The sequence below is a fragment of the Paenibacillus sp. LT-B23 genome, assembly GCF_059417685.1.
On record NZ_JBSQBM010000019.1, the window covers coordinates 1 to 57,671 of the forward strand.

Annotated in this window: 44 protein-coding genes and 6 pseudogenes (1 of these 50 running past the window's edge); 13 read left to right on the forward strand and 37 right to left on the reverse strand. The window is 44.1% G+C overall.

Annotation, left to right across the window (positions count from 1 at the left end; genetic code table 11):
* Positions 1-240 (reverse strand): annotated as a pseudogene (locus ACWXW9_RS21115) (hypothetical protein); the annotation flags it as partial.
* Complete coding sequence (locus ACWXW9_RS21120; RefSeq protein WP_082703974.1) at positions 218-505, reverse strand: helix-turn-helix domain-containing protein; 288 nt, start codon at positions 503-505, stop codon at positions 218-220. The gene ACWXW9_RS21120 and the pseudogene ACWXW9_RS21115, both read right to left, overlap by 23 nt.
* Before the next feature lie 84 nt (positions 506-589).
* Between ACWXW9_RS21120 and ACWXW9_RS21125 the strand changes: the two genes are divergently transcribed.
* The 5 genes from ACWXW9_RS21125 to ACWXW9_RS21145 all read left to right on the forward strand — a co-directional run bounded on the left by ACWXW9_RS21125 (position 590) and on the right by ACWXW9_RS21145 (position 5,718).
* Positions 590-1,264, forward strand: a complete 675-nt coding sequence (locus ACWXW9_RS21125) for a Tn7 transposase TnsA N-terminal domain-containing protein (RefSeq protein ID WP_494931018.1) — start codon at positions 590-592, stop codon at positions 1,262-1,264.
* Positions 1,261-3,237 (forward strand): TnsB C-terminal domain-containing protein, encoded by a 1,977-nt coding sequence (locus tag ACWXW9_RS21130; protein ID WP_494931019.1) that lies wholly within the window; start codon positions 1,261-1,263, stop codon positions 3,235-3,237. The genes ACWXW9_RS21125 and ACWXW9_RS21130 overlap by 4 nt, the downstream gene beginning before the upstream one ends.
* 18 nt (positions 3,238-3,255) lie before the next feature.
* The gene (locus tag ACWXW9_RS21135; RefSeq protein WP_494931020.1) at positions 3,256-4,239 is read left to right on the forward strand and encodes an AAA family ATPase; all 984 of its coding nucleotides are present in this window, start codon (positions 3,256-3,258) and stop codon (positions 4,237-4,239) included.
* Positions 4,240-4,770: a hypothetical protein gene (locus tag ACWXW9_RS21140; RefSeq protein WP_494931021.1), complete on the forward strand. Its 531-nt coding sequence runs from the start codon at positions 4,240-4,242 to the stop codon at positions 4,768-4,770.
* Positions 4,771-5,076: 306 nt separating this feature from the next.
* A complete protein-coding gene (locus tag ACWXW9_RS21145) occupies positions 5,077-5,718 on the forward strand; it encodes a hypothetical protein (RefSeq protein ID WP_494931022.1) in 642 nt (213 codons plus the stop codon).
* 1,120 nt (positions 5,719-6,838) lie between these two features.
* Here the strand turns inward: ACWXW9_RS21145 and ACWXW9_RS21150 are convergent.
* The 3 genes from ACWXW9_RS21150 to ACWXW9_RS21160 all read right to left on the reverse strand — a co-directional run bounded on the left by ACWXW9_RS21150 (position 6,839) and on the right by ACWXW9_RS21160 (position 8,923).
* The gene (locus tag ACWXW9_RS21150) at positions 6,839-7,258 is read right to left on the reverse strand and encodes a GNAT family N-acetyltransferase (protein ID WP_494931023.1); all 420 of its coding nucleotides are present in this window, start codon (positions 7,256-7,258) and stop codon (positions 6,839-6,841) included.
* A gap of 18 nt (positions 7,259-7,276) precedes the next feature.
* Positions 7,277-7,813 (reverse strand): TetR/AcrR family transcriptional regulator, encoded by a 537-nt coding sequence (locus ACWXW9_RS21155; protein ID WP_494931024.1) that lies wholly within the window; start codon positions 7,811-7,813, stop codon positions 7,277-7,279.
* Between the two features lie 420 nt (positions 7,814-8,233).
* Complete coding sequence (locus ACWXW9_RS21160) at positions 8,234-8,923, reverse strand: MFS transporter (protein WP_494931025.1); 690 nt, start codon at positions 8,921-8,923, stop codon at positions 8,234-8,236.
* Between ACWXW9_RS21160 and ACWXW9_RS21165 the strand changes: the two genes are divergently transcribed.
* From ACWXW9_RS21165 to ACWXW9_RS21175, 3 genes and pseudogenes are all read left to right on the forward strand, one after another.
* Complete coding sequence (locus tag ACWXW9_RS21165) at positions 8,899-9,141, forward strand: LysR substrate-binding domain-containing protein (protein WP_494931026.1); 243 nt, start codon at positions 8,899-8,901, stop codon at positions 9,139-9,141. The genes ACWXW9_RS21160 and ACWXW9_RS21165 overlap by 25 nt on opposite strands.
* A 38-nt stretch (positions 9,142-9,179) precedes the next feature.
* On the forward strand, positions 9,180-9,746 hold the full coding sequence (locus ACWXW9_RS21170) for a GNAT family N-acetyltransferase (RefSeq protein ID WP_494931027.1): 567 nt from the start codon (positions 9,180-9,182) through the stop codon (positions 9,744-9,746).
* A 393-nt stretch (positions 9,747-10,139) separates the two neighbouring features.
* Positions 10,140-10,544, forward strand: a pseudogene (locus tag ACWXW9_RS21175) (MBL fold metallo-hydrolase); the annotation flags it as partial.
* A 326-nt stretch (positions 10,545-10,870) separates the two neighbouring features.
* Here the strand turns inward: ACWXW9_RS21175 and ACWXW9_RS21180 are convergent.
* The 9 genes and pseudogenes from ACWXW9_RS21180 to ACWXW9_RS21220 form a co-directional block, all read right to left on the reverse strand.
* Positions 10,871-11,580 (reverse strand): annotated as a pseudogene (locus tag ACWXW9_RS21180) (glycoside hydrolase family 43 protein); the annotation flags it as partial.
* Between the two features lie 33 nt (positions 11,581-11,613).
* Complete coding sequence (locus ACWXW9_RS21185; RefSeq protein WP_494931028.1) at positions 11,614-14,133, reverse strand: glycoside hydrolase family 2 TIM barrel-domain containing protein; 2,520 nt, start codon at positions 14,131-14,133, stop codon at positions 11,614-11,616.
* A 25-nt stretch (positions 14,134-14,158) separates the two neighbouring features.
* Positions 14,159-15,961 (reverse strand): beta-glucuronidase, encoded by a 1,803-nt coding sequence (uidA, locus tag ACWXW9_RS21190; RefSeq protein WP_494931114.1) that lies wholly within the window; start codon positions 15,959-15,961, stop codon positions 14,159-14,161.
* Between the two features lie 36 nt (positions 15,962-15,997).
* Positions 15,998-18,673 carry a glycosylhydrolase-like jelly roll fold domain-containing protein gene (locus tag ACWXW9_RS21195; RefSeq protein ID WP_494931029.1) on the reverse strand — a complete coding sequence of 892 codons (2,676 nt, stop codon included), beginning with the start codon at positions 18,671-18,673 and terminating at the stop codon, positions 15,998-16,000.
* A 106-nt stretch (positions 18,674-18,779) separates the two neighbouring features.
* On the reverse strand, positions 18,780-20,360 hold the full coding sequence (locus ACWXW9_RS21200; RefSeq protein WP_494931030.1) for a type 2 periplasmic-binding domain-containing protein: 1,581 nt from the start codon (positions 20,358-20,360) through the stop codon (positions 18,780-18,782).
* A gap of 58 nt (positions 20,361-20,418) precedes the next feature.
* Positions 20,419-21,288, reverse strand: a complete 870-nt coding sequence (locus tag ACWXW9_RS21205) for a carbohydrate ABC transporter permease (RefSeq protein ID WP_494931031.1) — start codon at positions 21,286-21,288, stop codon at positions 20,419-20,421.
* A gap of 2 nt (positions 21,289-21,290) precedes the next feature.
* Entirely contained in the window at positions 21,291-22,199 is a 909-nt protein-coding gene (locus tag ACWXW9_RS21210) for an ABC transporter permease (RefSeq protein WP_494931032.1), read from the reverse strand.
* 162 nt (positions 22,200-22,361) lie between these two features.
* Positions 22,362-23,945 carry a response regulator transcription factor gene (locus ACWXW9_RS21215; RefSeq protein ID WP_494931033.1) on the reverse strand — a complete coding sequence of 528 codons (1,584 nt, stop codon included), beginning with the start codon at positions 23,943-23,945 and terminating at the stop codon, positions 22,362-22,364.
* 28 nt (positions 23,946-23,973) lie between these two features.
* A complete protein-coding gene (locus ACWXW9_RS21220; protein WP_494931034.1) occupies positions 23,974-25,803 on the reverse strand; it encodes a sensor histidine kinase in 1,830 nt (609 codons plus the stop codon).
* A 326-nt stretch (positions 25,804-26,129) separates the two neighbouring features.
* Between ACWXW9_RS21220 and ACWXW9_RS21225 the strand changes: the two genes are divergently transcribed.
* Positions 26,130-27,809 carry a hypothetical protein gene (locus ACWXW9_RS21225; RefSeq protein WP_494931035.1) on the forward strand — a complete coding sequence of 560 codons (1,680 nt, stop codon included), beginning with the start codon at positions 26,130-26,132 and terminating at the stop codon, positions 27,807-27,809.
* 1,723 nt (positions 27,810-29,532) lie between these two features.
* Here ACWXW9_RS21225 and ACWXW9_RS21230 read toward each other — a convergent pair.
* Together ACWXW9_RS21230 and uxuA are read right to left on the reverse strand one after the other, a co-directional pair.
* Positions 29,533-31,140, reverse strand: a complete 1,608-nt coding sequence (locus tag ACWXW9_RS21230; protein ID WP_494931036.1) for a mannitol dehydrogenase family protein — start codon at positions 31,138-31,140, stop codon at positions 29,533-29,535.
* A complete protein-coding gene (gene uxuA, locus ACWXW9_RS21235) occupies positions 31,141-32,217 on the reverse strand; it encodes a mannonate dehydratase (RefSeq protein WP_494931037.1) in 1,077 nt (358 codons plus the stop codon).
* Positions 32,218-32,429: 212 nt separating this feature from the next.
* On the opposite strand from uxuA, the gene ACWXW9_RS21240 reads away from it, so the two are divergent.
* Positions 32,430-33,083, forward strand: a complete 654-nt coding sequence (locus tag ACWXW9_RS21240) for a GntR family transcriptional regulator (RefSeq protein ID WP_494931038.1) — start codon at positions 32,430-32,432, stop codon at positions 33,081-33,083.
* Between the two features lie 457 nt (positions 33,084-33,540).
* Here the strand turns inward: ACWXW9_RS21240 and ACWXW9_RS21245 are convergent, their stop codons facing one another.
* Positions 33,541-33,693, reverse strand: a complete 153-nt coding sequence (locus ACWXW9_RS21245) for a helix-turn-helix domain-containing protein (protein WP_494931115.1) — start codon at positions 33,691-33,693, stop codon at positions 33,541-33,543.
* Positions 33,694-33,942: 249 nt separating this feature from the next.
* Here ACWXW9_RS21245 and ACWXW9_RS21250 point away from each other — a divergent pair.
* Together ACWXW9_RS21250 and ACWXW9_RS21255 are read left to right on the forward strand one after the other, a co-directional pair.
* Positions 33,943-34,209 (forward strand): annotated as a pseudogene (locus tag ACWXW9_RS21250) (transposase); the annotation flags it as partial.
* A 118-nt stretch (positions 34,210-34,327) separates the two neighbouring features.
* Positions 34,328-34,597: a transposase gene (locus ACWXW9_RS21255; RefSeq protein ID WP_494931039.1), complete on the forward strand. Its 270-nt coding sequence runs from the start codon at positions 34,328-34,330 to the stop codon at positions 34,595-34,597.
* Positions 34,598-34,854: 257 nt separating this feature from the next.
* Here the strand turns inward: ACWXW9_RS21255 and ACWXW9_RS21260 are convergent, their stop codons facing one another.
* From ACWXW9_RS21260 to ACWXW9_RS21270, 3 genes and pseudogenes are all read right to left on the reverse strand, one after another.
* Positions 34,855-36,750 (reverse strand): beta-glucoside-specific PTS transporter subunit IIABC, encoded by a 1,896-nt coding sequence (locus tag ACWXW9_RS21260; RefSeq protein WP_494931040.1) that lies wholly within the window; start codon positions 36,748-36,750, stop codon positions 34,855-34,857.
* Positions 36,751-36,897: 147 nt separating this feature from the next.
* The gene (licT, locus tag ACWXW9_RS21265) at positions 36,898-37,734 is read right to left on the reverse strand and encodes a BglG family transcription antiterminator LicT (protein ID WP_494931041.1); all 837 of its coding nucleotides are present in this window, start codon (positions 37,732-37,734) and stop codon (positions 36,898-36,900) included.
* A 233-nt stretch (positions 37,735-37,967) separates the two neighbouring features.
* A pseudogene (locus ACWXW9_RS21270) lies at positions 37,968-38,722 on the reverse strand (IS1595 family transposase); the annotation flags it as partial.
* Between the two features lie 144 nt (positions 38,723-38,866).
* On the opposite strand from ACWXW9_RS21270, the gene ACWXW9_RS21275 reads away from it, so the two are divergent.
* Complete coding sequence (locus ACWXW9_RS21275; protein ID WP_494931042.1) at positions 38,867-39,001, forward strand: hypothetical protein; 135 nt, start codon at positions 38,867-38,869, stop codon at positions 38,999-39,001.
* A gap of 309 nt (positions 39,002-39,310) precedes the next feature.
* Here the strand turns inward: ACWXW9_RS21275 and ACWXW9_RS21280 are convergent, their stop codons facing one another.
* The 17 genes and pseudogenes from ACWXW9_RS21280 to ACWXW9_RS21360 all read right to left on the reverse strand — a co-directional run.
* Positions 39,311-40,480 carry an MFS transporter gene (locus ACWXW9_RS21280; RefSeq protein WP_494931043.1) on the reverse strand — a complete coding sequence of 390 codons (1,170 nt, stop codon included), beginning with the start codon at positions 40,478-40,480 and terminating at the stop codon, positions 39,311-39,313.
* Positions 40,481-40,500: 20 nt separating this feature from the next.
* The gene (locus ACWXW9_RS21285) at positions 40,501-41,583 is read right to left on the reverse strand and encodes an NAD(P)H-dependent amine dehydrogenase family protein (protein ID WP_494931044.1); all 1,083 of its coding nucleotides are present in this window, start codon (positions 41,581-41,583) and stop codon (positions 40,501-40,503) included.
* 96 nt (positions 41,584-41,679) lie between these two features.
* A complete protein-coding gene (locus tag ACWXW9_RS21290) occupies positions 41,680-42,525 on the reverse strand; it encodes a MerR family transcriptional regulator (protein ID WP_494931045.1) in 846 nt (281 codons plus the stop codon).
* 246 nt (positions 42,526-42,771) lie between these two features.
* The gene (locus ACWXW9_RS21295; protein ID WP_494931046.1) at positions 42,772-43,014 is read right to left on the reverse strand and encodes a hypothetical protein; all 243 of its coding nucleotides are present in this window, start codon (positions 43,012-43,014) and stop codon (positions 42,772-42,774) included.
* 8 nt (positions 43,015-43,022) lie between these two features.
* Positions 43,023-43,241: a hypothetical protein gene (locus ACWXW9_RS21300; protein WP_494931047.1), complete on the reverse strand. Its 219-nt coding sequence runs from the start codon at positions 43,239-43,241 to the stop codon at positions 43,023-43,025.
* Positions 43,242-43,278: 37 nt separating this feature from the next.
* Positions 43,279-44,631, reverse strand: coding sequence for a glucoamylase family protein (locus ACWXW9_RS21305; RefSeq protein WP_494931048.1), 1,353 nt, complete (start codon positions 44,629-44,631; stop codon positions 43,279-43,281).
* Positions 44,632-44,932: 301 nt separating this feature from the next.
* Positions 44,933-45,211 carry a hypothetical protein gene (locus ACWXW9_RS21310; RefSeq protein ID WP_494931049.1) on the reverse strand — a complete coding sequence of 93 codons (279 nt, stop codon included), beginning with the start codon at positions 45,209-45,211 and terminating at the stop codon, positions 44,933-44,935.
* Between the two features lie 32 nt (positions 45,212-45,243).
* Positions 45,244-45,435: an FAD-dependent oxidoreductase gene (locus ACWXW9_RS21315; protein ID WP_494931116.1), complete on the reverse strand. Its 192-nt coding sequence runs from the start codon at positions 45,433-45,435 to the stop codon at positions 45,244-45,246.
* On the reverse strand, positions 45,399-45,626 hold the full coding sequence (locus ACWXW9_RS21320; protein WP_494931050.1) for an FAD-dependent oxidoreductase: 228 nt from the start codon (positions 45,624-45,626) through the stop codon (positions 45,399-45,401). The genes ACWXW9_RS21315 and ACWXW9_RS21320 overlap by 37 nt, the downstream gene beginning before the upstream one ends.
* 316 nt (positions 45,627-45,942) lie before the next feature.
* Entirely contained in the window at positions 45,943-51,312 is a 5,370-nt protein-coding gene (locus tag ACWXW9_RS21325) for a glycerophosphodiester phosphodiesterase family protein (protein WP_494931117.1), read from the reverse strand.
* Between the two features lie 607 nt (positions 51,313-51,919).
* Positions 51,920-52,732, reverse strand: a complete 813-nt coding sequence (locus ACWXW9_RS21330; RefSeq protein ID WP_494931051.1) for a carbohydrate ABC transporter permease — start codon at positions 52,730-52,732, stop codon at positions 51,920-51,922.
* Positions 52,733-52,746: 14 nt separating this feature from the next.
* Positions 52,747-53,643 (reverse strand): carbohydrate ABC transporter permease, encoded by an 897-nt coding sequence (locus ACWXW9_RS21335; protein WP_494931052.1) that lies wholly within the window; start codon positions 53,641-53,643, stop codon positions 52,747-52,749.
* 17 nt (positions 53,644-53,660) lie between these two features.
* Positions 53,661-54,974 (reverse strand): ABC transporter substrate-binding protein, encoded by a 1,314-nt coding sequence (locus ACWXW9_RS21340; protein ID WP_494931053.1) that lies wholly within the window; start codon positions 54,972-54,974, stop codon positions 53,661-53,663.
* A gap of 79 nt (positions 54,975-55,053) precedes the next feature.
* Positions 55,054-55,917, reverse strand: a complete 864-nt coding sequence (locus ACWXW9_RS21345; RefSeq protein ID WP_494931054.1) for an HAD-IIA family hydrolase — start codon at positions 55,915-55,917, stop codon at positions 55,054-55,056.
* A 187-nt stretch (positions 55,918-56,104) separates the two neighbouring features.
* Positions 56,105-56,689, reverse strand: a complete 585-nt coding sequence (locus tag ACWXW9_RS21350) for a glycerol-3-phosphate responsive antiterminator (RefSeq protein ID WP_494931055.1) — start codon at positions 56,687-56,689, stop codon at positions 56,105-56,107.
* A 274-nt stretch (positions 56,690-56,963) separates the two neighbouring features.
* Entirely contained in the window at positions 56,964-57,266 is a 303-nt protein-coding gene (locus ACWXW9_RS21355) for a hypothetical protein (RefSeq protein WP_494931056.1), read from the reverse strand.
* Positions 57,232-57,671: pseudogene (locus ACWXW9_RS21360) on the reverse strand (AIM24 family protein) (its annotated part continues 52 nt past the right edge of the window); the annotation flags it as partial. The pseudogene ACWXW9_RS21360 and the gene ACWXW9_RS21355, both read right to left, overlap by 35 nt.

Sequence of the window (57,671 nt, forward strand, 5' to 3'; positions counted from 1 at the left end):
AAAGAATATACGAAAATCCCTTGAGTATTCTAATAGACTTGAAGGCGAGACGTTCTCATCTAGCTTCTGCTCAATAAAGTTAGTAACTACCTGAGGCAGCTCATTTGCTATGTCTGATAGTTTTTCTAAATCACGATATTCTTGTACCTTCATAACCTGAAACACATCCTTAATTCTTTTTCTGGCTGTGTTCCCATTTTGCCCTTGATTTATACATTTATGATTTATTTCTTCCTTCATACGATAGGTTATTAAATAAAGATTCCAGAGGAATTTCTAGAATATGAAGTAGCAAATATAAGTTATATGCACTGATCATATGCCTACCTCGCTCAATGTTGGCTAGGGAAGAGCGGGCAAGAGGGTAACTCTGACAAATCTCTTCTTGTGTTTGCTTTTTTGATTTCCGAAGGTCTCGTAGACATTCTCCTAGCCACTTATAGAACTGTTCTTCTGACATTTGAACCCCTCCGTCTATAATTCTATTACTTCTTAGTATGTTCATAGATAGGCACTAGTTATACATAGAGAGTATAAAAAAGCGTTTCTTTGTTCATAACTTAAACAAATTATGAAAGGGATGTTCTTTGTGGAGAAAAATCAAGACATTAAGTATCATCCTCTCAAGATATTACGAAGTAAGAAATATGGAAATAATTATTGGACTTCACGTGGAAACAAAGTAAATAAACGCAATATTGATCTGTACAGTGATTTGGAGTTTGATCACTGGCTTACTGTGGAATCAAATCCGGAGGTTCTAACGTATTGTGAGCAACCTTTGAAAATATCATATGTTTTAAAGGGGCAATTACGTACAAGCATATTCGATATGTGGACTTTGAATCAGGATGGTAAGGAAACCTTTGTGGAAGTCAAATATGAGAAAGAACTCACATCAAATCATCCTAAATACGATCGAACCAAACGTCAGATTGAGGCACAACAAGAATGGTGCAGATTAAATCACAAAGCCTATGAAGTTCGTACTGAGAAAACCATTAGAAGGGGGCGGCATTCAATAGAAAACAGGAAATCCATTGTCACAGCAGTTCTGAATAGTGAAAGGCCCGCTTGTATCTCAGTTGTAATGGCTTCTATAGCGGTTTGTGACAAAAAGATTCAAGAAATCATTAAAGAGATATCTCATTTTCCGAAAGAAGATGTAAATTTGGCACTGAAGTGGTTATATTACACGGGCTATCTCTCAGGAGACATTGAAAATCAAATCTGGGGAAACCAATTGGAGGTATTTAAAAAATGAGTAGAGCACGTATCTATGAACAGAGTGGATTAGAGCAGGAACAGATTAATCCTGTACATTGGCCAAGAGTAGATGAAAGTTCAATAAAGGAGCCTATGCGTACAAATTTCATTCAGCGTAAAAAAGCCGTTTATATGTACTTTAGTAGAGATAGATTAGAAGAAATCCAAGAAGTGACTGGAGTTTCTCCTCGAAACTTGCGAAGGTTAGTTCAACGATGTATGCAATATGATCAAGATGGTGTAGTTTTAGGTTTTCGGGGATTAATTCCTCAGAAAAACGTAAAAGTGTACCAACTTAACGTATTTAATAAAAATCAAAATAACGATAGAAAAACAGGTGAATTTAATCGATTTCTTGATATGCATCCTGATATTAAGGAACTAATCGAAGATTTATATCTGGGAAGAAAGAATCGCTCCTTGGAGCCAGTAATGAAAGTAAAGCACGTCCACAAACGATTTATAGAAGAATGTCGGTCAAAAGGAGTAACTTACTCAGATTATCCCCTTAATACAGAATGGATGGGATATAAAGCAGTACAACGTTACCTTAAGCAATTAGCTCTACAGAATTTCAGGAAATCCGTCGCTCGACATGGCAATGATGCAATGCAAAAAGCAAGACATGTGGGAGAGGAAACACAAAACCACATTTCAAAGTTATTCCCATTCCAAGAGGTTCAGTTTGATGCTCATCGTATCGATGGTTTTTTTGCAGTAGATTTGACTACACCTGATGGAGATCTGGTAACTAAGCTTCTGGAGCGTTTTTGGATTCTAACAATTATTGACGTGGCTACTCGTAACATTCTGGGATACTCCATAAGTTTGAGTAAAGAATATAGCGCCAGTGATGTCATGCACTGCGTTCGTAATTCAGTTATGCCACATAAGCAATTAGAGCTGACAATACCTGGTTTATCGTATCAATCTGTTGGTGGATTCCCATCAGAAAAGTTTCCTGAACTAACCTGGGCAGTTTGGGATGTGATTTGTTTAGATAATGCTAAATCACATTATGCCAAAATGGTAAAAGATCGACTGGACAACTTAATTGGTTGTTCTATGAATTTAGGGCCTGTAGCACTACCAATGAGAAGGGGCATCATTGAAAGATTCTTCAAAACACTGGAGGAAAACGGATTTCATCGTCTACCAAATACTACGGGTAGCGGGCCAAATGATCCACGAAGAAACAATCCTGAAGAGAAGGCTCTTCGCCTAAACGTTACCTATGATCATTTAAAACAACTGATTGATGTACTGATTTCTAACTACAATGGCACTCCTCATGGTGGAATTTATCACCAAACACCTCTCGAACTTTTGGAAAAAAGAATGACTACAACTGGAATAATGCCGAGACGTCTTGAAGAAGCCAAACGATCGGAGTTGCTTTTTATGCAGACTACTCAAAAACGAACTGTAAGAGGCTCTTTGAAATCCGGTAAGAAGCCGTACATCCAGTTTGAGGGCGCTGAGTATCGAAGTGAAAGGCTTGCTAACTCAGCTTACTTGTTAAACACAGAACTTGTGCTACATGTAAACGTGGATGACATTCGAACGTTAAAGGCTTTTCTTCCAGATGGAAGCGAATTTGGTTATTTAACAGTAGCCGGCCGATGGTCACTTACAGCTCATTCTCTACAAACTAGAAAGGCCATTAACTCTCTAGTTCAAAGAAAACTACTCCACTACACTACTTGGGATGATCCTATTTTCGTTTACACTGACTATCTCATGCGTACAAAAAAATCAAGGAATATGACAAATAAAATTACACAAGTTCATGAAGTAAGTAAATATGAACCTTCTAATTCGCCCAAAGAACAAATTAAAGTGTTGGAAGAAGCCCATCGACAAAACGAGTTATTAGATAACGTAAGAGAAGAGCAACTCAAAAAAGAGAAATTAAATGAAATGGATATATACGATCAACTATTGAAACAATTCAAAACAAAATCATTTTAATGAAGGAGATATTTTCACATGAACAAGCCTACGGTTCGTATCGGAACACATCCGATTGAAATTGGTCACTATCTGCTGCCAACTAAAGAAGTTCTTCGACTAATTGAAAGTTTAAAAAAAATTGTTATGAATCGCTTACCTGGAATGATTGTATATGGACGCCCCAGAATAGGGAAAACATTTGCTATAAAATTCGCAATTGAAAATTTCCCCACATACATCGAAGCTCCATTACCAATCTTGATTGCTAATACCAATTCCTATAAAGTTCCTAGCGAAGAAAAGTTTTTTGTTGACATGTTAAATGATTTTAAGTTTCCTTTTATAAATAGAAGAAAACCATCCGATTTGCGAAACCAAATTGTCAATCTGCTAATGGAAAAAGCTGAAAAGTCCCGTTTAAGAAGAATTATACTTATCATGGACGAAGCGCACCGGCTAACAGAGTACCATTATAACTGGTTAATGGATATCTATAATCAGTTGGATCGTGAGAAGATAAGTATGTCAGTGATATCTGTTGGACAAGAGGAACTGTTGGGAAGACGAACATTCTTTCTCGAACAAAAAAAGTCACAGATTATTGGTCGCTTTATGACTCATGAACATCGTTTTTTTGGTCTTACTTCCGTGGAGGAAATAAAGCGTGTTCTGCGATGCTATGATGAACCAGACATATCTTGCTATCCAGAGAATAGTGGATGGAGCTACACACGTTACTTTTTTCCTGAGGGATTTCAAAAGGGCTATCGACTTGAGATGGATGCTGATACAATTTATCAACAATTTATGTCACTTCGAAGAGAACATGGAGTATCCTCTGATTTAGAGATTCCGATGGAATATTTTACTTATGCCATTGAAAATGCGTTGAAAATATATGGAGCACATGGCGAACAATTAGATTGGATAACTTCACAACATTGGTTGGAAGCAATTAAGCTTTCTGGTTACATTGAATCTGAGATTTATATGGCTTTAGCACACAAGGGAGCTAACTAAATGAACGTCATTTGGAGAAAAGAATGGCTTTATGAATATGAGTCACCCTGGTCTGTATTCGAGAAATTAACTCTAGTTAACTTAGCTGATCGAAACGAATTACTTCGTTATTTTGGAAATGAAAATATAAAAAACGTAAAGCATGACGTTGGAGATAAAAAGAGAGAGCTTATTGAATTGAAAAGTTTCAATGAAGAATTCCTATATCAAACTTTAAAAATTAATCTAAAGGAACACAATAATCATATCATTCAATCCTTGATTAAGCCTTTTCATGGTTTGTATAGTTCCTGGGAGCATTGGTTTTACAAAGACCTGCATTGGTGTGAACGTTGTTTAAGCGGGGGATATCATTCTTGGTTTCATCAGTTTAAACTCTTTGACGAATGTGTATTTCATAAGAGTAAGTTGATTAACTCATGCCCTAAATGTAGAGGAAAAATACCATTCTTATTAACAAACAAACAATTGGATAATGCATTTATGTGTAAGTGTGGGCATTCTCTCGCTCAGTTGCATTCATCTAGTTGAAATGAATGGAGGGGACCGAACCATTTAGACCAAACTATACTCCAATGGCTTCAAAACTCAGATGATAATAAAATTCAGCTCAAATGGATCATTCATGCACAGCACTGCAACTTAAAATCGTTAATCAAAGCTTCTCCAGAGGAAACTGTTGAATTTGACGATTCTAATCCTATTCAGCAGAATCAATATTTCTCCAGCCCATTCCAAAATGAATTACTGCGTGTTTGTTCTGCTGCATTCCAGAGAGTAGAAGAAGAACTACTAACAACTGTATTGGAGGAACATAGACATTGTATTTCTCAACTAATGGAACTCAAAAAAACAGATGAATTAGCTGATTTCCCCACTATATGTCCATATGCATATGCCTATGTATTTTGGAGAAAATCTCTGCTGAACAAAGAATATTTTTACTGTGATACCTTGTGTAGAACAGTAGATAATGATTCTTTCTATAGAGGACCATTGATCATAAGAGATCACTTAGAATACTTTGCGGACCAAATCATTAGTTATCAAATGAGAAGTGTAGGGGGAATTAATCAGAACGTATTATTCTGGGTATTAGAAAAGATAATAACTCAATTTAGTGCAAACTTTTTTATTGATTGGTTGAAAGTTGCAGGCGAAAGAAGTGTGGAAGCCAGTGTGCCTCAATGGAACGAAATTAAACAAATAAGAGATAACAGTTTCCCAAACATAGCAATAAAATATATTAAATGTGAAAATTCTTCATCAAGCTCAATTGAGTTTTATCATCTAGATGAAATTCAATCGGGATCTAAATGGAAATGTCCGCATCAGGATGAGCGTAACAAAGAAGAGATTAAATCCATGAAATCTTTTACACCTCAGAAAATCGCAATGCTCGTTATGAGTAACCCTAATGAGGAGAACTTAAAGCTACAAAAGTCAGTAGATAAATATGTGAAAAGATTAAGTTTTTAAACCCGTTAAGTTTTCATCATTTGAAAATTAACGGTTTTTTTATTTAAATGATAAATGAAGAGAAGAACAAACAACGTCAATCGTTAATGGGTACAAGTTCTTGTCCTTTAACGGTACAAGTTTTTGTCCTCCGACAACTGGACATTTTTCAAGAGGGAGTTTTCTTATATACTCATACATATACATATGTACAAAATACGAGTTTTGTGAATATGTATTTGAAAAATCTATTATTACTGATCTGTAGGTACGCTAATGCCTAATAACATTAGATTCCATACTTTTATAACATTTTTCTCAGAACTATAATACTTTGTTTGTAATTAAGTGTTATGACTTCATAGCCCCGTCAAGTAGAGAATAAAAAAGCATGTTTATGAAGCGACCGCAAACCTGGGGTACCCCACAGAAATTGCCCTCATGTTGAGAAGCATTTATTTACTAACGTCTAATGTAAGCTTTAATATTATACAACCTTATATGTTTCACTTAAAAAATTAGGAATGGTATCTCTTTTATTTAAATCATAAGTTTCCTTTGCTGCTGTTAATGAATCAGCAAACGGACTATCGGCGACAGTTATTTACTGCATTACGCACGCATCTCTTCATCAACCATATTTTCAAAAATACAAGCTTATAGTGATCTCAAAACTATTACTGAGCTACTATACGACTGATGATCAGCCAATAAAAATAAACCGTCAAGTAATTACAAAATATTTCTATATATTACTAAAACTATTAAATCGGAATTTGTAATTTTCTTTTTTTGATTGATAATCTCTTGTATAACTAATTCACCGTAACTAATGCATTTGCTTAGTTGTAAATTTCTTTGATCATCCATTGTGTGATCCTTATATAACTCCTCTATTTCAGCTTTTTTAGCATCTACAAACCTCCGTGTGAAATTCTTTTCTATAGAATACCATAATCACCAACACCTATATTGAGGCTTTGTCTGTAATAATGAAAACCATTGGAGGAAAAACGCTAATAATGGCTCATATTTTGTCGTATGAGGGTAAAAGAAAAAACACCGCTAATGTTTATCATCTTCTTTTTCCTCATTTCAATCTTATAATTATAAAATAGTACTCTATTCGTCATGATTCGATTCATTCATAAACAAGAACCCAATATCTCGCCCCAGGCTCTCCTTCCTCGACAACGGCTTTCCAACCCCGCTTCTTATAGAAACTCAACGCTTTATGATTCTCGGAGACACACTTTAACGTGACTGGTGTCCCCAGTTCTGCCACAGCGCGTTTGAGTAGCAGATCGCCAACACCTTTGCCAGCAGCAGCCGGGTGTACAAACAGATTATGAATAAAGCGATTAGGTACATATAGTGAGGCGAATCCAAGGACTTCGGCGTTCTCCTCAGCCAAAAGAATTTGCTCTTCCGACGTATCCTGGTCAAAATCATCAAGCGTCATCTCATCTGAATTGGCCCAGTGAAAGCTCTCACGACGGGATTCAAGATAAATTCTTCTCAATTGTGTATAGTCTTCGCTACTCGCTTCTCTGATTATCATCTGATTAACCCCCTATGTTTAACTTGAATAAAAGGCAGCCTCTATGATTCGTTTGGCCTGTGCTTTGCCTGCCAGAGCGAGTGTGCCGACCATACTGCTTACCAGCGCATAACCGGTAGAGGCATCGACTCCTGCCATATCACTCATAAACTTCATAAATCGCTGCAACTCATGGGTGTAGGCTTGTCGAACTTCTTCCGATAATTGGGAAACCTCCCCTGACAGCGTAGGTAGTATACAGCCGATTTCCGTCTGATCCCGATGAACAGAGCTTAAATAAAATTCAATGACGGTCTGAATTTGAGGTTGCTCTTCGTTCTTGTCAGCTACCTTTTGCAAAATTTCTATCGTATCGCTAATGGCAAAATGACAAGCCTCAATAACCAACTGCTCTTTGTTCTCAAAATGGGAGTAAAATCCCCCATGTGTTAGTCCTGCACCTTTCATGATGTATGGCAGGCTGATGTTACGAACTCCATTGGTTCGGAATGCTTTTGCGGCACTTGTAATGATAAGTTTTCTGACTTTTAATTTATGACCTTCTGGGTAAGGCATCCCTCTTCAACTCCTTCACACTAACATCCATTCAAAAATATTATAGACATCATATTATTGGGTGTCAATTTGCTTGAGTACATGCGAATTGTTGTAGCTATAAACAACAAGTACTATTAGCGTTCTTAGAATATGATGAAAACAATATACTATATTCATCATATTTTATTTCGGAGGTTACACGGGGCAACTTCATTCACGGTCAATTGGGGCAACGAAAAATCAAAGTTTAGCTTCCATTATCGGGATTCTAGTGGATAATACCATGCCCTCCAGCTTGGCCGGTATTCGAAAGCAATCTAGGAAATCATTACAACCGAAATATGACACCTTCCTTGACACGTCTCTCTCAAAAATTGTTTGGAGAGGATCTTTTAATCCAAATGACAATAAAGCGATAAAGGTGGCATTATTATGACTTCACCGATGCTCCTGTCCTTCTGTATCTTTGTTGCCCATGGTCATAGACACCTGCACTCCGATCATAACCATGACTATCATGAGCATAGCAAAAATGGAAGAATTGAAATTTCCACTCTGATCAAAGATCCAGCCTATTAAAAGCGGACCGAAAGCACTCATGACATAACCACCCATTTGCGACATTGCCGACCAAGTTCCAGCTTCCTCTGCAGTCTTGGTCTCGCTAATCGGAAGCATCAGCGCCAGAGGGAATAATCCACCTGCACCAATCCCGAGAAAAAGTACCGCCAAAAGCATGGGAAACTGAAATAACAACAAGCCAACGCCTATAAGCTCTGACAAGCTGCATAAGACAAGCAACAACTTTGGTTTTCCGGAACGTTTAACGATACCAGGAACAAGAAATGCAATGGGAATTTGAATCAAGGTAAAAATAGTAAGAAACATAGCCGAACTTTCTGGGCTGTATCCGAAACTGAGGGCGATTGGCGAAATCCATGCTGTAATCGAGTAAAACATGCTGGCCATTAAACCGAAAAAAATGGTGAACTGAATCGCTTTTTTATTAGCAATCGGGAGTCTCTGACGTATGGTTGCGTTTGTTTGATGATGCCTGTTTCGAACAAATGCAATCCAAGCTAAGTGCGATATTACCGACTGTAATGGAGGTCGACTCAGCGTCCTCATTGCTGCAATTAGTTTCCGCTGGTGTTGGTGTCATAATACAACCGAGAGACTTGCTAAAACAACATTTGGAATGGTCAAATATCATATCCATCCCAATCTCTGAGCCTGCGCCCATTCGTCACCTGGAACTAACGTACTATGCAGACCGATTTATCAGCAAGGCTCAACAGAAGTTATCAGAAGGGCTAATTGATTTTTTTCAATCAAGAACAGTCTGAAGGGACTTTGCAGTACATTTCAAAAAGAGGTAAAAAACATGGAAAAATCCAGTCATGTATATATGGTTACAGATCGTCTCGTTATCCGACAATTTGGCTTGCAAGATACGGAATCTTTTTATAAATACCGAGCGAATCCTGCCGTTTCTCGGTTTCAATCCTGGGAGAATTACACTTACGAAGACGCGGAATCGTTTGTTGGCAAGCAAATGGATCACACGCCCGACCAACCAGGCACCTGGTTTCAATTCGCCATTGCCTTGGCTGATTCGGATCAATTGATTGGGGATTGTGCTCTTCATACATTGCTTGATGAACCCAGAATTGTGGAAATCGGCTTCACTCTCGCACCGGATTGTCAAGGGAATGGATACATTCATGAGGCGCTCGGGGCCATACTCAATTATATTTTTCGAAGGCTGGGTAAACACAAGACCGTTGCTTTTACGGATGTGCGAAACGAAAAATCCATCCGAGTTCTAGAACGTATAGGCATGAGACGTGAAGGACACTTATTGCAGAATTACATGTCAAAAGGAAAGTGGGTGGATGAGTATCAGTATGCCGTTCTCCAGTCGGAGTGGTTGTCCCGACACAGAATCTAACAAGAATTTAAGGAACTGATTGACTCGAAACTGGAGCAAATGGGAGTGCCTCACACCCTCGGTATAGACACAGTAAGCGTATGATTTGCCGCCTTCCGAGAGCTTCCTTATGAATTTTTAGGAGCATTTTGAATGTTGAAGGCAAGGTTTCCAAATTTCATTTGTTTATCTAATCGGCTATCGGTACAAGTTCTTGTCCTTAGCTTGGAGCAACTTGTACCGAAAATAAAAAAGCCGCTAAATAGCGACTTTCAATAGGACCATGCTATTGGCCCTCGACAGTATTCGTCTACAGGGTAATCTTCGGCCCGTATGACAGCTCGTGAACAGGAAGATGCGCTTCCGAAAGGGGGCACCTTGTACTGGATTACTTCGATGGGTAGGTAAATAAACATGACAAATATTATTAAAATGCATCCCAAGCTATACGTATTGGATAACGGTCGAATGAGCATGGATAAAAATTGGATCATCTCCATGCATAATCCAGCATCAATTAATAATCCAAATGCCCAGACACAATTTGTAGAATTTCCAATTTATACGGTATTGATTGATCATCCTGAGGGGAAAATCTTGTTTGATACAGCCTGCAACCCAAACTCAATGGGAACTCAAGGGCGTTGGGCACAATCGACCCAACTGTCGTCTCCATGGGTGGCAAGCGAGGAATGTTACCTGCACAACCGGCTGGAGCAGCTTAAAGTTAGACCAGAGGAAATCAAGTATGTCGTTGCCTCCCACTTGCATCTGGACCATGCAGGATGCCTCGAATTGTTCACAAACGCGACTATAATCAGAGTTGTGAAGTTTTTTGAGTTCGGAGTTTAATGTTATCAGACAAAGGCGGACCTTTGCTAAATATAAGCACCAATATAGCTTGCCTTAAGATATAATCTTCTTCTTTATTGCCTGCAGAATATCTAGCAGTACTCGATTGACAAAACGATGAGTATGTCCATCTTTCTCTGTTTCGATGTAACTATGATCAATACCATGTTTGGTTAAAAATGCATCAAATGTTCGGTTACCTTCGATTAAGAAATCGTTTTCCCCACAATACATTACAAGTTCAGGAATAGTGCCGCCATGTGATCCAAGACGAATAGCTAATTTTAAATTAGAGTCAGTATAGGATTCATTGGATCTACTTCGTAAGGTCCAAGAAGAGTGGGAGAGCGCGCTATGGTTACGGCGTGCTGGTACCTTGTCCCGCCTTCCGCTGTGACCAAATAGTAGTATCCATTACGCTTATACAGATGCGGACCTTCCGTATATCCAATTTCAGTCCCTTTAAAAATATTCGTTATTGGACCAACAAGTCTGTTTTCTGTCGGTGAATACTCCTGTATGACAATGCCGCCAAACTTGTTTTTCCCCTTGCGGAAGTCCCATAACATGTTGAGCAGCCATTTGCGACCATCATCATCATGATACATGGAGGGATCGAAGCCGCTGCGCTGCTGTTTAAATAGACAGGGTCCGACCACAGTCCCATAATATCGGTTGAAGTCACCAAATAGTTGTGAGTATCCTTAAAGGCTCCTTTTCAAGACTTGACATCCGTATAAATCAAGTAAAAGACACCCTTATCGTAGCTCAAACAAGGCGCCCAGATTCCCCCGGAATCTACGTTGCCCCGCATATCAAGCTGTGATGTCTGATGCAACGGATGGGTCAGGACTCTCCAGTGGATCAAATCCTTGGAATGATGAATTTGTATCCCGGGAAACCATTCAAATGTCGATGTGGCGATATAATAATCGTCCCCAACGTGAACAATCGACGGATCAGGGTTAAACCCCCGTAGTATGGGATTTACAATGTAGCTCATCGGAGTCCTCCTAAATCGTTTCATTTTACTTCATCAATCACGATGTGTCATGTTCGATTTCCTTTTTTCAGGCATCAGACCGTTGTGTTTTGCGGTGTATCGGCTTTCCGTATTTGCTATAGCGTTGATTTGTATGATTTTTTGGCCGCATCCTTCTGCGGTGACTGTCACGGTAATTATGCCGACATCCTTGGGCCTTACAACCGCCAAAGCTTTCCCGTCGAAGGTTGTACGTTCGGTATCAAAGAAGTTTTCCGAAGACTTCGGGTCAGCACTTCCGAATCCTTGTAATACGCCTGAACCCTTCACCTGGACAGCAACTTTACGGTCGGCGGTGTTATATAGATTCCCTCTTCCGTCCACCAAACTGATCATCACAAACGACAGATCTCTATCGGACGCGGCGATTTCCATCCGGTCCGCCTCTACTTTCAACTGGACGTCACCCGTTGCCGAATGAAGCGTCATTCGTCTGGTTGCTTGACCCTCCGTATAGGCTACGGCTGCGATTTCCCCTGACTCGTAGACTACATCGAATTCTGCTTTATATCGGTGATCCTCGCCTGCAGGAGCTTTGCCTACCGATTTGCCGTTCACCAACAGCTCTACTTCATCCGCATCGGCATATACTTCCACCCGTATCGGTCTTCCTTCGTACCCGTTCCAAGACCAACTGGATACGGAATCGCTCCAACTCCACTTGGTAGGAATGGGCTGTTTGCCGTAATGCTTGGGGCGTTGAACCGCGATGTACGGATCCTTACGAAGGCCAAACACGATTTCGCGATAGTAAGATACCGGGCGCCGGTTGCCGATAATATCGATATCGCCGCACCAAGCCGTAAGCCAGGGGTATGATCCTAAAAAGCTCACTTCATCAGGATCATACTTGACCCTTCCGATTCCCACTTCACCTAGATAGTCCCAGCCCGTCCAGGTGAAATCACCAATGATGTGGCTGTTCACCAACACCTGCTTCCAATTTTTGTCGATCATTGAAGGAAAAGTCTCGCTTCCAACGATCACCCGATTCGGAAACAGCTCCCTGTCCATCTGATAACGTGCTTCTGCATAGTTATAACCTGCGATGTCAACGTAACCAAACGATTCTGCCGTTCGATGCGTGGCGAGATCGGATTTTATAATCGCTGCCTCTTCCTGACCCATGTTATTCATCATCGTATTGATGCCTTCATTATTAGCTGCCTGGTTCGCGCTTCTTATCTTTACGAGTTCATCCCAGACGGATATGATAAAGTTAATTGAGTTCGTCACAAAACGGGTACTATCAAGGGACCGGATCTTCTCCGCCAACTTATGACCCCATACGGAAGCAACCGGCCTCCCCGCTTCCGGAATTTCATTTCCGATACTATACATAATGACACAAGGGTGATTGTAATCCTTGTCTATCATCGCTTGGATATCTTTCTCCCACCAGACTGGAAAATGAAGCGCATAATCATGATCGACTTTGGTTGAGGTCCACATATCAAAGCTTTCGTCCATTACGAGCATGCCGAGGCGATCGCAAGCGTCCAGAAGCGACTTGCCCATCGGATGGTGCGCACTGCGCAATGCATTAAAGCCTGCCTGCTTCAGAATCTCAATACGCCGTTCTTCGGCTCGATCGATTGTGGCTGCTCCGAGCACGCCATTGTCGTGATGAATGCAGGCGCCGCGCAGCTTCACTACTTCGCCATTGATGCAGAGTCCTCTGTCTGGATCAAGTGTAAGCGAACGTATCCCGAAGGAATTCGTCTCTTCGTCCAGTTGTTCATCCTCCTTCATTACGCGAGTTCGGCATGTATATAAATGGGGCTGTTCCACGCTCCAAAGCTTGGGCTTCTGAACGTAAATGCGCTGACGCAATGCAGCCCTCTCCCCTGCAAAAGTGGTCAACGTTGTGGAATCGCTGCCAATGATGTTACCGTCGGTGTCGACGATTTCCGTACGAACATTGACCGTACGAGTGTGAAGTCCTTCGTTCTCCAAGACGGTCGCTACATGGACTACAGCGCGATCGGCATCGATATCAGGGGTGGAAATTTTGACGCCATCAAGAGCGATATGGACCAAATTACTTATGAGAAGTTTGGTATTGCGATAAATCCCTGCACCAGAGTACCAACGGGAATCTTTGTAATTCATTGAAATCACTTTAATTTCATTCTCTTCCCCGTATTTCAGAAAGCGGTCTGCTTTTATATAGAAATTCGAATATCCATTCGGTTGTTGTCCGGCAAAAGATCCATTCAAATACACCATAGCATTCATATATACGCCTTCAAACTCAATGGTTACTCTTTTATCTTTGTACTCTGCCGGCACAAAGAACATCTTTTTATACTCATATTCCCCTTCTGGGTAAAAGCCGATATTGAAATTGTTCTGACCGCTGTCTCCTTCTATAGGTTTCTTGCGGTTCCTTTCGATCATTGCATCATGAGGCAAGGTAACAGTCTTCGACGGAATCTTTGCAGTTGCTTTTTCTGAAAAAAAGCCGGTCTTCGAGCCAACCGTCCAATTTTCGTTAAAGGAAGTACGAATCATATCAACACTCCTTTTTCCGTTTTTTTTATCTTTTGTACCCAAAGTCAGAAATGGTATTCCATCTCTTTCGCAGTTCATGAGCTGCGAATTCGGGCTTTCTTTCACGAGTGAAAATCCCTTTCTTGTTTCCTTGCACCCGTCTGACACTCTGGCTTGTATTAAAATCAGCAAAGGCCCAAACATGTTCTCCTATAAAATTGTCGAATTCATCAAAAACCTCATGATTGATACGCAAGTACTCCACCTGAAACTCTTCAGTGAACATAACAGGATCAACTTCATGGAAGCCGGCAATGGTATCAGCACCAAATTCCGCCATTATGATTGGCTTTCCCGGACATCGCTTATTCCAGCCTTCTAATTCCTCTCGAAGATGAATTTTTGCAATTTCTAACTCACCAACATCGTAATACCATCCGTAATATCGGTTCAGAGCCAGAACGTCCACTAGATCTGCAATTTTGCAACTTTTAGGGGTGGATTTTATCATCGTCGCGATGGTAACCGGTCTTTTTTGGGGATCACAGTCTTTGGCCAACTCCACCAGCGGCTTGAAGTATTCGTATGCTCCTTCCTCCTCCGCCCCTGGTTCGTTTGCCACACACCACATAACTACACACGCATGATTCTTATCCCGTGCCACCAGCTCTCGAATGACCTCATGATGAGCCTCATGTGTCTTGATTCTCTCCCAAGTTGTGCTGCTATTCCCACTGTTTGTACCCGTGAATGCATTGAAGTTTAAGTTTAAGCCAACGGCCGGTGCTTCATCGATAACGACAAAACCTTCACGATCAGCCAGACGCATGAGTTCCTCGGAGTATGGATAATGTGATGTCCGAAAAGAGTTGGCACCCATCCACTTCATTAAAAGAAGGTCCATAACATTTACCGATTCGTTGAACCCTCTTCCGTTAATGGGGGAATCCTCGTGTTTTCCGAATCCTTTAAAATAAAATGGCTTATTATTGATCAAGAATTTGCCGTCTTTGGTTTCTACAGTTCTTACACCGAAAGGCTGTTCATACACATCGACGACTTCTTCGCCCTTCAATAGTTCTACTTTTAAAGTGTAAAGAAAAGCATTCAACGGTTCCCACAACTTTACGTTCTGGACGCTCAACGTACCTTCCAAGCCAGCTTCTTGTGCCACAACAGAATCGGATTCGTCGATAATACTTACTCTCGCTTGGGCATCACCGACAATATCCAACTTGTATGTTACAATCCCAGAAAAGTTCGCATAGTCAGTAACGATTGTGATATCGTTTACATACGTTTGCGGAGTGGCATAAATCTTGACTGGCCGATGGATTCCCGAATAGTTAAAAAAATCGAAATGCGGGGTGTTTTGAATAATTTTCCCATGCCCATCGATTTCCTTTTCGGTATAGTGTCCAACAGGTATGGTGGAATGGTTTACAATATTGTTCACCGCTACTGTCAACCGGTTATGTCCATTTTGTAAAACCCGATTGATTTCGGCTTCGAACGGGGTGAACCCACCTTTGTGCTCCATAACCAGTTCCCCGTTCACATAAACTTTTGCTTCATGCGTAGCTGAGCCGAGCCGCAAGACAAGTCGCTGGGATCGAAGCAGACTGGGAACTACAAATTTCCTTTCATACCAAACCCAGCCAATATGGTTCCGGATATCAGATGTGACGCCTATATCGTTATAAGAGGAAGGCACCGCCATCGGTATGGTGTCAGTCAGTTTCCTTGAGTACCACTCATCAGCAAAGCCGTTTCCAGAGTCAAGTTTAAAATTCCAAATACTATTCAACTCCAGCATTACACGTGTTTCCGTTATAATAGGGTATAACATCCATTCGGCCCCTTTATGATATTTTTTAAGCATCATTTATCTTCGATTCTCGGACATGGAAATACTTTTCACCTGAACGGGCCCAATAAGCCCGCTTGGCTCCTGCTGCGCAAAGGACGACAAGAAGTCGCGCTGTTCTTTCACCAACGTATTCGTAACTTCAATGACAAGTTTATTTGTACCCTGCTTGATCAGGTTGTAGATCTCGAAGCGGTAAGGCGGACAGATGCGTACCCCCGCTTGCTCGCCGTTTAGCCATACTTCTGCCGTTTCATACACCTCGCCCAATTCCAGCAGAGCCCCGTTCGTGGATTCGTTCCACGCAAATTCCGTTTCATATCGGAAGGTGCCCACAAATCGAGGCAAGCCATCAGGTCCGCTCATATTCGTTAAAGCCGACAGTCTTCCCCACTCCTGAAAATGAGGATATTGCTCGGCTTCAGCGATGGATACGGTCCATTCACCTTTTAGCTCATATTCCGAACCCATCGCATGTTGAGGCAGCGGGACCGCATAACCTTCAGGTACAGCTCCATGCAGCAACACGATGGATTCATACGGATGAAGAACGAGCTGCACCGCTTTCGCACCGTCCTCCTCATTTGCATCCAGACGGGTCAAGCGATTCAGGAAGGCGTCATAGGCATATACATCGCCCTGGACAGGCAAAACAATCTTCGTACGAATCACTTGATGCGGGCTTTCGTTAAAGAACATGAACACATCCAAATCGTCATGGCTGTAGTGATAATTCCGAAGATACTGTGCGTATTTGCCGCTTCTAATATCGAAATGTCCGTCCCCAATAAGCTCCTGCGCCAGCTTATCTAAAGCGATCACCTTCACATTCCGATGCTCAGCAAGCCTTGACAGTTCAACAGACACGTCAATGCCCTCGCTTGATCGTACCGGCAGCCCTTCAACAAAGCGAACAGGCAATCCTAGTTCGGCACACTGGACCAAGCGCTGAACCATCGCCGCGGGAAGCGCTTCCGCATTGGGCACGATCAAGCACTCATAATCTTCGCGGTGGACATGCAGTTTCCCGCCCTTAACGGTGGCCGCTTCCAATAGAGCATCGATGGGCAGAACGTCGCAGTCGATCTGATGCTGCATCAATTCCTTCACCGGCTTATGGAAATACATCGCTTCTCCTGACCATTCGGCTTCAGCGTGATACACCACGGCCGCGGTTGCCACATGCCTTCCTTCCGAAATCAGATGACTGATCCGATTCATATATCGATTTAACTGCTTATAGTAGCGATACTGCGGATTTTTCCCACCCGCATACATGTGCGGCGGACAATCCGGGTCCGGAAATGCTTTTTGGGTAAAGGCATGCGGAACAAAATAGTTAACGCCGCGAACGAGCATATGGTCTGTGACCCACTTCATCAGTTTTAGCCCTTCCGTCCAGCCATACGCCCCATATACTTCGCACATCGTCCGACCTTGTTTCTTCGGATCGATGTGCCCGAGCGACACACCGAGTTTGGCGAGGCCATAGTGGAAGAATTCACTATCTGTCTCTCCCCCCGTTGGCTGGCGGAAAGACAATTCATCGAAGCCGGGAACGATCTGCCATAGCACGACATCAAGGCCCGACATGTCTTGCCCCCAGAGCGAGCGGAAGAAGTGTCCGGCACCGGGACCAAGCCTGGCATGAACATTGTTGTCTTCAAGAACATGCCCGATGTATTCTACCCCGCGAGCTCTGCACCAAGCTCCGATTTGGCCGCAGAAATTGTCCGCATAGAGCTTGCTAATGATATTCATATAGGTAAACCGTGCGATCTTCGACTGTTCTCCCGCATCCTGCCAAAGAAGATATAGGAGCTTACGAAATTCCATTCCTAACGACTGTTCAAGTAAAGCCGGCATCTCTCGGCTCCAGGGAAGCGGCACTCCCTGTTTTCCCGGTCGAGAATTGAAGTCAAAGGTTTTCTCATCATTGTAAAATCCAGGCTCATCTGAAAAAAAGCCGATAAATGTCTGTCCGAAATCCGCTTTGTACCGTTCGTAAAAAGCCTCGTATACCGTATCGAGCAAAATACGAACCGAATCCCGGTCAAGCGGGTTCAAATGATCTTTCTGCTCTTTACTGCCGCCATCCTTATTTTCTGAAATAATAAATACTCGCCAATACCCTTCAGGGATATCCCAATAGAGGATACCGTCATGCACAAGGTCAGTTATATCGACACAGTCATCAAGCAATGTTCCATCAGTTGGATTGCGGCGGACCGCGGTAACAGAAACCAGCTTATTTTTACTGCTCGCGTGTTGGGACTGCGAGATCGTTGGCCGAAGCCCGCACATCAGTAAGGTATCCAGCAACAGAGATGTTCCTTGGGCAGGACCGATCGTATCGATATAACGTTCCCCCAAAAACATGCGATGAAGCTCTGCCGGAGCCTCCTTTACTTTTCCTCCCGCATGTCCCGTTGGAAAATGATCGTCATCAAGAATCCATACCTTCATGCCTCGGTTTCGGGCTTCCTCCATAATAATGTCCATATCCTTCCACCATTTTGGTCCAAGAAAATCCGGATGTGGCCGAGATTCCACACAAATAGCCCCGATTCCGGCTTCATGAACACGAGCCACCTCTTCCCGAATCACCTGTTCTTCCTCGCCATGCTGCCAGAGAAAAGGAAGGATATAATTATGTTCCTGGCCCTCCAATACTTCCATTAATCGATTTCTCATAATTGCCCCCTGTTTCAGCTTAGTCTCAAGCATCAGATGTCGCGGTTTAGATAGAAATATCCGCCCGGCTTCAAACGGATGCCGGACGGGTCATCATGGTAATAACTTATTTCTTCACTTTTGAATACCAATCTCTGGCACGATTCGTAACCTCTTCACCACCGTATTGGTTCCACTTCTCGACGAATTCATCAAACTTACTGATCGGGTATTGCCCAAGAATAATCTTGGTGGCGTATTCCACATACAGCGTACGATTGTTAATATCCGGGTAGCCGTCATACACACTCGCCGGCATACCGTCGCCAGCAATGATCTTGGCATACTGTTGGGCTTCCTTCATATTTCGGGTGACCTGATCAATGGCCCACTTATTGCCTTCTGATGCAGTGCTCTCGAAGAGCTCGGTAGTAAAATCAAGTGTCGCTACACTCGAGGATGTATTAAGAATCATATTTTCCTGAGTGCTCTTGTCATCAGGTAGTTTGACAGCTTTACCGTCCTTCATCGTATAGTGCATTCCTTCCACGCCGAGGAACAAATCTTTCCAATTCTTTTTATCGTACATGTTGTTCAGCAGCTTCAGAGTGGCCATTAACTTCTCTTGATCTTTATTGTTCTTGACGACCCATTGAGGGGGGGCAAATCTCTTCCAGGTGTAGAAGCCCTTATAGCCTTCTACTTGTGGTACGGGGAGAACGGAAAATTCAGCCTTCACGCCCGTGTTTTTATTTAAGTTTTCTAAAATCAAATTCCCATGCTCGATCCAATGAAAATAGTTCCCTACTTTATCAGACTGAATTTTGCCATCCCACTTATCCTTTGTGTTTAACAGCGACTCCTTATCTATTAATCCTTCCTTGTACAACTCAGCCAAAAACTCCAAAGCTGCTTTCATATTCGGAGTTACCGCAGAATAAGTCAGCTGCCCGTCGTAAATATCCCATTCCGGATAGCCTTCGAACATGGCTACCCCGTACATGGCGAACAAATGATCCATCCAGCGGGCCTGCTCACGACCGCCTGTCGGAATCTCATCCTTTAGACCATTGCCATTAGGATCTTTGTCCCGGAATGCCTTCAGCACCTGTACATATTCGTCTTGGGTCTTCGGCATTGACAGCCCCAGCTTATCGAGCCAATCCTGGCGGATCATGCCGGCGTATCTTCCGTAGTCCACCATACCCGGAATATAATAGATCTTCCCTTGGCCGGTAGGGTCGTTCGCCTTGACCACATTCCACATATCCTGTGGAAAGGCTTCCCATACATTCGGTGCATATTTAGGCAACAGCTCAGTCAGATCGGCAATCGCACCGGTTTTAGCCAGACTGTCCTCAATGCCCTGCTGGGGTATGAATAGATCCGGCATTTCGTTAGCAGCGATCTTCAGGTTCAACTGATTCAGGTAGTTGGTGCCTCCATTCCATTCCACATAAGGATTGATGACACCTACGCCAAGCTTTTCCTTGTATAATTCATACAGCTTGCTGCCTTTCTCGACTGGTTTATAACCGATGTTCGTTCCCCACACTTCAATATCGACAACATTATCTCCGCTAGAGGTCTGATTCTGGTTCGTATCCGCTGGACCTTCGGAAGTGTTTTTGTTTCCGCTGCATCCCGTTGCTGCAGTAGCTGCAAGAATAATTGCGGCCAGGAGCAAGCCAGTCTTTTTAAGTTTCATACTTTTCCCCCTTGAACGTATTTAAGTTTAGAACGGTTTAATAAAAAACCGGTAAACTTCATCCTTTTACGGAGCCGATCATGGCTCCTTTGACGAAATATTTCTGCAAGAAAGGATATACCAAAATGATTGGTAGAATTGCGAAAATAACGGTTGCTGCTCTCAAGGTCCGCTCATTATAGTTGAGATTAGCCGTTGATGCGGCCCCCGCCATAATTACGTTATCGTCGGTGATGAACTGTCTAATCTTGATCTGCAGCGGGAACCAGTTCGTATCCTGCAGGAAAAAGAGAGGATGCTGGAACTGATTCCAGAGCACCACACCGTAGAATAAAGCAAGTGTTGCCAGTACAGCCTTGGATAACGGAAGCACGAATTGGAATAGCATTCGGAAATACCCGCAACCCTCAAGAAGGGCGGCTTCCTCCAAATCCTTGGAAAATTGCTTGAAGAAGGTTCTCATGATGATTAGATTGAACGGATTCAGAATATGCGGCACGATCAGAACCAGTGGATTATCATAAAGGCCGATACTGCGAACCGTCAGGAAATAAGGCACAATAGGCGCCTTGAAGATCATAGCGATCACAACCCCCACCATAATGACGGAACCCCAGCGGAACTCGGGCTTCGACAGTGGGTACGCGAACAAGGCGGTCATCAGAAGCGCCAATACCGTGCCGATCACCGTGGAGCCCAGCGTCAGGAAAAATGATTTCCATAAGTCGGGACGATCGATGATATACATCCATGAATCCAGCGTAAATTGCTTCGGCCATAATGTGACCAGGTTCATATCGACAGCACTTTTGGAGCTGAACGAGGTCGCGATCACGGACAGGAGCGGTATGATCGCTATTATGGAAAACAGGATGAGAAAGACTGTAATTCCCGTAACGAATACTTTTTCCCCTCTCGATTCAGGCATATCTACCAGAGCCCCCCATCATCGGATACTTTCTTCGACAGCCTATTGAACGTGTATACCATAATAAATCCAATCACCGATTGAAACAGCCCTACCGCCGTAGCAAAACTATACTGCGCCTGCTGAATGCCAGTTCGGAACACGTACGTATCCAGGATATCTCCTACGTTGTATGTCATCGGAGTGAGCAGATTGTACACCTGATCAAAGCCGAGATCCAAGAAATTTCCTATTTCCAGCAAGAACAGTACCATCACGGTAGGTAAGAGAATCGGGAACGTGATGTGGCGAATTTGCCTAAATCTCGATGCGCCGTCGATCATTGCTGATTCATAGAGCTGAGGATCAATCGCACTTATGGCAGCCATATACACCACGGTGCCCCATCCGGCATCCCTCCATATCGAAGCAAGCACGTAAATCGGCCGGAAGTATGCGCTTTCTTGCATGGCTAGCACCGACTCGTCTCCGAACCACCTGATAATAATGTTGAACAATCCGCTTAATGAAAAGAAATCGAAGAGAATACCTCCAACGATTACCCAAGACAAAAAATGCGGAATGTACAGAGCGGTCTGGATTCCTTTCTTCAGCGCCGATTTTCGAATCTCGTTGATCATCAGCGCCAGCAGTACCGGTACCGGGAAGATCAGTACGAGCTTGAGAGCTCCCAGCATCAGGGTGTTGCCGAACACTCGAGCGAAGTCAGGATGATCAATCAAGGACTTAAAATGCTTGAGGCCTACCCAGGGACTATCAGCGAACCCCTGGAACACAGAATAATCCTTGAAGGCGATTACAGCACCAGCCAGCGGAATGTATTTAAATACGATGAGAAAAACGATTCCCGGAATCGCCATCACGTACAGTGGCCAGTGCACCCTCATGCGGTGAAATGCAATAGCTTTCAATGTTGTTCCCCCCAGTGCATGTTTATTGAATCCGCTTACATTTATAATATATAGCCAGGATACTCTACGCTCAATCAGGCATTTTTAAGGATAACAAAGCCATTTTTAAGTCTAAGGTATAATTAAAAACCACTCCTTTGTGGAGTGGCTGAGTAAGCATCTTTACACGCTCGGTAGATTCTTCCGGTATTCTCTGGGTCTGCACCCTGTCAGCTTTTCGAACATCCGCGTAAAATGCTGTGGATCCGAGTACCCTACCTGCTGGCAGATTTCATATATTTTCAAATCGGTCCTCTCCAGCAGAGTTTTCGCTTTATCGATTCGGATCTGTATTAAGTAATTCAAATAGGTTTCCCCCGTCTTTTGTTTGAAAACCTGGCTCAAATAAAAAGGGCTTATATAAAATCGGGCAGCCAGATCTGCTAGGCTAATGGGTTCATTGTAATGCATCTGTACGTATTCCTTGATCTCTGTGATCATATCCTTCTTTTTGGGAATATTATGCTCCAGCTTGAATACAAGAATCCCTCGAATGACTTGAATCATCCATTCCTCCAGGTATTCCAGCGTTTGAAACCTTGAAATGCCCTCTAAAGACAAGATGTTCCGGCCCAGGAATTCGTTCTGCTGCAGTTGCTGAAAAGACATCTTTCGGATGCTTGATAAAAGAATGTGTAAGCATTTCAACTGGAGATCTGCCGGGCTCATGCTTGGTTCGGCTTCCATCCCTCGAAAAATCTCGCAGATGACATTCACGCATCCTATCTCGTCCATGTTCTCAAGAGCTGCTTCCAATTTGGCTATGACCTCTTCAGGTACGGTGTGACCCCTTCTAGTCATATTCATGATATCGGAAAATGGGATTACAGCGTGTGCTCCCTTGATGACTTTGTAACTTAGCGCATTTCTTCCTTCCTCAAAAGATTGGCTAATTCCCATTGCCTGCTCCTGCACCGTGCCGACTCCAACAGTAATAGACAGCTTCAATTCCCGATAGATCGTCTCCTTCAGACGATTCATGGTACGGACCAATGCGTCATAATCAATGATACTGCCATGGGCAATCACTACAGCAATCTGGGCTACCGAATATCGAAACCGATACACTTTCCGGTACTGTCCCAGAGCTATGTCTATCTGTCGGAATACTGGCTGAAAACCAAGTTCCTTCAGGAGATCCGTACTGCCATCGAATTCAAGCATGATGGACACAAACCTGACTGCCTCCATTGGAAATTGAGCGATTCGAAGCAACTCTCCCATAAGGTCTGATTGATCACTGCTAGTATCCAGGATGTCCCGCAATACATCTTCCTGGATACGGTTATACACCTCCTGCTTCAACTCGTCTACTTCCTGCAGTTTAGCCCTGTCCGCACGGACCAGCTCCATGACCTGGCAAACGCAGCTGCGCAGCTCCTCTTCCTCAACCGGCTTGTTGATATAAAATCGGGCTCCCAACTGCAAGCCTTTGCGGGCGTATTCAAATTCCGCATAACCGCTTAACAAAATGAATTCCGCTCGGCAATCCTCTTCCTTGAGCATACGAATCATAACCAGGCCATCAGCCTGAGGCATACGAATATCAGTAATGACAATGTCCGGTTGCTTTTTACGAATCAATTGATAACCTTCCAGGCCGTTGTATGCTACACCAACCACTTCGCATTCAGGGATAAAACGCTCGATGATGGTTTTAAGACCAGTGACAATCCCTTTCTCATCATCCACCAGAAATACCTTCATACTGATACCTCCCTTGTTGCTCTACTGTTCACAACGACTGTATCATGGGAATATGTATTTCTACCGTTGTACCGTTACCATCACTAGAAAGAAGCGACAGATAATACGAGTCACCATAGTGCAGCTTGATTCGCTCCGCAATATTCTTCAAACCGAGGCCTTTGCCTGCCAATTCCTTCCCATGCTCTAACTTGTATTTGTCAAAGTCAGCCTCATCCAATATAGCCCGTAATTCCGCCTGCTTTGATGGTGAGATTCCGCATCCGTCGTCCGTGATCCGGATCTTAATCCCTCCTTCCTCGGTCCATGTACCTTCGATAAGGATTTGCATTGTTTTGCTGTAGCCCTGAAAACCATGGTTAATGCTATTCTCAACGATTGGCTGAAAAACGAGCGGAATAATGCTACATTGCTGCATGGCCTCTGGAATGCGTACGTCCAGCTTGAAGCTGTTATCGAAGCGGATATTCTGAAGCTGCAGATAATTCTCTGTATACTCCAGCTCGTGCATAATCGAATGCTGTTTGCCTTCCTTCCCAAGCACCAAACGAAACATCCGCGCCAAGATCTTGATCATGCTTGCGATTTCATTCTCATCCTTCAATAATGCCTTCATTCGAATGGATTCTAATGTGTTATACAGCATATGCGGATTGATCTGATTTTGAAGTGCCATGAACTTGGCTTTTCGATGCTTGATTTCGGCTATATACACATCTTCGATCAAGGTTCGGATGGTCACGATCATGCTGTTATAGGTATGCACCAGATTTCCAATCTCGTCATTGGCTTGCTGGCTGCTCTCGATCGGCACATATTGCCCGTTCTCCGCCTGCTTCATGCTTCTGCGAAGTGCTTTGATCGGTTTTGTAATATGATAGCTGGCTCCCATCGAAATCGCAGTCATCACCAGCCATCCCGCAGAGATCGCTATAATCGTCACTTCTTTGACTTTACTGATCTTCAATAGCAACTTCTCGCGCGGTATCTGTGTCTTGATAACCAGTTGTCCTATTCGGGTGCTTCCGGAGAGAATAATCAGGTCTTTGCTGCTCGTATCCTTGGTATAATCGATGTCCGACTCCAGCACTTGCTTCCAGGTAACCCGGCCGCTGGCCGCATCGGAATGATAAATGGTTTCTCCCAATGCATTGCTGATGGTAACACTCATACCGTATTTATCCCGGGCCGACACAAAGTCTTGGTTTAATTCCAGGAGGTTAAACGGATCAAGATCGATAAGGATTACTCCCCTGAACGCTCCGTCTGAGCCGAGCAGCACTCTGCCGACAGTGATTAGAGCGCCGTCCCCCCGATCCTCATAATAAGAGCGGTCGTGCAATCCTGTAATAAAAAGTTTTTCGTTCGAGCCGCGCAGCCGCTTGTACCATTCTTGCGACAATAGTGAAGTTTCGTTTACCATGCTGGTGGTATTGGAATACTGGTAGACACTGTTGTCTTCGCCGATTAGCATCAGATTACCTATCTCCGGTCTCAGTATGGCTACCCTCATAAGCAGCCGCTGTATGGTCAATCGCTGGAGGGCCTGTTGGTCTATAGGCTGGCTCCGTGTGTCACCCAGTTTGTTAATGATGTCGTTATCAACAAGGACCGACTTGGTTACCCTATCATATTCTTCCATGAACTGATTCAAGGTGGTCTCAAGCTGCGAGGTGTATAAGGCAGCAAATTCTTGAGAGGAATCCTCCAATTCTGCAGCCGCTTGATGATATATGAATGCGCTTACAATTAAGAATGGAATGACACAAGCCACTAGATATCCCATCAACAGTTTATTTTGAAGCCTCATGTTCCTTAGCTTCGTCACTGCTCCGTGGAACGACTTATCATGCATCATCTTTGATCCTTCCTCTGCTAAGCGTCCTTTGTCCCATTGTACACGCTGCAACCTCCATTTGCACTAATCTCCTTAATAATCATAAAAATGACTGTGTTTAGCTTAAAAATAACATGTTGATCATTTGTTTTCCATTGCTTATATTTTACGAAAGGTGATATATTATCCTTTCTATATCTTTTTTTATAATTCTACAATTTTTGCAAGGGAGGTGAGAATAAGTACCAATGTACTTGATCATTTTAAAACAGATGTCGGTAGGATCGAACCATTTTGATGATTGTAGCAAGCGATAACAAAATACTGGTTATTTGGAGGCGAAATGGATGAAAAAAAGCTACTTTTTAGTCTTCACGGTGCTTAGTTTATTATTATCAATGGGAATACCAACTCAGGCTGCTTCCATCAGCTCTTCAGACAACAACAGTTCGGAAGCCAGAAACAATGGGATCGGAAGAGTGGAAATAAGCACTATTCCATTACCGGATGATGTGAAGGTGCTGGAAAGCAGTACTTACACGTACTCAGGGAAGGTCCTTATTATTTATAAAACAGAGAACGATATCCATACAGCCGATTTTTGGAACATAGGTGTTCTCAACGATAATGGAACGAATTTCAAGGTCATCTACTCTGGAGTCATCCCGACAAAACCAAAGTCGCCCGGGGTCCGGATTATGCCATTCCAGGATAATAAGCGGGTATTGCTGGGGGATTATGTCCTTGAATGTTCGCCTAACATCGACAATTCCTTAAGTACAACTTTAGTTCCCGTCGAATTTCCGTCGATATTAGTAAATGATCCAGATACGTTCAAACATTGGTCTGAAATCATCATAGCGCCTGACAATAAGCATATGAGCTGGACTATGCTCCGCTCGGATATTGGTGCTGCGGCAGCGATTGGTGTCTTGGAGCGTCATACGGATAACTATGTTCTCGAAAATGTGCAGCTTATTAGTACAATACACTCCCTTGAAAACGACCCGAATAACCCAGGCTTTTTCACTCCCAAGCCCTTGCGGGGCGGAGAAGTGAAGCAATTTGTCAAAGGGGGGAATGCCATATCCATTGTCGGGGGAATGTATTACAGTACACCGGATTCCATAGTACAGGATTTAGATTCTGCAAGTGTTACGCAGATCACTTATACTCCCGGATATAATGAAACAACGATCTTTTCCCCTGATGAACGATTGGGAATGACAATGACTACAAGATTCTCGGAAGATACGGATCCTGCCATTTTTGGACTCATGCCTAGACCCTACGGTATATATACCTCAACGGATATGATGTATTTGCTGTACACCTATGCCGTAACCGGGGTACGCAATTTCAGAGAGGGCAACGTTGGCCCGGCTTTGATCGACATTAACCGCTCTATTCACCAGGAAGGATATCAAGGCGTACAACTCACAACGGATGAGAATTGGGTTTATTACTCCCCTATGTCCTGGCACCCCGATGGTAAACGTGCTATGTGGCTTGAGGTGTTAAGAGGCAGCAATGGTTCTCAAATGCGGGTTCAGAAAGCAAAATTACTTGATTATAAGCCTAAAAAAACTGTACCGATTAAACCAACCACGGATAATATTCCGTACGGTATTAAAGATTTAAGCGTATTGGACTCTGTGTATGGGAATGTAGATGGGAAAATTGCTGGAAAAAATTCTGGATACCTTTATTACAAAAGAACAGGTTCATCATTGTTCTCAGGCCAATCGGAAGTTCAGTACGTAAACTTTAGCGATGATGGCGTGAATTTCTACAATGGATATGAGAAGACAAACTCTAGTTTTGCCAGTGAAAGCCGTTATGAAGCTAATGTTCAATTAACAGGTGACAAACAAGGTGAAATGAATTTTAGGGCAACCTTCTCCCCCATGACGGGACCTACGCCTGCTAGCCTGTTGTTTGATACAGATGTAGACGGCAAACCAAAAAGCTATGGTTATGCTACCTATAACGGAATCACTTTAAATATCAAAGATCTTTTAGAATAGTAGATGAATTTTGCATTTACACTGAGAAGCACCCCGGATGAAAATTCGGGGTGCAGGATTACAAACAAACACCTTTGTTCCAAACTATAATCAGGGCTTTTCTTGTTTTGGGAGCTATTCTTTCGTGGGGAAAATGGAGAAGACGTACGACGTGGACTTCATATAAGCAGTGAAAAAAGTACATCAACGAAAAAATGGAATAAAAACGGTAGCAAAGACACTCGGCACTAACAATAAGATGGTCCCATGATAAGTTGAACACTAACATAAATGAACTTAGTGTTTAGAAATCTCGGACGTTGACATACTGATCAATCAATATGACTTCAGCTTGTGTAGCCCGTTCCGCCGGTCAGCAATTGCTTCTCAAAATGTTGGCGTAAGTAATTAATGCGGTAGGTGTGATGGATCAATCCATATTTATCACTTGATCATACCGAAGCCTTTCTTATGGCGCTCAAGTGCAAAATGGAGATGGTCTGTCAAGGCCAAATAAACATTTTCACTGAGGTCTGCACCCAAAATATAACTAGCATGTGCTCGATAATATCCTTTGAAAGCTCCAGTTGTTCGGCTGGAATCTCACTTAGAAAATCGGCGAGCCTGCTATCAGCAAATTTTAGCTTATTGTAAATATCTTTCGATTATCATCTTCTATCACCCTTACTACGAATAATGACCAAAAAAGCCCGAGTTTACTAAAACATCATGAATCTCATGATATTTTAATAAATTCAGGCATTTTTGCGATTTGATATGGAATTAAGCCTTAACGTGTTTATCTCACAAACGGACTATTCCCCATACCACAAATGATAGTATGGTCAAACAGAATCCTGACATTGCTTCGGCATAATGAAGGTATCTATTTACCCTTCATAAATTCCATCATTTCACTTTGTTGCGAATTATTCCTGTTTAAGTAAACAAATGATAAATATATCCTTCGATTTGAGTGATCAATGCATGTGCGGATAGAAAGTAAAGCTCTCTCTTGTGAGCATCAAGCACGTAATTTTACGCACCACCTACCAATTTAGAGATAATAGCCTAGTATAATAGCAACTTCACATTTGGATTTATTGATGAAATTTTATCTATCTGAACTACATATATAATAACCCGGATAGCAATAATTAAGAAATGCCGGACTTAATGCCTTTTTTTATAATCTAGACGAAAATCACCAAAGAAAAAAGGTATATTCATCTCAGCCCGTATTATGATCATTTCCTATGTTTAATCTAAAATTTTAATTGACCTAAAACAAAGGACAGATCTTGAAATAAATCTCAAAAGCAGCAGCCGAACGTCAGGGAATGCAACTCAAATGTTTTATGAGCGGTGCGCTCATTTGCTTCCAATTATGCAGGAAGAAGCCGCTACAAAATCGAGCAAGAGCTTAATTAAGTTATCTCAAAATTCCCATTAAAACGAGACAAAATAGTTGGCGGTAGCATTTCCATTAGCAAATAAAAAAACCTTGCTATGCAAGGTGGTTTTGTATTCAACTTTCTGAGAATTTTATAATCCCAATCTTGAATCAAACCTAGTCAAATTTAAATTGAAATAGCTGTTGGAATTGTTGAAACAGATGAACCAAACTATACTTCCAAGAAAGGAATATCTTTCGGAAAACCCGCTTACGAACCAACTCCCAATGAGAGCACAGAACTCCGCAGAAATATCATCATAGCTGCCAATTCATCACTCTGCGACGCATTCAGATCAGATACTTATCCAGTGTTCTCCGGACGGCACCCGGACCTGCCAGCATTTCATGGAACATGCCTTCGATCTTTTCTCCCAAACCAATCGCATACAGCTCGACGCCAAAGATATTCTCATCTTCTAGGATTGCACTCACATTAGATGACTTATCGCCCAAGGTAACTCCGGACAGATGCCCCTGTAAATCTTCCAGAAGCGGATCCGAGCTTAACGTGAACGATCTCCCTTTATCATCCACTCCTAGCAGATAGCGACACCAGAGAGCAATGGCCAGCGGGATCGCCGTAAGTTCTACTGGATCAAGATCATCACTGCGGATATACGATTTGATTGTTTCACCAAACCGGATACCCACCTTCTGAGAAGTGTCGGTAGCAATCCGCTGCGGCGTGTCGGGTATAAACGGATTGGAGAAACGCTCCTGCAGAACTTCGTCCAGAAACTGCTTTGGACTAAGAATACCTGGGTCCACGACTACCGGCAGTCCTTCGATGTATCCGATGATTTCTACGAACCTGCGCAACGTGTCGTCCTTCATTTCATCTGCAATCAGAGTATAGCCGAGAAGGCAACCTGAGACGGCAAGCGCTGTATGCAGCGGATTTAGACAGGTGGTGACCTTCATCGTTTCCACCTTGTTAACCGTGTCTCTGTCCGTGAATATAATACCTGCTTCCTCAAGTGCTGGTCGGCCGTTAGTGAACTTGTCTTCGATAACCAGATATTCGCTGATCTCCGTGTTCACGAAAGGCGCGGAATACGTATTCTTGGAGGTGACGATCACGTCCATTTCGCCTATGCCCTGCTCCAACAACGCCGCCTGCACCGTCTCCGACGGACGCGGCGTGATTTTATCGATCATGGACAGCGGGAACGAAATTTTGCTCTCATCTTCAAGATAGGCTACGAATCCATTCTCAACCATCCCTTTCTTCGCCCATTCCTTCGCAACCGTAACAATTCCGTCCTTGAGCATGTCCCCGTTATTGGAACAGTTATCCATGCTGACGAAGGTCATCGGATATTGTCCTTTCAAATAACGGCGGTAGGCCAGCGATGCAACAATGCTCATCATATGAATCGGCTGTTCCGGACCGTTCTCAATGTCTTTCTCAACTATGCCTAGGTACTGGCCGCTTGGACCTGTCAGGGAATATCCCTTCTCCGTAATCGTGAAGCTGGCCATTTGCAGGCTCGGATTCTCAAAAATCCCAATTAGGCGGTAGTAGTCCGGCTTGCGGTTCTTGTCCGTCGTGATGGCCTCGACAACGCTTGCGACTACTTTCTTTTGAAATTCGCCACGTGCATTCATTAGCACCAGCAGGGTCAGGTTGTCATAAGGCTTGTAGACATTGTCGATCATCTCGAAATCAAACGATTCAGCAGCTATAATTCCTGTATCTGCTTTGCCGTTGTCCAGCAGCTTCTGATGGCTATTTGCCACGAAGCCTCGGAAGATGTTGCCTGCACCGAAATGAACCCATTCCGGCTTCACCCATGTGTTCTTTGCTACCTGTCTGATATCAAACTTCGGAAGCTCGACTCCCGCAGCCCTCCAGGCCAGTTCGTCAGAAATACTGCTTAAGGATAGATTAAGCATTTATATCACCTTCCCGCCATTTTCCAGGCTGTCCCATACACCGAGTAAATACATAACGCCCAACGCTCTGTCGTATAAGCCGTAGCCTGGACGACAGTTTTTCTCTTCCCCCCATAAATGGCGGCCATGGTCCGGACGCACATAACCTTTGTATCCGTTTTCATGATATGCTTTCACAACCTCAGCCACGTCTACGCTGCCATCTCGCCCACGGTGAGACACTTCGATAAAGTCTCCGTTATCAAATACTTTTACATTGCGAATATGAGCAAAATAAATCCTGTCAGCAAACTCGCGAATCATCCCTGGCAGATCATTGTCCGGATTCGTTCCAAGGGAACCTGTACAGAAAGTTAGACCACTATAAGGGCTGTCCACCATGTCTAGGAAGCGACGGATAGTATCACGGCTACGAATGATGCGCGGCAGTCCAAAGATCGGCCAGGCCGGATCGTCGGGATGAATTGCCATTTTGATGTCCACTTCTTCACATACCGGAATAATGCGCTCCAAAAAGTACTTTAGGTTCTCGAACAGCATGTCTTCCGTTACGTTCGCGTAGGCAGCGAACAGTTGATCGAGCTTGACCAGCCGTTCCGGTTCCCAGCCTGGCATCGTATATTTACCGGCACCATTCAGAATCCGGTCCACCATTTCGCGTGGATTGTCTGTAATGGCAGCCTTTTCATAAAAGAGAGCGTTCGAGCCATCGGGCAGTTTCTTGTATAACTCAGTACGTGTCCAGTCAAAGACCGGCATGAAATTATAACAAATGACTTTAACACCAACCCTGGCCAGCTTGCGAATAGTATCGATATAAATATCGATATATTTATCACGGCTCGGCAGTCCGATTTTGATATCATCATGAACGTTGACGCTTTCTACCACCGCTGTGCTGAAACCTTTGCCGATGATCTGATCGGCTACTTCCTGAATTCGTTCCATTTCCCATACTTCCCCGGCCACTTTGTCATGCAAAGACCAGACAATTCCCATAACTCCTGGAATTTGCTGGATATGATCAAGAGTAATGTTATCATTACCTTCCCCATACCATCTCCATGTCATATTCATCCATGACTCCTCCTCTTCTGTTATATAATCTTGTATACAAGATTTATCTGATCATAAAATACTCACCTTCAAGTTGTCAATAAAACTTTATGATTAACATAAAATTGTTTTAAAAATCAAAGATTCTATTCCACATTCTATCTTAGAACCGCTTTTTTTCACATCTGAATTGATGTATACTAGATTAAAATCAAATTTAAGCAGGAGTTAAAATGTCGATTAAAAACGAGATTATGAATTCACTAAAAAATGAAATACTTACGTTGAAATTGAAGCCAGGAACTATTCTTAGCGAGGTCGCCTTGTCCGAGCACTATCAAATCTCAAGAACTCCTCTTCGAGATGTGCTAAAGCAGCTCAGCCTGGAATCATATATTGATGTCTATCCCAAAAAAGGCAATGTCGTTTCCTTTATCGATTTGGAGTCCGTCGAACAAATTATTTATTTAAGAAGTGTTCTGGAGAAAGAGATCATCAAATATCTGTCCTCTCACCTCCTGCTTAAAGGTGTGCATGAGCTTAAGGAGATTCTGGACAAGCAGCAGGCCGTCATTAATAAAGACGACGCTTCCGAATGTTTTCTAAACCTAGATGATGCTTTTCACCATTCCCTGTTTCGGCTGGCAGGCCGGGAATTTCAGTGGAACTTGATTCAGCAGTTCAATGTCCATTATGCAAGATACCGCAGGCTGCACATGTTAAAAAAGGAGAAACTGGCGGAAATACACAGAGAGCATCAATTGATTCTAAATCTTGTGCTCCATAAAGAAATGGATAAACTCGACGATTTGATTCAGCATCATTTGAGGGAAGATATTAACTCCCAGTATTTAAAGGAAAACTTTTCGGAGTATATTAAGGATTAGGTTGACTAACTTTGTGTCATTGGACAGTCTCGGGCGGTCCCTTAAATTGGGGACCTCTTATCCAACTATGTTTGTCCTCCGACATCAACATACTACCCGATTTCTTTAAAACTTGTCCTCCAGACTTATCCAATCTGCATCACGACCATCGTTCCGACAAAAGAGCTTGATGTTCAAGCAATTAAATCTGCAAGACTTTTCGGCACACACACTGTAGCCTAAACCAAAGGAAGCCCCAACTAAGAGAGCCCTGCAAAACTAATACAGTTTCTGTAAAAAGTAACCCCGTACCGCGTCGGTACTGAGTTTGTTTATCACATTTTTCATGACAAACTCAAGCTGGTCTTGGATATATACCGCTTCACTAACATCACGGCGAGATGATATGGAGCTTCGAGCGATGTCCCCTGAACATCTTTATGCCAATCAATCCGTCCATCGCGAAAAACACGTGGATTCAGATGATAGAATTTTTGTGTTTGACTACATAGTTCATCTTCTCGAGTATGTATAGCATTCTGTAAGCAGTTGTTTTATTCAGTGATAACTCTCGCATCATGTTACTCACTGTCAATGAGTGCTTAGCCCGCAACAGATCTAAAATCAGCAGTCCTTTTTGGAGGTCATTACTTAATAATTGTCTACTTTAATTACCTCCCATCGCACCTTTAGGGCCATTGGGTCGCAATATCGTTGCTGCTCCATTATTTCATAACTTAGGGTGTGTCTTCAAACCGTTTAGCTGGTAATACATGGGTTAAATATATTTAATGAATACACGATACGAAATTCAAGATCGACAATGGCGGCAGATTCAAGGTCTTTTTCCACCTGAACGAAAACCACAAGGAGGACATCTGCAGTAGACAATCGACTGATGCTTAATGCCATGCTATGGGTGTCCCGTTCAGGTGCCCCGTGGCATGACAACACTTTCCCCAATTGGAAATCTGTTTACACTCGCTTTCGGGGCTTGCAGAAAGCGGGGATTTGGGATGAGGTACTAAAGCATGTTTCTGTGGATGCTGACGAGGAAAGTGCCACGACTGTACGCGTTCACCAGCATGGATCGGGCCCAAAAGGGAGCGAAGTGAGCAAACGATCGGACGTTCCCGAGGCAGATTAAGCACCAAAATCCATGCCGTGGTCAATGCATTATGGAATCCACTTCGTTTTGAATTGACTGGAGGTGAGGCTCACGACTCTGTTCGGGGTGTGACCTGCTAAAGGTCATGAAATTGTCGATGAAGAAAGTCTTGGCCGACCGAGCGTATGATACGAATACGATCCGAACGCTTTTGGAAGAGCGGCAAGCCCATACCGGTGATTCCAGGCAAGAAAACCGCCGAGTGATCCAGAAATATGATCGGGATATTTACAAAGAACGTCATTTGGTGGAATATTTCTTTAATAAAGTAAAGAACTATCGTCGTCTGGCGACTCGCTATGATAAATTAACGTGTGTGTTTAAGGCATTTTGGGCCTTAGCATCCATTATGGTGTGGCTTGCGTGAGTTTGAAGACACGCCCTAGTACGTGATACACACGATGATTAAATATAATTATTCTCGACATAAAAGCCGTCCTTAATGAAAGGAAGGCTTTTATATCTACAATATTTTAGTCTAAATCAGACCCGTTTGAGGTGGCCAGTCCTAAAGGCATTTCATAATGAGCCTGGTTGGCGGCTACATCGCCGCCCCATAAGGAGTTTCCGGAAAACTGTATGTGTTGGATTGCAAAGGTGAGTCTCCTTTCTGACTAGTTCTGCTTAGACAACAAGCGTCAGCAACTTATCTTGTGCCAAAACTGATGAGTTTGTTGTTTCAATAACATCCAAATAATCGCCGGTATTCGAGATTATAACTGGAGTGATCGGATTATATCCGGCTTCCTTAATCTTCTCAAGATCAAAATCAATCAATAGATCCCCTTTACGGACCTGATCTCCTGCCTTAACCCGAGGGGTGAAATATTGCCCTTTTAATTGAACGGTGTTGATTCCAATGTGAATCAATATTTCCGCACCACTCTTAGACAAAATAATTACAGCATGACCTGACTTGAGGATTGTACCAATCGTACCGTTCACTGGAGATACGGCTTGGCCGACACTCGGAATAATTGCAATCCCTTTCCCCATAGCACCTTCTGCAAAAGCAGGATCGGGAACTTCAGTCAAGGATTTCACATCTCCTGTTAATGGGCTGACGAGTACCTCTTTCTTCAAGATCGGCGAAACACCAGTAAGGTTGACACTTGCTTCCGGTTGAACAGCCTTTACTTCTACAGTAGGAGTTGCGTCACTTGACTCAGTCACTGCAATAGTTTTTTTGTCTTGGTATCCGAAAAGAATCGTCAGAATCAAACCAATCCCCATGGCGGCGGCAATCCCTATTAAATAATACCCGACAGGTTCAAATGCACCGATTGAAAAAATATTTTGGAAGACAAATGCTGTAGCATACGTATGGAAACCACCATTTATTGCCCCTCCGATAGCTCCGGCAATAATAACATAGGGAATCGTGCGCTTGTAACGTAGCAATATCCCGTAGACAGTCGGCTCAGAGACACCTGCTAACAACAGACTTAACGTAGAGGAACCAGCAATTGATTTCAAAGACTTTTCTTTGGATTTAATGAAAACGGCCAGTGCCACCCCGGCCATTGCAAAGTTAGAGGCTGCCCACATCGCAAGGATTGGATCGGTTCCATTCGTAAGATTTGCCAGAACGATCGGAATAATGCCCCAATGAAGGCCAAAAACAACAAGGAAAAAGATTAACCCGCCAATGACAGCTCCTGTCAACAGCCCGCTTACTTCCATGAGATAATTAATGGCATCTGCTATCGCGTTTCCGATATATACTCCAAATGGGCCAAAGATCATAGCAGTGAGCGGTACAATGATGGCTAAGGACAATAACGGAACCAAAAACGTCTGCAGTTCTTTATGGATGATTTTCTTTAGATATTTCTCCACATAAGAGAATATCCAAATAGCTACGAACACCGGAAAGACGGTTGACGAATAATCCATTAGCACTACAGGAATGCCTAGAAATGAAGAAGTATCTCCATTGGCCAATAACCCCGTAAAATTCGGCTCCATTAATGCTGCACCGATAACTCCACCTACATAAGGATTGGCGCCGAATTTGATCGCTGCAGAGACGCCCAGGAATATAGGCAGGAAATAGAAGACGGCATTAGCTGCTGCAGCCAGGATTAGGTAAGTTCCACTCTCCGCAGATACCCAGCCAAAGGTTGTGAACAGGGTTAAGAAAGCTTTAAGTATCCCCGCCCCCGCCATAGCAGGCAACAGGGGAGATAGACTTCCAGAAATCACTGCAAAAATTCTGGACATGATCTTCTCCTTAGGTTTATCTCCATCCTCAGATGCAGTATTGCCTGCCCCTAGTTTGCTGGTTTTCATAATCTCTTGATACACGTGTGCAACGTCATTTCCGATAACCACTTGGAATTGACCACCACTTTCTACGACAGTCAGCACTCCTTCTAAGCTTGTCAGCTTCTCTTTATCGGGTACATGATTGTCTTTTAAATTAAATCTCAACCGGGTTGCACAATGGACAAGATTCGTGACATTTTCCTCTCCCCCAATGTTCTGCATGATATCTTTTGCTAATCTTTCGTACTTCATTTGTTCTCGCTCCTTTAGACCTCATTCTTGTTTATATGAACAAAAAAACCTGAACAGGTGATAAAGCACACTGAAAACCAGTACACTCATCACTTATTCAGGCTTTGCCCAACTAATGGTAACAACCCTGCTATTTATTGTAATAGGCTAATCTCTGCTGGTCACACGCCTAATATGGAGCATGAAATAGACCATTTCACCTTCGGTTGTCTCAACTTGATACTCTTCCCGTAAATATGCTCTTACCTTCTCACTGCAGGCAAAAGCTTCAGGATACTTAACAACGACTTGTTCGTACAGCTCATCATCCTCAGAAGGAATCGATTCATGACGCATGGTGCGATAAGAAAAATATTTTAAGTGAGTCACAAAGCGGCTATAATTGAGTGATTCCTCATCCAGCTCAATCCCATAATGAAGTGTTACTATATTAAGAATTTCTTGAACCATCTGGGTTACCATTAAGGTCTGTTCCATTTCCTGACCATCCTGCTGGCCATTCACAAAATGCATTGCAATAAAGCCAGCTTCATCTACAGGTAATTTAATTCCTGTTTCCTTTTCAATTAAGTGTAATGCGTGCATTGCCGTGTGATATTCTTTCGGATAAAACTTCTGTATCTCCCAGAGCAGCGCATTCTTGAGACTCAATCCCTGTGCAGCACGCGTAATTGCATAACTAATATGATCTGTAAGAGCCAGGTAAATATTATTGCTAAAGGAAGTGTTGAGATCCTTTACTGCATAACGGATAATTTGATCTGTCAATTCTAGATGCTTTGTAGGAATTTCACTCAGTAATGTAGATAGCCGCTCAGATAATTCTTTAGTCTCCATCACGAAAGTCTTCTCAATTCCGGATGGATCTATATTTTCACCTGGATTTTTCTGATAGGCTAGTCCCTTTCCTATAACAATGATCTCGGATCGATTTGGTCCTTCAACCAATGCAACATTATTGTTGAATACTTTTTTAATCCTCATGAGTTCGCCCACTTTATATTTTTTACTAACAAAAAAACCTAAACTAATCCAAAACTAAACATAATTTAGTACGGATTGGTTTAGGCTTTGCCTGCATTGCAGTAACAACCCTAATATTAATTATATAGTTATTATATAGGATGGAGATAGCGTTTTCAACAGAAAAATAATATCAAATCTGGATTTTGACACTGCCGCTTAATTTAGGAATTTAATTATCCAACTAGCTCAGGTTAGGTAATTGTAGTAGATGAGATACAGCATTGTACGAGCCGGTTGAACAATTCGCTTTTCACTTCGCGACGGTTAAATCGATAACAGAATTCGTCAAGATAGGCTTGTAGATGCTTGGAATCTAAACCGTGGAAGGTTCCTCCAATAAAAGCTTTCGCATTGGAGATGACGGTGTGAAGCCCACTTTAGGTGATCTGGATTTTCAGCTAAGTCATACTTCTTGGCTACATGCTGAAAGCCTTCCTTTTCCAAGGCTTTATAAGAACGGTAGCGATCGCTGGCGATTATTGTGGAACCTTTTTCAATGTATTTTTGAGCAAAATTAACGAGCGTCGTACCTTTGGCATCAGGTATGACCTGCATTTTCAGGTATTTCGGGCAGCTCTTCTTGTCTAGCGACAAGGCCTACAAGAACGGGAGTTTGTTCCGTTCCGCGCCCGCGTTTCCCGCCTTCCGTGGGCGCTCCGAAAAAACCTTCCTCTAATTCGACAATGCCAGCAAGCGTGTAGGAAGAATCGCATTCACCCATCGCCTTACGAATCTTGTGCTCGATCGTCCAGGCTGTTTGATAAGAAATCTCCAGTTCTTCAGATTGTATTGCCGAAACGCCGCGCTTGTCGTGGGCGATCAAATATATGGCCCAAAACCACTTAGGTAAATCCGTTCTTGTTTTTTCGAAGATGGTTCCGGCGATCACGGTCGTTTGGTGTTCGCAGTTCGCACACTTGTACAAAGGCAATTTTCGAGTCTTGACTCTCACTCCCGAACGTATGTTTGAATTCATAAAACCAAACATTAGTTCTTATTTGTAGAGGTTCCTGAGTTAACTGGAGAATCAAATTTAGAAATTGCATAGCTAAATATCACCTGAGCGAGGTTTAGCTGTATAGTTGCTCTAGTGGCATGTGCAATTAAGCTGGTTCATTGGCTGTATGCCATTGAATTTATTCAATATCGCAAGGATAATGGTTATGATAAATTGGTAGAAGAGAGAAATAATCAAATTGCGGCTAATTTGAAGAAGCTGGAGTAAGCTTAAGAATACAAGTTGAGGACTCTCCTAACCGGAGTCCTCTTTTTATATAAAATGAATTAGGGTTTGCTAAACGCATGAAAAAAAGCAGGAAAGATAACGACGATGACAAAGGGAAAGCGAACAACGGCAGCATGAGCAAAAGAGATGTAGCCTTACTAAATTATGAAAACTGCTCGGTCGTCAATTGACGACCGAGCAGTTTTCATAATTTAATATCTCTTAATTGTTGTTTTCGATTAGACTTTTTTATCAGAATTTATCTCTCAAATGTATTTCATACGTTTGTGCTTAGAAAATGATTTGAAGTTACACACTTTTGGGTTTGTATGATCTATTAACCATTTCTGATGCTGCAAACATGATACCAAACAGCAGAAGCAAAATAATAGGCACCATAAACATGCCAAATTGACTAGCAATCAATCCCATTAATAATGGAATCAGCGTAGAACCCGCATAAGCACTTGCCATTTCCAGCCCAATTACACTGGAAGAAGCCTCTTCCCCAAAACGTACCGGTGTTGCGTGCACAATGCTAGGATAGATTGGCGCTCCACCTAACCCCACAATAAACAGGGCGCCTGCGGCTACCCAATATGATACAGGTAAAACAAGGATGATAAGCCCCAAACAACCCATTAATCCCCCATATCGAATCAGATTTTTACTGGATACTTGTGTAGAAAGAAACCCTGAAAAAACACGCCCAATTATAATCCCTATAAAAAAGCAGGATGTGAAGGCTGCTGCTGTACCGGCAGATACTCCCTTGCTTTCTATGAAAAAGGATGCCATCCATAAGCCCGCTGCTGTTTCGGATCCATTATAACAGAGCATTGCAAGCATAGACATTTTGACACCTCTAATGCCCAAAGCTTCTCTATTACTCACCAGTTTCTTTTCGTCACCTGCATCTGATCTGCCATTTTCAAAAATTCTCCATAGCGGAAGAGAAAACAACAATACTACAACGATTACAGCAAGTATCGTCCCTACTGTAAGATAACCTGCACGCCAGTTATTCCCTTCATTCAGCCAAAATGACATTAATATAGGGCCCGTCATTGCTCCAATTCCCCAAAAACAATGCAGCCAATTCATATGCTTTGCTTTAAAATGAAGGGCCATATAGTTGCTTAATGCAGCATCTACAGAGCCTGCTCCGAATCCTAACGGAATCGCCAAAAGTATTAGAAAAGCGAAATGATTGGAGAACGAAAATCCAAGCAATGCAAGTGTTGTCGATAATATACTGAATAAAGTTACCTTACCCGTCCCAAATTTGTGTAATAGTCTGCTTGCAAAAAGACTGGATATCACCGTACATAGCGAGACCGTAAATGCTATATAACCGGCCATTTCTGTTGTTGCACCAATATCAGATTTCATAACTGACCATGCACTGCCAAGCAGAGCATCTGGCAGTCCAAGACCTATGAATGCGATATAAATAATTATCAGCAGCAGAGTGAGCAAGTTCCTATCTCCTCATTTTATCAAAAATTAATATACTCATTCAACGGTTTTACGAGATATGCATTGTTCGGCAATTTATCTGTGGTCACGTATCCTGGCTCACTATTAATCAGCGCTGGAATACGATTCACAAGGTTTGCACAGGTTAACTGTACTGTTGCCGGACGATCTACGTTAATTGTTACTTCGGGCTCACCATAAAAAGACCATTCGTTCTTGTCAAACTCTTCAGGTGCGTAAACTTTGCCTATACACTGGGTCTCAATAACAATCCCCTCTGCGGTTTCGGTTGTAACCACAGCCGCCATGCCAGTTGCGTTGCCAGCTTTAATCGTCATGCCAAGCGTGGAGGATTCAAGATCCCTATCATGTGTCATAGGGATACACTTTTGAGTTTGTGATATAGGAGTAAGCCCCATTCTACTGCACAACCAGCCGTTTTGGTACCACATATAGCTTGGCGTAACTTCGCCATTTTCGATTTTTTCCCTTATTTCATTAGAGTTCAAATCATTGAATTTACCAATTTGCTCAGCGAATTCAGTAGGAGTAAGACCAGCTCCATGCCCTTCGGCCAAAGCTATACCGTAGTCCTCAACATTATAACTGCTGATTCCTTTGATTTTTGTGATTTTATGCAAGGAGCCTGCAAGAGTATCCACCAATACTCCCCAATACATATCGGGATAACCACTGCCTGAAAGCGTACAATTATTATTTTTTGCTAATTCATCAAGCTCCTCTGTGACTGCAGGCGAAGAAACCCAGGGATAAAGTGATTCCTCAGCAGTTGAAATCGCGTTTATGCCATTTTTAGCACAAACAGTAAGTGCCGTCTTGATATCAGCCATTGTGCTTAATGTCGCAATAACACACACATCCGGTTTAAGTTCCGAGAGTACCTGATCCGCATTCTTTATATTTGAAACCTTAACTCCAAGTGTTCTGCCGTAACCGATGACTTCACCGATGTCCTTTCCGATGACCGCGGGATTCACATCAAACGCCGCCACGATTTCCGCACCTTTTTCAAGCAAGTATCTTATCAGGTACACGCTCATCTTGCCGCAACCGTACTGCGCTGCTCTTACTCTACGTTCCATAAATCCTTCCTCCTTAGTAAAAAATATAAATTTGTTTAGACTATACCTCAAATATAAACCTTACTGTTACAATAAGGTCAAATGATATTTTATATGCTATCCTTCCTTTGTTATCACTGGAATCTGTATTTTATAAAGCATACTGCGTGAGAGGTTATCAAACATCGGGAACTCGGCGATCACTTCACAAATGTAATCCCCTGCAATGATGAAACCAGCATCCGTAATGTAATTTAGTAATTGTTCGGCATACTCGGACTCCTTGAAAATGGTCTCTGAGCAAATGTTTACATACATCCCGCCAGGAAGAATCTCAACTTTAGCTGGGATTTCAAAGTCATCCTCCACAAACACGAAAACTTCATTTGAATAAAGCATACACTCTTCAATGTATGGTCTGCGTATTATTGTTCCTATATTACACAAATAGCTTGCAGGTAGTTTTTTCTCTACTAAGCTTGTTTTTAATTCCGAAAGCATAATTTCATAACCTGAATCCTCCTGGTCAAAGAAGTTTACACTTGATGTGTGCACATATATTTTTCTGGGTGGAAGATGCTCATGGAATATTGTGGGACCTTGTGGGAGTGACTTATATCTTGCATAATTATTTAAGGTTCTTGAAATCATGTACCTGCTCTGATTAAGACGACGAACAGATTCGTCAATAAAATCCAGTTGTGTCTTCAGAGAACTTTGGATATCCTCTATATTTGCTGTCTCAAACTCCTGTTTTATCTGTTTGAGCGACATTCCACAAATTTTAAAACGATGAATCATATCTAGCCTTGCACTTTGGTTGATATGATAGTATCGATATCCGCTATCCGGGTCTGTATAATATGGAGTTAGTAAACCTTCAGCCTCATAATGCCGTAATGTTTGCCGTGTAATATGATTAAGTTCCGCCATTTGTCCAATGGTAAGCTTTTGTATATTCATCTCTTCACCCTCATCTTTTTGTAAATTATCGTTTGACTTATCTATACCGTACTTATTTATATCAAAACATCATTCTTTATTGTATCTTCAATTATTAAGAAACTCTAATTAAGTTGAAGTATTGTGATTTATATTTTATAAATTCATTATGCAAATATTGTGTGAAGTTTCTCAATGAAACGGGATCTATAGTTAAAAAACCGGCCAAAGCGGCCGGCTTGAAGTACAAAAATAAGTATATACATTTTAAGTCGGCAGCAGATAATAATTCATTGTCGCGCCGGGCACATTCTTCTCCAGGTCTGGAGTCGGCCATCGAGCCATCCAGTTAGGCGCTACGACAATGCCTACCCGCCCCTGCCCGATTAACTCAGCCAGTTTGTTTTCGTCATGCAAGCCTGCTTCTTTCAAGATATAACCCTTTTCGTACCAGTCTCTCAACCGGGTTAAGCCTTCTTTCATCTCCGGAAGCGTCGAGCCGTGAACCACTGATCCGTCTATCCTTCCTCCCGGTACCGCTCATTAATCGCATCTCCTAACCATGCGCCTTGACGGACAAGTCTGCGCTGCAGGGCAGTCACATCGATACTGCGTGTTTGGCACGAGCCTTTCTCGGCCAGGATCGCTGTAACTGTAAACGTAAAAACACCTCCAAGGCTGTCTCCATATCTTACGATATAGCTGCATTCCCTTGAAGGTGTTTTATTTTGTCTCACGTTATGGGGTCAGTCCCGAAAGATTTGATGCCATTTTTTATTGAATAGAGAATACTTCTTTTTCCAATAATTCCTCTGGCTTTTGGCCGATCGGATCATTATGGAAATAATCACGGATGACCCCATCCTTTACATAGTTGGCGATAGACACCATAATCATCCCCTGATCAAGTGCAAGATAAGCTTTAGCAAGTTCTCCAGTTTCTACATTCACAGAATCATAGAACCCGTATTTACCGTACATATTGAAATCTTTTAAAGCTTTGATGTTTTTCCGCACAGCTTCAGGTGCATATTCCAGAGCAAGAAACGAAGCATGGGCAGTTACGGTTGCTCCGTCTTTATAGCCCGATGTACCCAACGGTGTTGCCGCAAACTCACTGTATCCGGTCGGAGTTGCAGAGGGAGAGAATCCCCATGCAGGATAGCCTTTTTCCTTGGCATAGGCGATTTGCAGCTCTACATGACGTTTATTGTTTAATCCCAACGCTTTTGTGCCAAGCTCTTTTTCTTTCAAAACGATTCCAGGCATAAGCCCTTCAAACATACTTCCTCCCCAGCTAGGCACAAACTTTACACCTTTGTATTCATAGCTCCCCTCGAAAACGGTCACTCCATCGTACTGCGCGTTTTGTCCTTGCGGAATCTGAGCTTGCCAATCCCATTCTTTGGGCATTGTACGATACAATTTCCACCAATGCTCCTTAGGCACGTCGCCTTTCCCGATGGCAATATAGCTTGCAACACGCGGTTCCGTGTAAAACGCTCCGTAATGATGATCGGTCAGTTTGCCTTGAGCGACATCATAGCCGCCGCGGAACTGGCCGACTTCCGGATCATACAACGGTGTATAATTCATGTTCTCAACCAACTTGCTTGTTTGTCCGTGCAGCTCTTCATAGGCTTGCCCGACGACAATTAAACCTGCGGAAAGCCACCCGTTATCCACCTGAGAGATAAACTGTCCCCAATCTTTCTTCACGGAACCGTCATCCGTGTTATACCAGTTATAGAACAGGCCGTTCCATTTTTCCATCTTTTCGAGCGTATTTAAACTGATTTGAATGCGCTTAACCGCTTCCGTTTTTGAAATAATGCCCAATTGCTGTGCTGAAACGGTACTCATCATATACATGCTGATATTTGTCGGCGAGGTACGCTTTGCTTCCTTTATTCCGTCTTCCGTAATGCGCACTTCATCGTAGGTCATACCTGTTTTCGGATCCGTATGGTCCTGAAAATACTTATAGGTTTTAATTGAAATCGCTTTCAGTTCAGCTCGAAAAGCAATTTGGGTTCCGGCATTACTGGCTGAAGCCATTGGAGTTACAAAAAAATTTGCTAAAAGGCCAACGGTCAAAATAAAACTAATGAGTCTTCCTTTTTTCATTAATTTTCTCCTCTCGAATTTAATAATAATTGAAACGTTTCACCAAAATAATATCATAAACATCATTAATTGATAAGTATTTTTTTCTAGTAAAGTACGAACGAACAGCGGAATTAGCGAATTTTGGCGAGTGAATTATCGAAACGTTTCGATTTTCTGATCAAACTTTGCTCTTCTGGAATTTGTTCAGCGGAATGCCGATCTAGGCGCAACTGCAGCTTTGCCTGGCGGGTATAATTGAACGAAACGAAAGCGAAGAACCGAGACAAGATGAATCGGTTCTTCGGCTTCAAGAGACATTTTATATTTCCGCGAAGTCTGGCCAGTCTACCCTTATCGGTTTTCGTAATATGCGCTGACCCTCCAGCATCAGACTCACTTCTTCCAAGCGGCCGTCCATCACCGGGAACATGATATCATTGCCCTCGCCTCTCAAATCCAGGTGTATGGCACGCTCTGTCTCCAACACCTCGGCTCCGCAGCTGGTATGTACGGAGGATGGGCTCAACCGGGCTTTGGGGGCCAGATCCTCCGAATCGTTGCCCTGTACGCCAACAATGTAATGTTCGTCCTTCAGCAAGCTTTACTGGATTCGCTCGATGGCATCCGCTGTCAAACCGGCCGGGAATACTCCTTTGCCAAGCATTCCTCGACGGCTGCGGCGACGGCTTCCCCCATCTGTGCGCCCGTCAGCATGACACGGGTGGAACACATGGCCACATGCGTAGCGCTGATGTCCCGGCCTGCGAAGAACAAATTGTCCACGTTCACGGCATACAGACACCGGGGAGGAATGTTGTACAGACCTTTGTGATGGACGTGGTGGAAGGGCTCATTTTCCTTGTCCCAGAAGCCGCCGGAGGATGATGGTCCAGACTCCAGCCCCCATAGGCAACCGCGTCGGGGAACTCCGTTTGGTTCACGATATCCTGCTCCGTCAACTTATACGTTCCAGCCAGCCTGCGGGATTCCCGTTTACCAGGGATGGTACCCACCCATTAGATTGCTTTCATCTTAATTTCTACAGGATAGCTTACTCTTGTTGCCAACGCAAAAACACCTCCAAGGTTGTCTCCATATCTTACGATATAGCTGCATTCTCTTGAAGGTGTTTTAATTTGTCTCACATTATGGGGGTCAGTCCACGGTACCGTTCAAACATCCGACGTTCTTTTGTTTGTCTAGGTCTCTCTCCTCAACTGCTTGTAGCGCTGTGTCTTTATTCTCCAAGATACATCACCCGCCCGAATGAGATTTGATATACTCATTCGATGTACTGGTCTAGAAAGCTATTCCAAGAAATTTGTAAGTTCAACTTATATTGTTGATGAAATTGGCTTTGATTAAGAAGCGCTTCAGCATAGTTGCAGACTGGGCACGGGTTCCAAAGCTGCCCGGTTCCAAAGTATCACTTGTCATTCCTTTTATCAGACCGGCTTGAATGGCCGCAGCCAGCTCCGCCTTCGACCAGTCGACCTGGCCGGCATCCTTGAACGATGCCAAAATCTCATCCTGCTTCGCCTGTGATACTTTGGCGTCGATGCCCGCGTAGGTCATTGCGCGGACAACCATGACCGCCTGCTCTTCGCGCGTAATCTTGTTGTTCGGACGGAACGTGCCGTCCTCATACCCGCCAAGGATGCCTGCTTCGGTCGCCGTCGCTACCTCTTCGCCAAACCAGTCGGCGGCGGATACGTCGCTGAAGCTTGCTTGTGCCAGCGTGGGGTTCAAGCCAAGCGAGCGGACGAGCATAGCTGCAAATTCAGCGCGGGTGATATGGCGCTCCGCGTCGAAGCGATTGTCGCTTACACCGTTTACGATGAGCTTGTTGGCCATAAGCTCTACGTCGGCCTTCGCCCAATGCCCTGTCATGTCCGCGAAGCTATTGTTATTTTCGATGACTGTGTACACGCTGTTTCCGTTGCGCTTTATCGTAGCCGTCGTTTTGCCATCCTTAGTCGTGAACAAAGTCGGTACGAAACGGAGCTGCTTCGTTCCCGGCACATATTGTACGCCGGTCGCTTTGCTCGAATCTACTGCCTTATTCAGGGTGATTTCCAGGGAACCATACGCGGAACCGAACGAAACCGGGATCGTTTGCCCTGTCTTGCTGACCGCTTCGGCCTCAAACTCCACCGGAGCCGACACCAGATTGCCGCCCGTTGCAGCAACAGCGCTTTGTACCGCTGCGGCATTATCGGCATTTAGCTTTGCAAGCGTGAAGCGGATCGATACGTCGTCAACACTTACTCCGAGCTGCTGGGCCAGTGTGTCGAGCTTGATCAGCGATAACGGTAGCGTATAAGTCACGTTGTCTATAATAACAAGCAGTGTCTTGCCGTTCGCCCGGCTTGCGTCTAGCAAGCCCGCTGCAGGGAGCTCCAGCTTATCTCCGTCGGATTGAACCTTTACGTTAGAGTGAGCGGCAAGTGAATCTTTTAGCTCGGCAGCTCCTACTTTTCCTTCCTTGGCTATGATCAGATCGGCAGCCTGTGTGGCCGGATTGGCCGGCTGGTTTACGCCGCCAGCGCTGGAGGAGCCGGAGCTTGTACCGCTGCTGCCGTTGTTACCACTGTTGTTGCCACCGTTGTTACCACTGTTGTTGCCTCCATTGTTGCCACCGTTGTTGCCACCGTTGTTGCCTCCGTTGCCATCCTGCCCCTTTACTTTTATCGAGACAGGCTGCGTGTAAATATCATACTGGTTGTTCTCATCGAGGGAGGCTGTATATCTCATGAGCACATGCGCCGTTCCCGGCTTTATGGCCGTTACTTTGCTGCCGCTCACTTCCACGACATCTTGTCCGTCTAACAGAACGACTTCCGGCGAGATGGTTGTCTTCGTACCTTTATAGGACTCCACGATTGCCGACAATGAGGTGCTCTCACCCTTGGCCAGCTCATGCTTGTCCTGCTCCGGCTTGATTGAAGCCGCCCAATCCTCCGCCCAGAAAGCGTAGTCGGTCGTAATGCCGTAAACTCCCAGCTTCATGAACCGGATAACATCATTTTTATTGTTGAATGTCCACGGAGAAATGATGATGCCCCGATGCTTGGCAGCCTCCATAAAGTTTTTGCCTAAACTGTCATAGCTTGTATTGAACGTAACGTTCAGTCCTTGGACAAGCTTCAGCGTATCTCTTAGCGCTTTATTGACATTCGTCTCACTTGCATATCCACCGGTTAATAAGCCCAGCGGCATTTCCGGCATCAACTTGGACATCCGCTTCAATTGACTGCTGTCGAAGGACATCACATCGACAAGGCCCTCGGCATTATTTTCCTTGATGGTCCGAACAAGTGCGTCCACTGCCTCAGGCGTGGCTGTCTTGATCTCGGCCATAACCATCCGGTCCTTCTCCCTGGCAAGATCGATTTGCTCCTCCAGAGTCGGAATTTTCACATCGGGAAACCCGTCAGGGTGCGGCTTGTTCGCATTCAATTGCTTCATTTGCTCTACCGTATGATCCTCGACATTTCCGGTACCGTTCGTCGTGTGTTCCAGCACCGAATCATGAATGATGACCAAATGTCCGTCTTTGCTTAGGTACATATCGTTTTCGATAAAATCCGCACCGCTTTCCAGTGACATCCTGTTGCCTTCGATGGTGTTCTCGGGAGCTTTCGACGGCACGCCTCTGTGTCCGATAATATAAGGCTTGCGAATCAAAGTCACGTTGTTGGAATATACCTTCAACGCCTCAACCGCCGCTTCGTGCGCATTCGTAACGATTCCATTCACACCTGCCGTTATAAGCTGGTGCATGGCTATGTTTTGGTTCGGCTTGTTAGCTGTTTCCTTTGCCCATACCATAATCATCCGTTTCTGGAGATACTCCACATTGTCTTTCGAAGAAGCATTCATCGGCAATATAGCCGTTTTGGCAAGGCTGGTCGTCGTCTCTCTTCGAATTTCAAGCAGATCTTCCTCGGTCAAGTTGCTACCTGCCGAACTGAAGTCCACGATGCCGCGAAGCATCGGATAAGCGGTTCTTGCTCTTTTGACCAGCTCTCCGTTATCGGAAATAATGGCGGCATCCTCCCATCCGTTCGTTTGCAAATAATCCGTCAGTTCGTCTACCGAAGCCTCGTCCTTCACATAAAACGCCGGAATCACGCTGTTTCCGATCGTTTCAAGAACAGATTCGACCGTACTGACTGCCGTCTTCCCTACCGGATCGGTAACCTTCAAGCCTTGTCCCACATGCAGCACAATGGTTGCAGGAAGCGCAGAACCGCTCAGCTCAGCCAAGTCATTGGCGTTTTGAATTTCCTTCACTACAGAAGGGGCCATCGCAATGCTCGTTTCGGGCTCCGCCACCTGAACGAACCGTTCTTCCGACATAATAGGCAGATCATCCTCTTGCAGCGTCACGCGAATATTGTCAACTTTCATTCTGCTCCCATTAGCTTGCAAACCCACCGCTCCTTTGGAGTAGGCTGAAGCTAGATTGGTATCCACAATAATCTGGTCATTGATCCATTGCTGAACCCGGTTTCCGTGCGCCTTAACCGTGTAATGATACATTTTCCCGGCGTCAATAGGTTCGCTGTTCGAGCCTCTGTCGATGACGTTCCAGCCGTTGGCGGGAGTTCTCTCTGCAAACTCAACTCCGTAGGCCGCGGTAGCGTCTTGCCGTACAGCCATTTGATAATAAGGGTAATCAAGATTTTGAATGCGATACATGATGGAATGCCATTTGGAGGTATCGTTCGCCTCCAAATGCGTCACATCGGCTTCAATTTTGTAGTTGCCAAAAGCACTCAAATACGACGGCAAAATAACCCGGGCCGGATTATCCGACTCATCAAGTCCATTGAGCTCAAAAGCTCTCGACTTCACCGCAGCATTGTCAGCGGCTTCCTCCTCTGAATTGAACACCTTGATGTCATCCAGGTAAAACGTTCCGGATGTATTGGCTTCACCCGGGGCGGCAAAAATGAGAATTCGTTTTGCATCGGTTATGTCGTCTTTGATTCCTGAAGTATCCCAGGTGACTGTCTCCCAATTTCCATTCGTGTTAACCTGGAATTTCTTCTCGTGCGCCCCGTTTACTTCTTCGAATTTCACGATCAGGTTCACGTTGCCGTTGACCTTGAAACTCAATTGATTCCCACCGAAATAAGCCGAATTCGGATCAACATTTGCCTTCATAAAGGCCCAGGACTGTGTTTTCTTGTCATAGTCGACACGTAAAGCGTTGCTGCTGTCATCGGTTATCTGGTTATCCAAGTTAAACGTATAGACTCCTGCTCCCGAATCCTGCCATCCGCTGTGTACGGAATTGCCGTCAAAATCGTCAATGATCCGTTCCGCATAAACAGGACTCGTGGACTGAGGTATCGTCCAGCCTTCAGGAAGCGTACCGTCAGTTAGATTGTCAAAGTTTTCCTCATACAGGACGTATTCGGTATCTTCTGCATTTTTGGCATGAACCATCATACTGACAGATACACTATCTTTCGTACCTGTAATCGTGTAGACACCTTTTTGCTGCGCGATTAGCCTACCGTTCTCAAATACGACAGCAGGATTGTCCGATGTCCAAGTCAGCTCATTGCCTTTCACAATGCCTGAAGTAAGATCATTATAGTCTGCTTGAAACTGCAGCGTGCTAAGATCTAATGCCGTTTGAGCATTCGCGAGCACATATTCTTTTTCACCCTTTAAGGAAACGACCTTGATACCCGTCAAAGAAGGCGTCACGGTAATTTCTTTTGCAGCCTGCGCATTGTCATAGACAGCCGTAATGGTTGCTTGCCCAGGCTTAAGGGGGTAAAGTTTGTTATTGTCGATTTTGATGATACTCTCATCGGAGGAATGCAGTATTACTCGGTCCGAAGGTACTTCCGCCATAATTCCATCCGAGAAATAGACGCTGCTCGTCACGCTGGTCGCGCCGCTCAATGCCTCCAGCGTGCCGGGTACCGTGAAATCGAGCTGGTCTGCTGTGAGCCGGGTCACCTTCAAATTGTCGAAGGACACCTCGCTCTGATCCCCCTGGAAGCCGATCATTCCATTTTCCGAAAGCTCATCAACAGTTAGATTTTTTTCTCCGTATAATGTAAAGTTCGTGTCATCCTTGGCTTTCAAGTACATCTTAACGTTACGGTCAAAAACTCTGACTTTCATTGTGTAATCCGTATTCGCCAGCAACGGAGATCCTGTTGCACTTATGGGCGTGGGATATAACCAATTACCGTCGGTGTTTTTATAAGCCGTTTCAATCGTACCATTTTGTTTAATCGTCATTTGCGAGTAAGGCGGCTTTCCATCTGACGACGCCCGGAACATAATGGAGGCTCCACTTCCCGAGTTTAAGAAGCTGTCGAACCGTACATCAGCTTCAATGACATAGTTGTCCCACTGCATCGGCGTCAGAATCCGGCTCTGTTTGCCGTAGGAATTTCCTTCGAACGTCATTCTCCCATCGCCATAAGTACTCTGCACAACAGTAAAAGGGGGGCTTCCCACGTTGACATCGGATATCCAATTAGGAGGTAAATCTCCTGTCTCGTAACTGTCAAAATTCTCCTCAAAGAATATCGAATTCGTACTACTTGACTCCTCTCCGTGAGCTTTAGAAACCAAGGCGCTTGGCTGAAAGAGCCCACTGAACAAACAGGTTATCGTTATAATACTTATAAGCTTTGCAGACATTTTTTTCATATTGGTCTCCATTCCTTTCACGGATTATCTTTGAAAAGTAAAAATTTTTACGACTGCTGCCGAACCCTCCTTCCCGCTACCTCTTGCAATCAACACAAAAAAACCACTAATTCATCAAACGGAAAATACACGCCTTATGGGCGTACATTTCATTTGCTGAATAGGGTTTTCTCCTGGGCTCATACCCTTGATTTTTCAGTTATCCATCGCAATTCCTACTTTAACAAGCTTTTGTTTTCGGAATGTCAGATCATACAAAAAAAATGTAAATATGCAGACTATCGCAGCAATACAGATTGAATTCCATCACTTCGTTTCATGAGAACATGAAGACATCCTAGATGAGGAAGCTGTTTTCATGTCCCCGAAAGAACAACTTCAGCAACAGTGGGCAACTCGTATCGCAGATGTGTACCACGAAGTAACATATGAGGAAATAATATCCATTATAACTGTTCTTTTTTTCATCAGTAACATCCCCTTCTTATTCCTTTTCAGCGCATCAAAAAAACCTTTATGCCATTCCAAACAAACGCGGATTCCCGCTGCAGGAACATACATAAAGGGTTTTCTCTAGGTCTCTACCCTTTGCTATACATTACATGTGCCTTTGAGGTTTTTACTTAATGCCGGCATGCATAAAGCTATCAACAAACTGCTTCTGAAATAAAAAGAATGCGATTAGGAGCGGAGCCATGACCAGTATAGTGGCAGCTGTTACGTCCCCCCACTGGGCTCCCGTCTCAAACGATTGTGCGAATATCGCGATCCCGACCGTAAGCGGGCGATTATTGACGGAATCCGTCACAATTAGCGGCCACATGAAATTGCTCCACTGCGCGCTGATCGATGTAAGTGCAAAAGCAACATACGTCGGACGTGCAGACGGCAGATATACATGCCACAGCGTCTGCCACCATCTGCAACCGTCTACTTTGGACGCTTCATCAAGCTCGTAAGGGATCTGTTTGAACGTCTGCCGCAGCAGAAACACGCCAAAGGACGATGCCCAGAACGGCAGCATAACCGCCAGCTTCGTATCAATTAAATTCAGCTCTTTCATGATCGTGTAGTTCGGAAAGATCAGAATGTCCGGAGGAATCATAATCTGTACCAGAAACAATAGGAACACCAGTGTCGATCCGATAAACCGAAGCCTTGCAAAAGCATAGGCAGCAAGCGTTACGCTCAGCAGCTGTACAGCCAATATGCCTGCAACAATAAATAGGGTGTTCCAATAATAAGTTGGAAATGGGATGGTGTTCCAAGCATGTACATAATTCGCAACGGTAGGATTGCCTACAGCAAATGGATTCGTTCGAGTCAGCATCTCATCCGATGGCGTTATGGAAGTGACAGCCGCCCATACGAGCGGAATAATGAAAACCAAGGCAAGCAGGATAACAGCAATCCGGTTAATGAAGAAATACATGGCGCGTCCCTCCTCTAATAATGAATCCGCTTGTCAAGAAAAGTATAATAGATTGTGGAAATGACTAGCAGAATGACAAGCAGAATCACGGTTAATACGGACGCTTTGCCCATATCCCAGAAGCTGAACGCCGTCTCATACAGATGATACAGCAGAAGATTGCTTGCGTTGTCCGGGCCGCCTTTGGTCATAATGTACAGATGGTCAACAACCTTGAAGCTATTGGTTGTAGCGATGACTAGCACGAACAACGTAGTTGGCATGACTAGCGGAAACGTCAAGGTTCTAAACTTGCGGAATGGACTCGCCCCGTCAAGCTCTGCCGCTTCGTATACCTCGCGCGGGAGTGCCTGCAGTCCGGCAAGATAGAAGATCATGAAGTAACCGGCTTCCTTCCAGATCAGCATAATCATCATCGAGACGAGTGCCCAGGAAGGATCGCCCAGCCAGTTCGGCCCATCAATGCCGAATAAGCCAAGAAACTTATCGAGCAATCCGTAATCCGGCGTGTAGATAAATAGCCATATATTCGCGATGGCGATCATTGGAATCAAGGTCGGATAGAAGAAAGCTGCCCGGAGCAAACGGGTCCCCCGCAGCTTATTGTTGACCCAGATCGCCATATAGAGTGCCAATATCGTGCTGACCGGGACGGTGACAACGGCCAACAGCAGATTGTTTCGAAGCACCTTCAAGAATACCTCGTCCTTAAGCACTTGCCCGTACAATTCCAAGCCAACGAAATGCTTGACCGACATCGTTGTCTCATGCATGCTCCAAATCAGCGCCTTGCCGATCGGATAGAACGTAAAGACGGCCAAAACAATTAGCGATGGAAGCAGCAGGGCATATGCCAAAATTGAGTCCTTCCATAACCGCGCTCCAAATAGTTGCCTTACCCCATTAATCACCGTTTATCCCTCTTTCTTTAGTTGCGGTATTTCTTCAGAATAGCATCCGCCTGCTCCTGCGATTTCGCAAGTGCTTCCTCAGGCGTCATATTGCCAAGCAGCGCCGCTTGAATATTGTCGTTAAACAGCTTTGTGATTTGTCCGTTCTGATAAGTGGACAGCTCGCTATCCGCGTATTTCATCTGATCGCGCGCTACTGCTGCCTGCGGGAACTCCGCTACGTATTGCTTCAGCAGGTTAGTCTCATAAGCGGCTTTCGTTGTCCCTACATAACCGGTATCGATCGACCATTGTGCAACGCGCTCCGGCTCAGTCAGGAAAGATATAAACTTGTAGGCGGCTGCTTTATTTTCCTCGGAAATGTCTTTGAAGACATACAGATTTCCTCCGCCTGTAGGCGAGCCATAGCTTTTGTTAGCAGGCAGGAATGCCACGCCAAAGTCAAATTGCGCATCGGTTTTTACTTTCGTCAGGTTGCCAGTTGTGTGAAACATCATCGCTGTTTTACCGCTAATGAAATCGGACGGAACCGTCGCCCATTCCAATACGCCCTCCGGCATAACTTTATCTTTGCGGCCAAGATCGGTGTAGAACTGAAGCGCTTCGTTCACTTCCGGTTTGTTGAAGTACACTTCCTTGCCGTCTTTGGAGACGATATTCGCACCCGTCTGCAGCGACAGCGCCTGCAGCATCCAGTATTGATAGCCGGTGCTCGGAATCTCGATGCCCCATTGCGTAACATTACCCGCTCCGTCCTTCTTGGTCAGCTGGCTAGCGAAGCTGCGCAGCTCATCCCAGTTCGCCGGTGCCTTCTCCGGATCAAGCCCTGCTTTCTTGAACATATCCTTGTTGTAATACAACGCAATCGTGCTGCGCTGGAACGGTACGCTCCACACTTGATCGCCGGATTTCGTATTACCCATGAACGCTTCGTAGAAACCGTCGAAATAATCCTTCGAGAATTGCGGGGTAAGCTCTTCGATCGCATTCATTTCAAGCAGGCTGTACAGCTCTGTAGAGAGCAGCACCGCCAAATCCGGCGAGTTGCCTCCTTGAGCCGCCGTTACAGCTTTCGTCATCGTATCCTGATAGCTACCAGCATAAATCGGATTGACTGTAATGTTCGGGTTCTCTGCATGGAAGTCGCTGACCAGCTTATCAATTAAGCTCGTAATTGGTCCGCCAACCGCTACCGGAAAGTAAAAATCCAGCACTACAGACTTTGTATCCGTTGAAGGCTGCGACTCGCTGCCGCTTGATCCCGCATTGCTCCCGCAGGCTGTAATAATTAACAGTAATGCCGTCATGATCATCAATCCTAGTTTTCTCATGTTACATGCGCCTCCCATAATTTGACCCATTTATTAGATTCCTTCATCTGGAAGATGAAGGGTGATGCCCGCATACTTCTTAAACAGCATCCAACAGCGCTGCCACGGATGGCCACACATAGTTCGGCTTAATACCGGTTCTGGCAACCGATTCCTCCGAATCGACTCCCGACAAAACAAATGCCGTGTGCATCCCACTGCTTTTCCCAAGAAGAATATCCGTCTCCAGCCTGTCGCCGATCATGAGACATTGCTGCGGAGTACAGCAGTTCAGTTGTTGCATAACATACTCCGCGTAATAAGATGAAGGCTTGCCGATCGTTGCAAACGTATCAAGCATGCTGGCCGTCTCAATTGCCTTAACAAGCGACCAAGTATCTGGAATGACTCCATCTTCAGTCGGGCAATAAGGATCCGGGTTCGCCGCAATCAGCTTTGCGCCGCTACATACAGCCATCATCCCCTGAGTCAGCTTCTCAAAATTGAATTGATGGTCGAGTCCTACTAAGACATGCGAAGCTTCAGCGGCATCTCCAACTGTTCGGATTCCGAAGCTTGCAAGGTCTTTAAGCATTGCTTCTCCGCCAATTGGGTATATTCTTGCATCTGGCGCGTAGGATTGAAAGTACTTGCCTGCTACCGTCAGCGCGGTAACAATCTCATTAATGCCGCAAGCAATGCCCATTTTCCTAAGCTTGTCCCGGACCTGCTCTCGTGTGTAGACGGTTGTGTTTGTGGCAAACAGAATCTTTTTTGAACGCGCCCGGAGAAGCTGAATAACTTCTGCCGCTCCATCGAGCCCTTTGCTGCCGACGTAAATCGTTCCATCTAGGTCAAACAAATAATTATCGTAATTCATAAGCTCAACCTTACTGTTGCTCCGTGACGTCATTTGCTTCTGTCCGTTTGGAAAAAATTCTCCCAAGCTTTCTCGTAAGTCCACTAGCTATCCCCTTTCCAACCAAAATAGCCCTTGTCCGAGGAGTCGGATGGTGAATAAGACCATTTTGTTGGTCCTAGTCACATCCAGCATTCCTGAACAAGGGTTTTCTCATCGTCTCAACCCAAAATCAATTGCTTGGTATGAGCCTATTATAGAGTTAAATTGTTTGCGCAGTGTTATTGAATGTTTATGTTTTTGTAATAGACTTAAGCTTGTGGCCGTCGTCGATGCATATACCCCACATATGATGGTCTCCGCTTGAAATGTAATCAGCGCCGCTTGCCAGTGCGTCAACAATCTCTTGGTTATGTCTGATGAGCCCTCCTACAATTAGAGGTTGATTAATTTTCTCCTTAAGCTCTCGGATAACCCTCGGCATCAGCCCTGGCATCAGCTCCACTTCATCGGGACGAGTAGAATTGATCATTCGAATTGCAGTATTAATTGCCGCAGTGTCAATTGCGAATATTCGTTGAATGCTCCGAAGCCCTGATTGCCTTGCGGCCGCTACCATATTGGACTTGGTCGTCACTATGCCGTCAGGCTTGAAAGCATTAGCCAAGTAGCTGATGGCAGTAGCATCTCTTCCTAATCCTGCAATCATTTCCACATGTACATAGACCATTTTTCCTCTGTCATGCAACTGATCAATAAGGTTTTTGAGACTGCCGATGTTACCTGCCATAAGATTCACTCGTTGCACATCACTGTTCAAGGCAAATTCCAACTGCTCCACGTGGGTCAGAGAAGCAATTAAAGGATAATTGTTCACGATTCAATTCCCCTCTCCAATTTTCTCTACAATAACAAAAAACTGTTCGCTAAGTGTTAACGACACTGGGACTGCCCCCATAACATGAGACAAATTAAAACACCTACAAGAGAATGCGACCATGTCGTAAGATATGGAGACAACCTTGGAGGTGTTTTTGCGTTGGCAACGAGTGTAAGCTACCCTGTAGAAATTAAGATGAAAGCCCCTACCCTTTTGGTGATGGCTTATGCTGTGCACGCAAGCAAGTTCAGCGGGACCGTCTCCAATTTGTCTATGAATGCGCCCAGGAGGGCATTTTTCCACTTAGGCCGCTTGGATCAGGGGTTTCGAGCAGATTAGTGATACTCACAATTCCTATATAGCGAAATGAAACAGCCGCTCTACAGGATTGCTCCGTTGAGGCGACTGTTTCATTTCGATAGTCTTTATTCCGTCTCCGCAGTAGCTTAGAAGCGGATGTGAGCATCAGCTTCATTCGCTTGACTCCTACTGCACAGCGCCAGCCGTGCGGGCCGGGAGCCGCACTCGGCACAAAGCGTTTATCTGCCGTCCAGCAGATTGCCCAGACCGCCAAGGATGCTGCCTTCTTCCTTGCGTCCGGAATTACCCGCAGCCGACAGAATGCTGTCTGCCATCCGGCTGAACGGCAGCGACTGCACCCATACCTTGACCGGCCCGCGCAACTAGACAGCCGGTATTGAGCTTAATCGTCTCGCCAAGCTGCAGTGTACACTCCATGACAAGCCGCCAGAGTGGACGAAGGAAAGTCCATCTCCTTCAAACTTTTGTATAATGAAGCCTTCACCGCAGAAGAAGCCCGCGCCCAGCTTGCGCTGGAATTCAATCCCGATCGAATCTCCTCTGGCTGCGCAGAGAAAGGAATCCTTCTGGCAGATGATTTTCCCGCCGTGCTGCTGAAGATCTAAGGGAATGATTTTGCCCGGATACGAAGCGGCAAAGGTTACGCTTTTGCGGCCGT

Coding starts and splice junctions, on each gene's coding strand:
- ACWXW9_RS21120 (WP_082703974.1), bottom strand. CDS start 505: ATGAACATACTAAGAAGTAATAGAATTATAGACGGAGGGGTTCAAATG.
- ACWXW9_RS21130 (WP_494931019.1), top strand. CDS start 1,261: ATGAGTAGAGCACGTATCTATGAACAGAGTGGATTAGAGCAGGAACAG.
- ACWXW9_RS21135 (WP_494931020.1), top strand. CDS start 3,256: ATGAACAAGCCTACGGTTCGTATCGGAACACATCCGATTGAAATTGGT.
- ACWXW9_RS21140 (WP_494931021.1), top strand. CDS start 4,240: ATGAACGTCATTTGGAGAAAAGAATGGCTTTATGAATATGAGTCACCC.
- ACWXW9_RS21145 (WP_494931022.1), top strand. CDS start 5,077: ATGGAACTCAAAAAAACAGATGAATTAGCTGATTTCCCCACTATATGT.
- ACWXW9_RS21150 (WP_494931023.1), bottom strand. CDS start 7,258: ATGATAATCAGAGAAGCGAGTAGCGAAGACTATACACAATTGAGAAGA.
- ACWXW9_RS21155 (WP_494931024.1), bottom strand. CDS start 7,813: ATGCCTTACCCAGAAGGTCATAAATTAAAAGTCAGAAAACTTATCATT.
- ACWXW9_RS21165 (WP_494931026.1), top strand. CDS start 8,899: ATGGAGGTCGACTCAGCGTCCTCATTGCTGCAATTAGTTTCCGCTGGT.
- ACWXW9_RS21160 (WP_494931025.1), bottom strand. CDS start 8,923: ATGAGGACGCTGAGTCGACCTCCATTACAGTCGGTAATATCGCACTTA.
- ACWXW9_RS21170 (WP_494931027.1), top strand. CDS start 9,180: ATGGAAAAATCCAGTCATGTATATATGGTTACAGATCGTCTCGTTATC.
- ACWXW9_RS21185 (WP_494931028.1), bottom strand. CDS start 14,133: ATGATTCGTACTTCCTTTAACGAAAATTGGACGGTTGGCTCGAAGACC.
- uidA (WP_494931114.1), bottom strand. CDS start 15,961: ATGTTATACCCTATTATAACGGAAACACGTGTAATGCTGGAGTTGAAT.
- ACWXW9_RS21195 (WP_494931029.1), bottom strand. CDS start 18,673: ATGAGAAATCGATTAATGGAAGTATTGGAGGGCCAGGAACATAATTAT.
- ACWXW9_RS21200 (WP_494931030.1), bottom strand. CDS start 20,360: ATGAAACTTAAAAAGACTGGCTTGCTCCTGGCCGCAATTATTCTTGCA.
- ACWXW9_RS21205 (WP_494931031.1), bottom strand. CDS start 21,288: ATGCCTGAATCGAGAGGGGAAAAAGTATTCGTTACGGGAATTACAGTC.
- ACWXW9_RS21215 (WP_494931033.1), bottom strand. CDS start 23,945: ATGAAGGTATTTCTGGTGGATGATGAGAAAGGGATTGTCACTGGTCTT.
- ACWXW9_RS21220 (WP_494931034.1), bottom strand. CDS start 25,803: ATGATGCATGATAAGTCGTTCCACGGAGCAGTGACGAAGCTAAGGAAC.
- ACWXW9_RS21225 (WP_494931035.1), top strand. CDS start 26,130: ATGAAAAAAAGCTACTTTTTAGTCTTCACGGTGCTTAGTTTATTATTA.
- ACWXW9_RS21230 (WP_494931036.1), bottom strand. CDS start 31,140: ATGCTTAATCTATCCTTAAGCAGTATTTCTGACGAACTGGCCTGGAGG.
- uxuA (WP_494931037.1), bottom strand. CDS start 32,217: ATGAATATGACATGGAGATGGTATGGGGAAGGTAATGATAACATTACT.
- ACWXW9_RS21240 (WP_494931038.1), top strand. CDS start 32,430: ATGTCGATTAAAAACGAGATTATGAATTCACTAAAAAATGAAATACTT.
- ACWXW9_RS21255 (WP_494931039.1), top strand. CDS start 34,328: ATGAAGAAAGTCTTGGCCGACCGAGCGTATGATACGAATACGATCCGA.
- ACWXW9_RS21260 (WP_494931040.1), bottom strand. CDS start 36,750: ATGAAGTACGAAAGATTAGCAAAAGATATCATGCAGAACATTGGGGGA.
- licT (WP_494931041.1), bottom strand. CDS start 37,734: ATGAGGATTAAAAAAGTATTCAACAATAATGTTGCATTGGTTGAAGGA.
- ACWXW9_RS21285 (WP_494931044.1), bottom strand. CDS start 41,583: ATGGAACGTAGAGTAAGAGCAGCGCAGTACGGTTGCGGCAAGATGAGC.
- ACWXW9_RS21290 (WP_494931045.1), bottom strand. CDS start 42,525: ATGAATATACAAAAGCTTACCATTGGACAAATGGCGGAACTTAATCAT.
- ACWXW9_RS21305 (WP_494931048.1), bottom strand. CDS start 44,631: ATGAAAAAAGGAAGACTCATTAGTTTTATTTTGACCGTTGGCCTTTTA.
- ACWXW9_RS21325 (WP_494931117.1), bottom strand. CDS start 51,312: ATGGAGACCAATATGAAAAAAATGTCTGCAAAGCTTATAAGTATTATA.
- ACWXW9_RS21330 (WP_494931051.1), bottom strand. CDS start 52,732: ATGTATTTCTTCATTAACCGGATTGCTGTTATCCTGCTTGCCTTGGTT.
- ACWXW9_RS21340 (WP_494931053.1), bottom strand. CDS start 54,974: ATGAGAAAACTAGGATTGATGATCATGACGGCATTACTGTTAATTATT.